Genomic DNA, 56938 nt, shown 5'->3' with positions numbered 1-56938 from the left:
CGAAAAACCGCTCACGCTTTTCCTGGAATTGCTCTAACGCCGAGGCGCCAGGCCGAGGGCGGAACGCCGATCATCTTCTTGAAAGCACGGCTGAACGCCGCTTCGGATTCGTAGCCTATTTCCGCCGCGATGCTGGCGACATTGCTGTTGCCGGCGCTGAGCAATTCCGAGGCGATCTGCATGCGCCATTTGGCGAGATAGTGCATCGGCGGCATGCCGACGACTTTGGTGAAGCGCTCCGCAAGCACCGTGCGCGACAAAGCGGACTCCTTGGCCAGCGCCTCCACCGTCCAATTGTGGGCCGGCCGGTCGTGGATCAGCGCCAGCGCCTTGCTCAGATGCGGATCGCGCAGGCCCGCCAGCCAGCCGGTCTGCTGCGGCGGCAGCGATTCCACATAGCGGCGCAGCACGTCGACGAACATCAGTTCGCTGAGCTTGGTAAGTACCGTCTCGCTGCCGGCCCGCTTCTCGGCCACTTCCGAGACCGCCAATCTGATGAACTGGCCGAGCCAGCCGCCATCGCCTTTGACGTCGCCGGCCTTGATGACGGGCGGCAGCGCCTCGAGCAATGGATTGAAGGGCAGGGCATGGCAGGCGAGATAGCCGCAGACCAGCCGGGCCGACAGCGAACCGTCCTTGACGTAGTTGATCGGGAACGGCGTCTGGCTTGCGGCAGCAATCTGCAGGACATCCGCGGTGGGCGGGTCTGCCCTGAGGTCGGGCGTGCTCGACATGATATGCGGGTCGCTGTGGGTGAAGACCACGACCTCGCCTGCCTCTACCGGGATCGCTTCCTTGCCGATGATGCGGGCAAAGCAGCGGCCCTCCGTGAGCACGTGATAGGAAATCAGGTGATCCGCGCCCGGCAGTATCCTCGGCAAGATCGAGGCGGGCGCCGGCGAGCAGACCGCCCATGGATCCTGGGCCTCGATGTCGAAAAACGTCGCGCCGGTGAGGCGCACCGTTTTCAAAAGGTCAGACAGAGCGTCCCCGGCCATTCCACTCTCGCAAGTTGCGCGGCAATCCGGCGCGACATCCCATTCGACTTCCGGACGCGCTGTCAAGTAACGCGGACGCCCCGTCATTCCGTCCCCGGCCGGAAGCTTTAAACCCCAATCGGCGCCAAGAGCTGTCTTCAGTTGGGCGCTCTGCGCAATCGAACGCAACGAAAGAAAAGGACGAAAGTCATGACGGTACATAAGGGCGGGTGTTTTTGCGGCGCCGTGGAAATCGAAGTCCACGGAAACGCGGAGGCAATGGGCTATTGCCATTGCAGTTCCTGCCGTTCGTGGTCGGCGTCTCCCGTGAACGCCTTCACGCTGTGGAAGCCTCAGAACGTCAAGGTTACCAAGGGCGCGGAGTTCCTCTCAGGCTTCAAGAAGTCCGAGATGAGCGACCGCCAGTTCTGCACGAAATGCGGCGGGCATCTGATGACGGACCATGCGCCGCTCGGACTGGTCGACATCTACGCGGCCACCATACCGACGGTGGAATTCGCGCCGGGGGTCCATGTCAACTACGCCGAGACGGTCCTGCCGATGAAGGACGGACTGCCGAAGCTGAAGGACTTTCCCGCCGAGCTCGGCGGCTCCGGCATCGCGGTCCCGGAATAGGTCCGGACGATGACCGACGATTTCAAGCAACCGCAATTCACGACAGGAGAACAGCAATGGATATCGCGACGTTTCGCGCCACGCAGGAGCCGATCAAGGATCTTTATCGCAAGGACGCGCGGGCCGCGCTTCTCACTCTGAAGGCCAAGGGAAGCGCGGATGACTCCAGGGTGACCTGCAAGGTCGAGACCGGACGCGGACTTGCGCTGGCCGGCATCCATCCGAAGGCCGGCGGCAGCGGGCAGGAACTCTGCTCCGGCGACATGTTGCTGGAGGCGCTGATCGCCTGCGCCGGCGTCTCGATGCGGGCGGCCGCGGCCGTGCTCGAGATTCCGATCAAGTCGGCGGAAATCTCCGCCGAGGGCGATGTCGACCTGCGCGGTACACTCGGCGTCACCGAAGGCGTGCCGGTCGGCTTCAAGGAAATCCGCCTGCGCTTCGACATCGAGTCGGATGTCGAGCAGAGCCGGCTGACCCAGCTCATGGAGCTCACCGATCGCTACTGCGTGATTTTCCAGACCATCCAGCGCAGCCCCAAGACCTTCGTGAAGCTCAACAGGGTGGTTTCGTAGGCCGCGAATGCCCGGAATTCAAGCTTGGCGGGGCGAATTCCGGGCTGGGCCTGAGCGCGGTTCTCGCGCCAGGCCCAATCGCCCGCGCCACCCATGATCGCTCAACGCTTGCTGGTCGATGAAGTGGTGGCGCCCGTGGGGCGGCGGCGCGTTCCGGCAAGACAGCCGAGCCTTGGGACGTCGCCGTCTGGACAGCCATCATCCGACGGGCTTCGGCAACAAAAAGGGCGGCATCTCTGCCGCCCTTTCCTTGTGTGTAATGGAGTTGGACTTCTTAGAAGTCCATGCCGCCCATGCCACCCATGCCGCCGCCGGGCATGCCGCCCGGCATACCGCCGGCAGCTTCCTTCTTCGGAGCTTCGGCGATCATGGCTTCGGTGGTGACCAGCAGGCCGGCGACCGAGGCCGCGTCCTGGAGAGCGGTGCGCACGACCTTGACCGGGTCGACGATGCCCATGGCGATCATGTCGCCATAGTCGCCGGTCTGGGCGTTGAAGCCGAAGGTCGCGCCCTTGTTCTCGAGGATCTTGCCAGCAACGATCGATGCCTCAGCACCGGCGTTCGACGCGATCTGGCGGGCCGGAGCCTGCAGCGCGCGGCGCACGATGTTGATGCCGGCGGCCTGGTCGGAGTTGGCGCCGGTGGCCTTGACGTTGGCCGAAGCGCGCAGCAGGGCCACGCCACCGCCGGCGACGATGCCTTCTTCCACGGCCGCGCGGGTCGCGTTCAGAGCGTCGTCAACACGGTCCTTCTTTTCCTTCACTTCCACTTCCGTCGCACCGCCGACGCGGATCACGGCAACGCCGCCGGCGAGCTTCGCCAGACGTTCCTGCAGCTTCTCCTTGTCGTAGTCCGAGGTGGTCTCCTCGATCTGCTGCTTGATCTGGGCGACGCGGCCCTGGATCTCGGCCTTCTTGCCGGCGCCGTCGACGATGGTGGTGTTCTCCTTCGAGATCGACACCTTCTTGGCGCGGCCGAGCATGTTGAGGCCGACATTCTCGAGCTTGATGCCGAGGTCTTCCGAGATGACTTGGCCACCGGTGAGGATGGCGATGTCTTCCAGCATGGCCTTGCGGCGGTCACCGAAGCCCGGAGCCTTGACGGCGGCGATCTTCAGGCCACCGCGCAGCTTGTTGACGACCAGCGTGGCCAGGGCCTCGCCTTCGACGTCTTCCGAGATGATGAGCAGCGGCTTCGAGGTCTGAACGACAGCTTCCAGGACCGGCAGCATGGCCTGCAGGTTGGAGAGCTTCTTCTCGTGCAGCAGGATGTAGGCGTCTTCCAGATCGGCGACCATCTTGTCGGCGTTGGTGACGAAGTAGGGCGAGAGGTAGCCGCGGTCGAACTGCATGCCTTCGACGACTTCCAACTCGGTCTCGGCGGTCTTGGCTTCCTCGACGGTGATGACGCCTTCGTTGCCGACCTTCTGCATCGCTTCTGCGATCATCTTGCCGACCGACTCGTCGCCATTGGCCGAGATCGTGCCGACCTGGGCGACTTCCTCGGAGGTCTTGATCTTCTTGGCGGCCTTGCCGAGAGCGGCGACGACTTCACCGACGGCGAGGTCGATACCGCGCTTGAGGTCCATCGGGTTCATGCCGGCGGCAACGGCCTTGTTGCCTTCCTGCACGATCGCCTGGGCGAGAACGGTAGCGGTGGTCGTGCCGTCGCCGGCGATGTCGTTGGTCTTCGAAGCGACTTCGCGGACCATCTGGGCGCCCATGTTCTCGAACTTGTCCTCAAGCTCGATCTCCTTGGCGACGGTGACGCCGTCCTTGGTGATGCGCGGGGCGCCGAACGACTTGTCGATGACGACGTTGCGGCCCTTGGGGCCCAGCGTCACCTTCACCGCGTCGGCGAGGATGTTGACACCGCGCAGCATGCGCTCACGGGCGTCGCGGGAGAATTTTACGTCTTTTGCAGCCATGGTTAGCTCCTGACAGGGGCTCGGGAAGAGCCCGAAAACTCAGTTGATGGAGAGGCCGATAATCAGCCGATGATGCCCATGATGTCGGATTCCTTCATGATCAGAAGGTCTTCGCCATTGAGCTTGACTTCAGTGCCCGACCACTTGCCGAACAGGATGCGATCGCCGGCCTTGACGTCCAGGGGCACGAGCTTGCCGTTTTCGTCGCGGGCGCCGGAGCCGACGGCGATGATCTCGCCTTCCTGCGGCTTCTCCTTCGCCGTATCCGGGATGATGATCCCGCCGGCGGTCTTGGATTCGGATTCGACCCGGCGAACGACCACGCGGTCATGAAGCGGGCGGAACTTGGACTTTGCCATTAGTGTCTTCCTCGAGTGAGAACGGTGAGAACTGTTCCTCCATCCGGCGAGGCCGCCGGATATGAGTTAGCACTCACCTAAGGCGAGTGCTAACGTGGCGCTGAAATAGGCTGGCGCCTTGCCGGAGTCAAGGCGCGCGCAAGGGGGCAATGGCGCGAAATTTTTCTTGCGGGGAACCCCGGGCGGAAATGCAACGGCTGCCGCGAGCCGCGGACGAGCAATTTCGCCTGCTAGGTCCGCCGCCTTGGCGACCTCAAGGGCGACGACACCATCCGCGGCGAGGCGATTCCGGTTCCGGATGAGCTTCGCGCGCTGCGCCGCAAGCTCGGTTTCGACTACGGCGAGTTCGATTTCGTCATGCACGAGGGCAGGGCGGTGCCGCTCGATGCCAACAAGACGCCCGGTCGCGCCCGCAACCTGTCGAGCTTCATCGCCGCCGGCAATGCCAATCTTGCCGGCTTCGAAGGGCTGATCCGTCTGCACGCCTAGGCGGCAGGCGCCTACAAAAACACCCGCAACTGCGTGTGGATGATCGAGCGATAGTCGTCGATCGTGCGCCGGCCTTCCGCCTCGTCCTGCGTCAGTGCCAGCCGCACGACGCCGCCGGCAAGCTGGAAGATCAGGAACACGACTCGCCCGAACGCCTCGCGCTGCTCCGCTTGCAGCATGGGCGCGACATGGTCGCAGAACATCTTTGCCTGGTGCCTCGTCTCGGCAATGTCGAGATGCTGCAGCGCCTTGTCGGCCTGGATGGCGTTCTGCAGGTCTTGGATCGCCGGGTCCGCCGCGACGCGGGCATAATAGTCGTCGAGCATGCGATCGGCCGCCGCCGTCACGTCGCTCAACCCGTTTATCCCGGCGATGATCGCGCCGAAACGCCCCCGGCTTTCCTCGGAAAACCGTTCGTAGAGCATCGCCAGGATCGCCGATTTGCTCGGGAAATAATGATAGACGGTCGCGATCGGCCCGCCGGCCAGCGCGCCGACTTCCTTCATCGTCACCGCGTCGATGCCCTTCTCGCCGATCAGCCGCATGGTCGTGGCGAGGATCGCGTCGATGCGTTCGCGGCTGCGCTCCTGCTTCGGCCTGCGCCTCGGTTCCGTCGCTATTCGCTTCGCGTCCCTCATGGCCCGCATCTTCCCGGAAAAGTGCGAATTCGCGGTTGACAAGAAACATGATCAAGTATCAGTTTCATCAATGCTGACAACTTGTCAGTTTTTTGACCGGGCTGCAAGGGAGGGCACCTCGTGACTGCATCGCAAACCGCCCAGGCGGAACATGGCGATTGGCTCGTCGGCAATCCGACGGGATCGCAGCTTGCCTCGGCGCTGTGGATCGGCTCGGTCGGCCTGCTCATCCTTGGTCTGCAGCCGGTGCTGCTCGGTGCGCTCTACACGGAGGGCCACGTCACCGGCGACGAGCTGGCGCTGGTCGCCACCGCCGAGATGATCGCGATCGGCATCGGGTCGGCGATCGTGGCGATGCTGCTGCCTGCCAGGAACATGCGCTGGAAGAGCGCGGCGCTGCTTGTCCTGCTCGCGGTCGCCAATTTCTGGACCGCTTATGCCGGCAGCCCCAATGCGCTGATCGGCGCGCGCACGCTTGCCGGCCTGGCGGAAGGCGGGCTGGTCGCCGTCGCCACCGAATTGATCGCCCGCTCGCGCCGGGCCGAGCGCATCGGCGGCTATTTCGTCACGCTGCAGACCTTGGCGCAATGCGCGCTGGCGCTGATCCTCGCGCTCTATGCCGTGCCCGCCGCCGGCTCGGCCGGCGGCTTCATCGCGCTCGGCATCGTCTGCCTCTTGTCGCTGGCCGTCGCCTGGATCGTGCCGGAGGACTATGCCGATCTGCCCAAGGAAGAGCAGTTTGCCAACGTCGCGACGTTGCCCGCGATCACCGCGCTCCTGTCGATCTTCTGCTATTTCATGTTCTTCGGCGCCGTCTGGGCCTTTCTGGAGCCCATCGGCGCGCAGTTCGGCATCGACGGCCGCACCGTCGGCCTGATGGTGTCGGCAAGCCTCGCCGCGCAAGTGATAGGCGCCATGACCGCGACGGTCTTCGAGGCGCGCATCGACTACCGTTTTGCCATCATGATCATCGGGATTGTCGCGGCGATCAGCTCAGTCATGCTTGCGTCCGCCCCGGGTCTTTCGGTGTTCTGGGCGGTGGCGCTGGTGATGGGCTTCATCCTGCTCTTCATCGTGCCCTATCAGATCCGCATGGCAATTACCGCCGACGAGACGCGAACGGCAGTGCTCCTGGTGCCGGCCGCGCAGCTTTTCGGTCTCGCCATCGGCCCGATCGCCGCCTCGCTTTTGATCGATGCCGGGAATTTCCGCCCGGTGCCCGAATTCGCCGCAGCGACTGCTTTGGCCAGCGTGCTGCTGCTCGGCGTATTCGTGCTGGTCGCCCGGCGGCACGGTCGGGCCTGAGCGGGGAGGGCCAAAATGGCAAACGCTTGGAACAACTGGTCGGGTTTCGTCACGGCGTCCCCGAAGCAGATTGCGACGCCGGCCGATGCCGGCGAACTGGCCGAACTCGTGCGCTCGGCGCCCGGTCCGTTGCGTGTCGCCGGCGCCGGCCACTCCTTCACGCCGCTGGTGCAATCCGACGGCACCATCGTCTCGCTTGAGAAGATCGAGGGGCTGGTCTCGCATGAACCGGCGGCCAACAGGGCGCGGGTGGGGGCCGGCACGCGGCTCGGCGCCCTGATGCAGATCCTGCAAGGCATCGGCCAGGCCCTGCCCAATATGGGCGACATCGACAAGCAGGCGATCGGCGGCGCGCTGGGCACTGCCACGCACGGCTCCGGCCCGACGCTCGGCGCCTATCACACGCAGTTGGAGGCGGTGCAGCTTGTGGACGGCAAAGGCAAGCTGCGCGAGTACAGCCGGGCCAGCGACCAGGACATGATCCACGCCATCGGCGTCGCGCTGGGCAGCTTCGGCATTCTCACCGAAGTGACGATGAACAACATCGCGGCCTACCGCCTGCGCCGCCGCAAATGGGTGCTGCCGATCGGCGACATGCTGCGCGATTTTGAGAGGATGATGGCCGCGCATCGTTCGGCCGAATTCTACTACATCCCGTTTTCCGGCTATGCGCAGTTCATTGCCAGCGACCTGAGCGACGCCCAGCCGACGCAGCGGCCGACCGAGGACGACGAGGAGGGCCTGGCGACATTGCGCAAGCTGCGCACCGTGCTGCGCCGGCTGCCGTCGCTGCGCCGCGCGCTGATCAAGGGCGCGGTCAAAAAGGTGCCGGCCGAGGATTATGTGCAGGACTGGCTCAACGTCTATGTCAGCGACCGTCGCACCAAATTCAACGAGATGGAATACCACCTGCCCTATGAGGAAGGTCCCAAGGCGTTGGCCGAGATCATCGCGCTGACGGAGAAGCACTTTCCAGAAGTCTATTTCCCGATGGAGGTGCGTTCGGTGGCGCCCGACGAGTTCTGGCTTTCGCCCTTCCACAAGAGGCTGACCTGCTCGATCGCCATCCACCACGATGCGGCGAACGACCCGCGGCCTTTCATGCGCGCCGCCGAGCCGATCTTCCGCAAATATGGCGGCAGGCCGCATTGGGGCAAGATGCACAGCCTGAAGGCGGCGGATTTCAAGAAGATCTATCCGCGCTGGGACGACGCGCTTGCCGTGCGGCGCGACATCGATCCGGAAAACCGTTTCGTCTCGCCCTATATGGCCAGCCTGTTCGGCATTGAACCCAGTCCTTTTGGCATCAAAAAATGAGCGCCTATTTCGTTGCCCTGTCCGAGGCGCTGAAGGCAGCCGAGATCTTCCGGCCCTGCCTGGTGCTCGACCGCGACCGGCTGGACGGCAACATCGCGCTGGTGAAGGAGCGGCTGGCTGCCGGCCTTGCCGTTCGGCTGGTCGACAAGTCGCTGCCTTGCATGCCGTTGCTGTCGCATATCGCGCGAGCCCTCGAAACCAACCGCTTCATGACCTTCCACCCACCGGTGACACAGGCCGTGCTCGATGCTTTTCCCGAGGGCGACCTGCTTTACGGCAAGCCGATGCCCGTCGACGCAGCCAGGGCGGCGCTGACAAGAGGCGGCGCCGGCTGGTGGTCGCGCGTCTGTTGGCTGATCGATACGCCGGAGCGGCTGGCCGAGTATGGCGATTTGGCCGCCGCGCTCGACACCGAACTGCGCTTCGCCTTCGAGGTCGATGTCGGCCTGCATCGCGGCGGTTTTGCCAGTCCCGCCGAGATCAAGGCGCTGACGGTGCCGGAGCGCCTGCACTGCGAAGGTATCATGGCTTACGAAGCGCATGCGCCGGAGATACCGGGCCTGTTCGGTGGCGCGGCCAGGGCACTGAAGCAGGCCTCGGCCAAGGCGGCGGAGTTCGCCGCCGCCCTCGGCCCGGACCGGCCCCGCATCTTGAACATCGGCGGCTCGAAGACCGCGCTGCTACATGGCGGCGGCGTCGCCAACGAGGTGTCGATCGGCTCGGCCTTCGTCCTGCCGAGCGACTTCGATACGCCTGGCCTCGACGGCCTCCAGCCGGCCGCCTTCATCGCCACGCCGGTCCTCAAGGCGCTCGATCCGATGCTGCCCGGTCCGCCATGGGTTTCCAGGGCGCTCCAGGCGCTTGGCCTCTTCCCGCGCAAAGGCTTGTATCTCTATGGCGGCAATTGGATGGCCGAACCGGTGTTCCCCGAAGGCATGAAGCCGAACGGCCTGATTGGGCTGTCGTCCAACCAGCAATTCATGGGCCTGCCGGCAAGCGCGGATGTGAAGCCCGGCGACCATGCCTTCCTGCGGCCGACGCAGAGCGAGGCCGTGCTGCAGCATTTCGGGGCGATTGCTGTGTTCGCGGGCGGCCGGATCGTCGAGTTCTGGCCGGTGCTGCCGATGGGATAGGGCTATTTAGCCCCAATCGGATAATGCTTGGTTTCGTAAGCCTCGATCAGAGTGGCTAGAACATCAAAGCGATATGCTTCAGGGCTATCTGCAACCGGTTCATTATCGAAATAGCGAGCAATCTCGGCAATCGCCCAGTCGTACTCGTTATTAATGGGTCGAATGTTTTCCATCGCACGTCTCCGCAGCTATCTTGCCATACTCGGCGAGACTGTCGAGATACTGCCTCGCGAGATCGTGTGGGCTCGTTCCAAGAATTCATTGACTCAGTCAACTAAATGATTGATCCTGTCCAAGGCAGGAGGACTTCCCATGACCATCCACGATCACCCCGGCAAGGAACGCATCGATACCGTGCGCGCCTTCAACCGCTTCTACACCCGCCAGATCGGCCTGCTCGACGAGAGCCTTCTGAAGAGCCCGTTCTCGCTGACCGAGGCGCGGGTGCTTTATGAGCTTGCCCATCGAGAGGGGCTCGTCGCCAGCGATCTGGTGCGCGACCTTGGTCTCGACCCGGGCTATGTGAGCCGCCTCTTGAAGAAATTCGAGGAGCGCGGTCTGGTCGAGCGCGAGGCCAGCGAGGCGGACGCGCGCCGGTCTTCGATCGCGCTGACGACGGCGGGCCGCGAGGCTTTTGCGCCGCTCAACCAGGATTCGCACGACCAGGTGCGCGCGCTGCTCGATCGTCTGCCGCCCGCCGACCAGAAGCGGCTGGTCAAGGCCATGCGCACAGTGCAGGACCTGCTTGGCGACAGGCCCGAACCCAAGGTGCCCTACATCCTGAGGCCGCTGCAGGTCGGCGACATCGGCTGGATCACGCGCCGCCAGGGCATGCTCTACGCTGAGGAGTATGGCTGGGACGAAACCTACGAGGCGCTGGTCGCCGAGATCCTCGGCGAGTTCGTCAAGAAATTCGATCCAAAGTGGGAGCGCGCCTGGATCGCCGAGCGCGAAGGCGAGGTGGTCGGTTCCGTCTTCGTCGTGCGCAAGTCGTCCGAGGTGGCGAAGCTGAGGCTGCTCTATGTCGAGCCTTCGGCGCGGGGCCTTGGCATCGGCCGGCGGCTGGTCGACGAGTGCATCGCCTTCGCTCGCGCCAAGGGCTACAAGACGCTGACGTTATGGACGAACGACATACTGGGCTCGGCCCGCCGTATCTACCAGGCCGCCGGCTTCAAGCTGGTCGATGAAGAAAGGCACCATTCCTTCGGCAAGGACCTTGTCGGCCAGACCTGGGATTTGGAGCTTTAGCCTCTTCCTTCTCCCACAAGAGGAGAAGGGGAAACCTGTCAACCCTTCACCGGCAGCCAGATCTCCAATCCGCCATTGCCGGTGTGCGCGTCGAATTCGGGTCCGTAGCGCTCGAATTCCGGCGCGTCGGCGATCTCGTGGCCGGAAGCCGGCAGCCATTTGTTCCAGATCGTGTTGACGGTGCGGCGGATGGTCGAGATGTGCTCGCGATGCGAGAACACCGCGTATTTCTGCGCTGGCACCCGCACCCGATAAAAATCCTTCGGCAGGTCGGAGAAATCCTTCACCTCGACGCCGACGACATAGTCGAAATTGCCGGCATCGTCGCCATTGAGGCACACACCGTAGAAGACGCCCGGCACCTCGCCGGGAATGCTGCCGATATAGGGCGCGAAACGCTGCCACTGCCTCGGGATGCCGGCGCTGGTCTCACAGCTGTAGCGTTCGCCGAGCCCGGCGACGAGGAACGGGCGGCTGGTCTCGAAGCGCGGCGGCTCGAGCGTGGTGAGAAGTGAACTGTCCATGAGGATAGGCTCCACGAGATCGAGGTTTCGGGTCGAGCCTTGCGCGCGCACCAGTTCGGGCGTGGTGCCGAACGCATCGCGAAAAGCCCGCGTGAACGCCTCATGCGAACCGTAGCCGGCATCGAGCGCGACCGAGAGAATGTCGGGCGCGCCGCCGGCCAGCTTGCGCGCCGCTTCGCTCAGGCGGCGCGCCCGCATGTAGCCCATCACCGACCGCCCCGTGGCGGCGGCGAAAGCGCGCGTCACATGGAAGCGCGACACGCCGCTGCTTGCCGCGACATCGTCGAGACTGACGGCGTCCGGCAGGTGGCTCTCGACAAACCACAGCGCTTTCTCGGTCGGGTTCATGGTTCCTCGCATTTGGCGGGCCGACCCTAGCGGCAGCGCCGGTGTCGAGTTTGATCGAAATTGCGCAGGGCGCGAAGGGGCAAAGCGATACTGACAGGCGAAGCAGTGCCGCCGTCGCCGTCGCGCTGCGGACGCGCGAACGGATTCAATCGGGGCGCTCACACCGTCCAGAAATAGCGCACGATGTGGAAGAAGATCGGGGCGGCGAAGACGAGGCTGTCGGTGCGGTCGAGCATGCCGCCATGGCCTTCGATCAGATGGCCCCAGTCCTTGACGCCCTGGTCGCGCTTGATCGCCGAGGCGACGAGGCCGCCAAGGAATCCCATCGCGCAGGCGATGAAGGCGACGGCCGAGGCCTGCAGCGGCGAGAAAGGCGTGATGAAGGCGAGCAGTGCGCCAAGCAGGCTCGACGCGACCAGCCCGCCGATCAGCCCCTCCCAGGTCTTCGACGGCGACACGTTGGGCGAGAAGCGGTGTTTTCCGAACAGCTTGCCGAAGATGTACTGCAACACGTCGCTGCCTTGCACCACGATGATCAGGAAGGCGATGAGCAGAAGGTTGCGGCCCTCGAAGCCGGGCACGTTGAGCGTCAGCAAAGCAGGCACATGGCTGACGCAATAGACGGAGATCATGATCGCCCATTGCTGCGCCGAGACGCGCTCCAGAAAACGTTCGGTATCGCCGTGCAGCGCCGTGATCGCCGGCATCAAAAGGAAGCAGTAGACCGGGATGAAGATGACGAATAGCCCGTACCAGGCAGTCCACACCAGCCAGTACTGGAAGGGGATGACGATGCCGAACATGCCGAGCAGCACCCAGTGGTCGCTGCGCCGGCTGTGCGTCAGCGTCACGAATTCGCGCAGCGCCGCGAACGAGATCAGCGCGAACAGGATGGTCATGCCGTAACGGCCGAAGAAGAAGGCGACCGTCATCAGAGCCACCATCACCCACCAGGCGTTGATGCGCTGCGTCAGGTTGACCAGCGTCGAACTGAGCGGCTTCGGCGCGCGCGCCGACAGGATGGCGGCGGTGACGCTGGCGGTGCTCAGCACAACGAAGAGGCCGATGATGAGAATGCTGATTTCGTGGCGCATTAATCGTCTCGGTCGGGGCGCGGATTGAGCGCCAGAAGCTCGGCGCGGGCGCGCTGCAGGAAGGCGCGCCGCTCTTCGCCCGGCGCCACCGCGACCGGGGCGCCGAAGACGACGCGGCAAAGCAGCGGCACCGGCAGGAACTGGCCCTTGGGCAGCACGCGCGACATGTTCTCGATCCAGCAGGGGATCAGCTCGATGTCGGGCCGTGCCATCGACAGATTGTAGAGGCCGGAACGAAAGGGCAGCAGCTCGTCGCTGGTGTTGCGGGTGCCTTCCGGAAAGATGATCAGCGAATGACCCTGGTCGAGCACGGAAAGCATGATCGAGATCGGGTGCTCCGCTTCGCTCGTCCAGGTCCGGCTGATCAGCACGGAGGACAGCATGTCCTCGGCGATGAAGCGGCGAAGCCGCGACTTGCCCCAATATTCGGCCGCGGCGATCGCATGCGTCTTGGCGCGCTCCGCCTCGCTGAGACAGGCCGACAGAAGGATGAAATCGCCATGGCTGGTGTGGTTGGCGAAATAGATGCGCTGTCGGTCCGACGGCTCGCTGCCGCTCCAGATCGGCCGCACGCCGGTGACCGCCCAGGCCATCGCCGAAAGGCCGACCGAGGTCACTGTCTGCAACAGCGTGTAAGTGCGCAGCGAAAGCTTGCTCATCTGGGCATCCAGAACCCGGCGGTGAGGAACGCGACGACGAACACCGCGAAGGCGATCCGCTGTCGTGCAAGCAGGCGGCGTGTTCCGGCGATGCGCTCGTCGAGCAGGCGCGGCGTGGCCGGGGCGGGCTTCAACCGCATGCGCGCCAGCATGTCATCGACAGCGGCGCCGCCGGACATCTCGTCGCCATGCGTCGCCATCAGCCGGAACAGCAGCGCATCGAAGCCGAGAAGCGCCGAGAGCGCGAGCACGACGACGGCGCTCGTCGCCGCGACGAGCAATGCCAGCACCGCAAGCGGCGCATGGAGCGCGCCGCGCGCCGAGGCGACCAGCGGCGCGATGCTGTCGCCGGCGATCACGATGACGGCCGGCCATGCCGCCTGTTTGACCAGCATCGCAGCGAAGGCGGCAGTCTTACGCTGATAGGCGTCGTTGCTCATGCCGGCTCGTCCAGTCCGAGCTGAAGATGCACTGGCCGACCCGAAGCGGCGAGCTGCTTGCGCGCCTGCGCCGGCGTGTGCGAACGACCGCTGGCGACCAGCCAGCGGGCGACGACCGTGGCGCTGCGCTGGAAGCCGAGCGCGCAGCAGATCAGCACCTTGCCTTGCCGGCGGGCCGGCTCGATTGCCGCCACCGCATCGTCGAGCGTGTCCACGGGTGGCGACAGGAGATCGAGCATGGGAAAGCTGATCCAGCGGCCCGGCGCGTCGCGCGGCCGCTCCAGCTCGGCGGCAAGATCGATCACCGTGCCGAAGGCGTGTGCTTCGGCAGCGTCGGGAAAGCGCCCGAGGAAGACACCGTCGGTGACGGCAACCACCGGCGGCAGCTTGCGCGTCCAGGCCCAGACATTGACCCTGGCGCCCAGCCGGTATGGCCAGAGCAGGACGCGGCTTGCCAGCGACAAGCGGCCGTCCGCCGTCTTCTGGAACACTTTTGGCCCGGCGCCGGAATAGCCGAAAGCGACGATGGCGAGCGCCAGCGAAGGCCAGAGAAGCACCAGCGCGACAGCCGACAAGAAGGCCCCGATGGATGCACCGGCGAGCGCCAGGGCGGCGCCCAGCGCGTAGTAGAGCGAAAGGCGCCGCGCCTTGCCGTCAGCGGTCAGGCGAAAACCGGCGAAGGGCAGCTCGCCCCTTGCCGGAAAGACCCAGAGCGCAAAGAAACCGAGCAGCACGCCGGTCGGAATGTCGATGAAATGGTGCTGCCAGGTCGTCAGGACCGAGGCGCCGATCAGGAAACACCAAAAGTGCCAGAGCGTGAGCAATGGGCGGCTGAGACGCTGGCGCCAGTGATCCCAGATGATAACCAGAAGCGCGATATGCAGGGACGGCGCCTGGTTGAACGGCTTGTCGAAGCCGCCGAGCACGGCAAACAGGAAGCCGGGCAGGCCGGTGGTTGCCGGCCGCACGAAGGTGGCGGTCAGCGGAAACAGGATGAAGCAGGAGACAGCGACGACCTGCGCGGTAAGGTAGCGGCCGGCCAGCCGGTTCACGCCCTGCCGGCTGTCGTTGAGCAGCAGCGACAGGGCGTAGAACAGGTTGATCGACCAATAGGGCACGATCGTCCAGGCGAGGAACGGGACGTGGTGCTCCCAGGAGAAGACGATGCTTCCGACTTGATTGCGAGTCGAGGCGAGCCAGTTGGCGAAGCCGTAGGTCGAATAGAAGAACGGCGCGAGGAAGGCGAGCCAGAGGGCTGCCCGGATGACGACACGTCCATAGGGTTCGGCGGCTGCGCTGGCGGAAAGTGACGGGGGCTCGGCACTGGTCGGCATGCGTGGACGGTTCCTAAACCCGCCTTGCCAGCGAGACGGTGAAGATGCCCCACTGGTCGATGCGCTGGTCGAGCTTCTCGAAACCGGCCGCTTGGACCAGCTGGTCCATCTCGGCTTGCGTGCGCCGTCGCATCACCCAGGCCTGGCCGCCGCGATGCGAGGTCAGGCTGCGCGCGATCATCTCGAGCTGCGGGTGCCAGGGCTGGTTGGTGTAGATCAGCAGGCTGCCGGGCTGCATGGCGCGGGCCAGGCCGCCGAGCGAGCGGGCGATCATCGCATTGTCGGAGAAGAGCTCGTAGAGGCCGGAGACGATGGCAAGATCGGGCGCCGGGTTCAGCGCGGCGAGCCCATCGCCGTCGAAGGCGTCGGCGCGGCGGAACGAGACGCTGGCCGGCAACTGCCGATCGGCAATCAGCTTGCGGCCGAGCTCGACATTGAGATCGGAATAGTCCTGCAGGCGCACGCTGGCCGGCTGCTCGGCGCTCTTGTTGATCGCGTCGAGCACGTAGCGGCCGTGGCCGGCGGCGATGTCGAGTATGTGGCCCGGCCGTCCCGCAGCCTTCAGGGTTGCCAGCGCCTGGCCGATCAGTTCCTCGAGGTTGAGCTTGCGCTGGCGGATGCCGCGCCAGCCGATGGCGTCGAGAAAAGTCCTGTCGACCATGCGGCCGACAGGTCCGAGCCCTCGCGCCTCGTTTTCGTAGACATAGTCCAGCGTCGAGCCGGAATCGAAGCCGGTGCCTACACCGATCTTCATGCCGCGCGAGAACCAGCTGCCGGCGCGGATGAAGGCACGGCTCATCGCCCAGTAGAGGCCCCTGGACGACAGGAGATCGATCGGCGAGCCGAGCCTGTCCGCCTCGTCGCGCGTATAGCCGGCAATGTCCGCCTGCTTCAGGTCGACGGGTTCGGCCGGCGAAGCAAACTGCCCTTCGATAAAGGGCCGGATCAGGTCGAGCGCCTTGGCGCGGTCGCGTTCGCCCAGCGTGTCGTGGAAGAAGCCCGGCAGCACACGCCGTTCCTTCACGCGGCTGCCGAGATTAACGAAGAACTCGTGCTGGGGGCCGTGCCGCACCACCCAGTCACTGCCCGACAGAAGGAGCTGCGTCGGCACGGTGATGGCGCGCGCGTCGGAAACGATGCGCGCCGCATGCTGGTAGAGCTCGACGAGGATGTTCGACGCGATCGGCCTGGTGATGAGCGGATCGTTCTCGAAGGAGGCGATGCGCACCGGGTCATGGGTGAGCAGGCTCGCCTTGACGTAGGAATTGACGAAGAAGCGCCCCTTGAGCTTCTGCCAAAGCGCGATGCCTTCCTTGGCGAAGGGCACGTAGAGCTTGACCGAGAAGGCGGGGGAGGCGAGCACCATGGCGCGCAGTTTCGGCGCGTAGTCATGTACCCAGGCGGCAGCGAGCACGGCGCCGAAGGATTGGGCGATGAGCGCGATATCCTCTGCGCCGAAACCATCTTTGGCCGCGATCTCGCGCATGAAACAGTCGATGTCGCGCACAAGCGCCGCGAAGGACGGCGCATAGCCGCGCTCGCCGGCGGAGCGGCCGTTGCCGCGCGCATCCCAGGCGTAGAAAGCGTAGTCGGGCATGCTGAGTTCGTCGACAAGATGCGCCATGCGGCCGCCATGCTCATGGCCGCGATGGAAGAGCACGACCGCGCCCTTCGCCTCGGCCGATGCCGCCGGCCAGAAACGGTAGAAAATCTCCGTGCCGTCATGGCTGTGGAAGCTGCGTTCCTGCGCCTGCCGTGAAAGGCTTTCCGCCGGTGCGGTGGCGATCTGTTCGTGAAGCATGCTGTTCCCCTCGGACGGCATGGCGAGCCTCGATGCTTAGCCGGTGTTGCCAGTAAGGCCGGCGCGTATCCGGTTTATGGCGGTCAGCAGCGAAAGCGTAGCCATGGCCGGAAACACAAACGGCGCGATCGCCGCGGGCCACAGCCCGACGGCGCACAAAGCCGCGACCACGCCGAGCCCCAGCGCCCTGTCGCTCTTGCCGAACGGGCCGGCATAGTTGCGACCGATGCCGGCAGGGATGCCGAGCACGCCAGCGAATTCTGCGAGCATGGCTGCCATGGCGAAGGCAACGACACCCCAGGCGCCAAACTGAGGGAAGACGGCGAAGGGCAGGATCAGCGCCAGGTCGGAGACGACGTCGCAGATTTCGTTGAGATACATGCCAAGCGTGGAAGCCTGGCCATGTTCCCGCGCCAGCATGCCATCCATGGCGTTGAGCGCCATGCGCACGAACAGCACCAGGGGGATGAGCAGGAGAAGCAGACGCGAACCTGGCGCCGCCACGATCGCCAAGCCGGCCGCGATCGAGAGGCCGGCTGCCAGCAGGGTGATGCCGTTGGCTGTCACCCCCATGGCCGCCAGTCGGCCGACAAGCGGTCGCAGCCTGTCCTGGAAGGCCGGCTTCAGCGCATAGAGCGTCGGCATTGCGTGATCCCCCGATCCACGGTGCAGCTTTACCACGAGCGCGCCATAAGGTGCTAGCGTGCGGCAGAAACACAGTGAATTTTCAGATGGTTGACGCCGCGCCGTGAATGCATCGCCTCAAGCCGTCGCGGCGGGATCGCCGTGATCGCCGCTGCCGCGAGCTCACCGCATCTTCTTGCGCAGCCAGTACTGCAGCTTGACCAGATGCCGCTCCGGCGTGCGCTCGAAGCGGCGGACGTCGATCAGCGTCACGCCGCCACCGTCCGAGAGCGTGTGCAGGCCGGTGTCGAAGCCATCGATCCATCCCTCGGGCGACAGTCGCTTGACGATTTCGGCCGAAAATTCCTCCGGCGTCAGGCGCTCGATCCGCAACAGGTTGATGGCCGTGCCGTAGCCGGTCGTGCAATCCTGGGCCGGCAAATACAGCTGGCCATCATGTTCGAAGGGCGAGCCGCCGGGCCGCGACGATGCGCGTCCCGTGCGCACCGGATTTTGCGGATGCTTGGTCCACGGGCCGGTCAGGCTCTCGGCGAAAGAGGCGTGCAGCTCGCGCATGTCCCGTTCGTTGGGACCGTTGAGCGCATAGAGCATCCACCAGCGCTCATGGTGGCGAAAAACAGCCGCGTCGACCGCCGGTTCGTCCAGCAGCACGGCGACCGGCTGCCACGCCTTTGGGAAATCGGTCGCCTTGTAAAGCGTGAGCCGCCCGCTCTTGAAGGCCTCCGGCAGCATGAAGATATCCTCGCCCTGCCGGATCAGGAACGGATAGGAGAGGTGGAACGGCTCCTTCAAGGCCACGCCGCGCTCCTTGAGCCTCCAGTCCCGGTCGTAGCTGTAGTAGTGGATCTCACCGCGCCTCACCCGGTGGTCATAGGCCTCGACCAACACCGTGAAACGGTCGCCATGGAAGAGGCCGAACGGGTCGGCGATGAAGCGGTACGACCCTTGAGGCGGCAGCCAGACGACCCGGCTTTTGTCCAGGCCTTGCGGGGCAAGTGCGCTGCCGATCCGATCCGGGACGATGCCCACCTGCCAGATGTCGAACATAGTTTCGCTCCCTGCTGCGCCGGCGCACCTATGCAGCAAACCGTGGAGCCCCGCAAACCGCGTTTGCGGCACTGTGGGCGGGAAGCCCTGTTCCGCAAGGCGCGGCCCAGGTTCACATGTTTTTAAATTGCCCCCGGCAGTAAATTCGCGATACGGCTGGCCGGCGGCTCTGTTCGCTTATCCATTTTGTCGGGCTGGAGCGGGCGCCTACTTCGCCGGGTCGCCTCCAGAGAAGAGTATCGATCAGCAGGCAAGCGATTCCCGCCATTTAACTGTCATGACTTTAAACAGCAAAAAAATCGACAGCGTTATTTTTACCGAAAGCTCTCCCGATATCGGCGGACAAGAACGGCAGTTGCTGGTCCAGATGCGATCGCTTCGAGCGGCTGGGATTGACGCGGTGCTCGCCTGCCGCCCGAATTCTCGAGTTGGGGCTTTGGCGGCGACAATGAACATTCGGACTGTAACACTTCCATTTAGAAACGGTGCGGATCCGCGTACGATAATTGGCCTGTATCGCCTGATCGCTGCAATGCGGCCCGCCGCGTGCTTCTGCCACAGCGGTCATGATACAGACAATCTTGCAATTGCTGCACGAATTTTCGGTCGAAATCGTCCGCGCCTGATCAGGTCTAGAACATACCTGGCCGGAAAAATATCCGAATATAGCTATAACTATTTCGTGGATGTTACATTCACTCCAAGCAAGTATCTGCAGTCAAAAATCCTGTCCAATAGCCGCGTCGATCCTAAGCGGATCGAAGTGATTTATCCGGGTGTGGATTTCAAAAAACTTGATTCGGAATGTCACCTTGAACTTCCTTCTGATCTTGCTCACTGGATCGAAAGGAAGCGCGGCACGCTGATCGTGCAGGTAGGCATGCTCCGCAAGGAGAAAGGCCACCTTATGATGCTTGAGGCAATAGCGAAATTGCGTTCGCGATGGCCCGCAATTCATTTTGCGATTATTGGATCGGGACCAGAGCAGGAGTCGATCAAGCAGCGGGCAATCGAGCTTGGCCTTTATGATCAAATCTGGATGGGTGAACTGCCATCCGTTGCGGCTATCCTGAAAAAGGCGGATCTCGTCGTCATGCCTTCGTCCGTCGAAGCGTTGGGTATGGCTCAAATTGAGGCGGCGGGACTCGGCATTCCAGTCGTGGCAAGCAATATTGGCGGTATTCCGGAGACAATCTCCCATCTGGAAACCGGTTTGCTGGCCGAGCCAAATGCGAATGATTTTGCGCAATGGCTGGACTACGCGCTGTGCCATCCGGACGACATGCGCACGATGGCTCATCGCGCTCAAGCGGATGTTCGGTCCCGGTTTAGCATCGAAAACAACGCCAGCGCGCTCAAATCCTTGATCGCACGGCAGGTTCGTTGACGGCTTGCAGCGCTTGACGCGCAGTCGTCCATCCTCGCATCGCTTCATTCAAATCCGCAACCCCGGCTGACTCAGACGGCCGTCGTTCCATTCCGCCGTCGGTCACGCGCCAATTGCATTGTTGAGGCCGGAGACTTTCGGCTTCTGGCGCAAAGCTCCTCTTGAATAATAAGCACGCTTATTATATCTATCGCTCATGGTTTCAGATGGCATCGACAGATTGGGATTTTTGATCCACGACGTGCAGCGTCTCATGCGCAAGCGCTTCGAGGCGCGCGCCAGCGGGTTGGGGCTTTCCTCGGCGCAATGGCGGCTGATGGTGCGTGTCGCCAAGGAAGAAGGCATCACCCAGGCGCGGCTGGCCGAACTGCTCGAAATCGAGCCGATCAGCGTCTCGCGTCTTGTCGACCGCATGGAAGAGGGCGGCTGGATTGAGCGCCGCCAGGACGCCACCGACCGGCGCGTGCGCATGATCTTCCCGACCGAGAAGGCGAGCGCCGCCTATGCCGATGTTAAAAGCCTCGCCGGCGAGGTCTATGAGGAGTCCTTGACCGGTGTTTCGCCGGAAGACCGGCGCATCCTGATCCGGGTGTTGGACACCATCGTGCAGAACCTGACGGATGGCGAGGCATCGTCCCTCGAAAAGATCAAGAGCAGGGAAGGGGCGGCAGCATGAGCGCGGCAGCCAAGAGAGAAGACGACAACGTAACCAAGCTTGCGTCGGCGCAACCGATCGCTGAAGCCCCGGCGCAGCCGGCGGCCGCTCCGGTCACGGCGGCACCTGAGCCTCAGCCGGCGCCGGCCGCGCCGAAGAAGAAGCGCCGCCTCGGCCGCTTCCTGTTGATGGTCGCTCTGCCGTTGGCGCTGCTTGCCGGCGGGTCATATGTCTGGGTGACGGGTGGCCGCTACCAGGAGACCGAGAACGCCAACCTGCAGCAGGCCAGGATTTCAGTCGCTTCCGACACGGCCGGCCGCATCGTCCAGGTCGGCATCGCCGACAACCAGCAGGTCAAGAAGGGCGATCTGCTCTTCGTGATAGACCCCGAGCCGTACAGGATCGCGCTGGCACAAGCCGACGCGGCGGTCGCCGCCGCGCGCCTCAACGTCGAGCAACTGCGCGCCGCCTATAGCCAGGCGATGGCGCAGGAAAAGTCCGCCTCCAGTGAGGTCGACTATGCGCAGTCGCAATATGACCGCGCCGCCGATCTCGCCCAAAAGGGCATCAACGCCAAATCCTCGCTCGACCAGGCCCGCAACGATCTCGACAAGGCCAAGCAGCAGCTGGCCGTCGCGCAGCAGGGCATCGTCAGCGCCAAGGCGGCGCTCGGCGGCAATCCCGATATCGAGACCGACAAGCATCCGACAGTGATGGCCGCTTTGGCCGCGCGCGACAAGGCGGCCTATGACCTGGCGCAGACGACGGTGAAGGCGCCGGCCGACGGCGTCATCTACCAGGCCGCCTCCTTCAAGGTCGGCCAGTATGTGTCGGTCGGCACGCCGCTCTTCGCGCTGGTCGAGACCGGCGACACCTGGATCAACGCCAATTTCAAGGAGACCCAGCTCACCCACATGAAGCCTGGCCAGAAGGCCGAGATCGTCGTCGACACCTATCCGGGCCGCACCTTCGAGGCGACCGTCAAGGCGATCGGCGCCGGCACGGGCGCGGAGTTCTCGCTGCTGCCCGCGCAGAACGCCACCGGCAACTGGGTCAAGGTCACGCAGCGCATTCCGGTGCGCCTGGAACTGACCGATCCCGATGCCAGGATGGCGCTGCGCACCGGCATGAGCGCCACCGTCACCGTCGACACCGGCGTGGCGCGCGGCCTGCCGTCGATCTTCGGCCACGCCACGGCAGGGGAAAGCGCGCAGTAACATTCGCCTCCAATCGGGGGCGAAGCAGGCATTGACCTGATGGGAGGAGTGGGAAGGATAAGTGTTTAAGATCAGCCGCCTGGCGGCGCGATCGAAACCGAAACCTTCGACACGGACCCGTCGGTCCTCAGGTTTCCGGGCGGCAGGCATCCGCTCCAACAAAGACTTTCGGTCGATGTAACCCCCACATCGATAGTCGCGTCCCACCGCGATGAGAGTCTCTCAACGGAAGGCTTTGCCGCCCGGAAGCCCAGTGTACACGTTTCTGTTACCTGCTGGAAGTTCAGCATTATGACCACGCCCGAACCCTTCAAGGAAGTGCCGCATCGCGGGCTGATCACGGTCGCGCTGATGCTGGCGACGATCATGCAGGCGCTCGACACCACGATCGCCAATGTCGCGCTGCCGACCATGACGGGCGACCTCGGCGCCTCGCCCGACAACATCAATTGGGTGCTGACCTCTTATATCGTGGCGGCGGCGATCATGACGCCGGTCACCGGCTGGCTCGCCGACCGGCTTGGCCGCAAGGAGCTGTTCCTCGCCTCAGTCGTCGGCTTCACCGTCTTCTCCATGCTCTGCGGCCTTGCCTGGAGCCTCGAGACGATCGTGCTGTTCCGCCTGCTGCAGGGCGTGTTCGGCGCGGCCATCGTGCCGCTGTCGCAGACCTTCCTGCTCGACATCAACCCGAAGGAGCGCCATGGCCAGGCGATGGCCATCTGGGGCGCCGGCATCATGCTTGGGCCGATCCTGGGCCCGACGCTGGGCGGCTGGCTGACAGAGAACTTCAACTGGCGCTGGGTGTTCTTCATCAACCTGCCGGTCGGCATTTTGGCCTTCCTCGGCATGGCCGCCTATCTGCCAGTCATCCCAAAGCGACTGCGCGGCTTCGACTTCTTCGGCTTCGCCATGATCTCGCTCGGCGTCGGCGCGCTGCAGCTCCTGCTCGATCGCGGCGGCGAGGTCGACTGGTTCAACTCGGCCGAGATCTGGATCGAGCTCGCTCTTTCGCTCACCGGCTTCTGGGTGTTCACCATCCACACGGTGACGGCCGAGCACCCCTTCATCGATCCAAAGATATTCCTCGACCGGAATTTCGTGACCGGGCTGGGCTTCATCTTCGTCATGGGCGTGCTGATCCTGGCCTCGATGTCGCTGTTGCCGCCGATGCTTGCCAATATTTTCGGCTATCCGACCGTGACCATCGGCATCGTGCTGGGTCCGCGCGGCATCGGCACGATGATCTCGATGCTGGTGGTCGGCCGCATCATGCACAGGTTCGACGCGAGGATCCTCGTTGCCATCGGTTTCCTGCTGACCGCGCAGTCGCTCTACACCATGGCAAGCTTCACGCCGCAGATGGACAATTGGCTGATCCTCACCTCGGGTGTCATCCAGGGTCTCGGCATGGGCATGGTATTCGTGCCGCTGTCGACGGTCGCCTTCGCCACGCTCGACGCGCGCTACCGCACCGATGCCACCGCGCTGTTCAGCCTGGTGCGCAATCTGGGTTCGTCTATCGGCGTCTCGGTGGTGGCGGCGCTGATGGTGCGCAACACGCAGATCAACCACACCGAGCTTTCGGCCTTCATCAACCCGTACAATCCCAACCTATGGGCTGCCTCGCCGGCGGCCGCCAGCGGCAACGCCGCGGCGCTGTCGCAGGTCGACCGCGCGGTGAATGCGCAGGCGATGATGATCTCCTACATCAACGACTTCAAAATCCTGATGGTGATGACGCTGGTCGCGATCCCGTTCGTCGTCCTGCTGCGCAAGCCGAAGGCCGCGCCGGCGGGCGGTGCGCCGGCCGCGCATATGGATTGACGTTTTATTCCAGAACGGCTTCCCAAGTCGGCGCGAAGCAACGCTACCGTTCCCTTCTCTGCTATCTGCCAAGCACCAGCGCCCAATAGCGCAAGGCAGGATCGCGGCCGTCTCGCACATAGGCGAGCCCGAAGCGGCTGAAATCCGGATCGAGCATGTTGCGGCGGTGTCCGTCCGAATGCATCCAAATGTCGAAGAGCTTCTCAAGGTCGAAACGGCCCTCGGCGATGTTTTCAGCCGCCGCGCCCCGTACGCCATTGTCCTTCATGCGCGAGGCGAAATCCTTGCCCCAGCCGGTCGTGTGGCTCATGCGCTCGCGCGACGCCATGTAGCCGGCCTGCTGCAGCGCCGCCTGCTCGAGCTGCGCATCGGGAGTCAGCACCGGCAGTCCAGCCGATGTGCGGATCGTGCTCAAGGTGCTCGTGGCGGAAGACGAAACGCCGGCGCCTTCGCCGGTTGGCACCGTGACGGTGCTGCAGGCGGCGATGCCGGCAAGCGCCGCAAGGCCAGCGGCCTTGATCAGCATGCGACGGTTCATATCGGGGAGGGCGGTGGTCGGGATGCTCATCCGGCCTCTGATACCGCCGATCGTGGCTTTTGCCGGGCAACCGATGAAAATCGCATGAAACGGCGACTTTTCCCGGAAGATCGGTTATCATCCCGGCGTTCTTGAAAGTGGCAGCCACGGGCGGCCACCCAGGCGGTGACCGACCCATTACAGCGCCGCGCGTCCATCGGACGCGCAAAGGACGCTGTAAAACTTGGTTTGGCGCATGATCCTTTCCGAAAACCGATTTTCGGTTTTCGGGGGTCATGCGCAGAAAAACGGAGGACGGTTATGGCCGGTTTTCATGTCATGACGGACGCGTACGGCGCGCATGTTCAGCCCACGGTGCGCCACATCTCGACCGCGGACCTTTGGGACGCGCTGAAGCTCGGCGCCGAGGATTTCTGGGCCAAGCCTTCGCACTACGTCTTCCTGTGCCTGATCTACCCGATCGTCGGCCTGATCCTGACCCAATGGAGCTCGGGCTCGAACGCCATCCAGCTCGTCTATCCGCTGATGTCCGGTTTCGCCCTTATCGGCCCGTTCGCGGCCATCGGCCTCTACGAGATCAGCCGCCGGCGCGAGCTTGGCATGAGCAGCCGCTGGCATCATGCGCTGGACGTGCGCCATTCGCCGGCGCTGCCGTCGATCGCGGTCATCGGCATCCTGCTCTTCGCGCTGTTCCTGTTGTGGCTGTTCACTGCGCAATCGCTCTACACCAGCCTGTTCGGCGCCGAGCCGCCCGCTTCGGTCGGCGCCTTCGTGCGCGACGTGCTGACGACCGGCAAAGGCTGGACGCTGATCCTCGTCGGCAACGCCGTCGGCTTCGTCTTCGCCGTTGTCGTTTTAGGCACCACCGTCGTTGCCTTCCCGCTGCTGCTCGACCGCGACGTCGGTGCCGTCGCGGCGATCGAAACCTCGGCCCGCGCGGTGATGACCAGTCCGCTGACGATGGCGCTCTGGGGCCTCACGGTCGCGGTTCTGCTGGTGATCGGCTCGATCCCGCTGTTTGCCGGGCTTGCCGTCGTCATGCCGATTCTGGGCCACGCGACCTGGCATCTTTATCGCAAGGTGGTCGAGCCGGAGCAGATCCGGCCGGTGCGCCGGCCCATGTAGGAATCTCAAGGGTCGCCCCAGGGGTGCGTTGAGATTCAGGTCAGGCCGAGTCGAGAAGGATGGCTGTCGAGAACCGGAGCGGAGCGTACTGAAGTACGTGAGCACCGGAAGCGCAGACAGCCGTCATTCGCAGGCCGGTCTCACCTGAATATCAAGGCACCCTATCTCTGCGCCTCGGTCGCCATCTTGAGCGCCAGCGCGGTCAGAACCGTGCCCATCATCCAGCGCTGGACGACCAGCCAGAACGGCCGCCCGGCGAGGAAGTTCGCGATCGAACCGGCAGTCACCGCGATGATGGCATTGACGGTGAGGCTGATCGAAATCTGCGTCACGCCGAGCACCAGAAGCTGTGATAAAACATGGCCCTTCGCCGGATTGATGAACTGCGGCAGGAGCGACAGATAGAGCACGGCCACCTTAGGGTTGAGCAGGTTGGTCATCAGCCCCATGACGAAGAGCTTGCGCGGCTTGTCCCTGGGCAATTCGCGGACCTGGAAGGGCGAGCGTCCGCCGGGCTTCAGCGCCTGCCAGGCGAGCCACAGAAGATAAAGCGCGCCTGCGAAGCGCAGCGCATCGTAGGCAAAGGGCACGGCGAAAATCAGCGCGGTGATGCCGAAGGCCGCCGAGACAACATAGAACAGGAAGCCCAGCGCCACGCCGCCGAGCGAGATCAGCCCGGCCTTCGGCCCTTGCGACAGCGAGCGCGAGATCAGGTAGATCATGTTGGGGCCTGGCGTGAGCACCATGCCGAGGCAGATCAGCGCGAAAGTCAGGTGGTTGGCGGCGTCGGGCATCGGGGTCTCCGCGAAGGCGGCCAAGATTTGCGTCGCCTTACGAAAGCACGCAAGGGCTTGACGGAACCGCCCTTTACGCCAGCGCGCCTTACCCCACCACCCGCAGGTTCGACAATTCGTTGGCGATCTCCTTGAAATTGTCGGAGAGCGTCGCGCCCGTGGCATTCCAGAACAGCTTGGCCGGCTTGCTTGGATCCGTCGGATCCTTGCGAAAGCGGGAGTCGGAAGAGCATGCTTTCAGCGCTGCCATGGCCTTCTGGTCGCTTGAGCTGGTCGAGGACATGTCGAGCGCCACCGTCATCACCATGATGTTGCCGGCCTTGGCGTTGTTGCACAGCTTCGCCATTTGCTCGTTCATCGCGGCGGTATAGTTGCTCGACGAATAGTTGAATTGGCCGATCGCGCTCGACGTGCCGCCGAACAGACGGGTGACCGAGGTACCGTTATAGCCGACGCCGGTATAGCCATAGGCCGCGTAGGTCGACCTGTTGCCTGCCGGGTCGGAACTGACCGTGGAGTAAGTGTTCTCGCCGTCCGTGAGCACGATGACCACCTTGTCGTTGCCGCGCTCGGTTTCCGGACGGCCCTCGGTGAAGGGCGGCGCGCTCGACACCGTGCGCCAGCCCCAGGCCATGCCTTCGGGCACATTGGTGTTGCCGTTGGGCTGCATCAGGTCGATCGCCGCCTTGATGGCTGCGAGCCCATCCGTCTGGGTGACATCGGTAAGCGGTGTGATCGGCGTGGTGGTGCAGCTGTAATTGGGACCCGCGCCCGAACTGAGGGTCGGAGCATCGATTGGCCGCGGCTGAAAATATTTGGCCATGTTCGACTGCCTGGTCTTGCCGGTCGTGCTCGACGGATCGTCGTTCCACCAGCTGTTCGCCGCGCCATAGGTCGTCGGGTTCGGCTCCAGCGGGTTCTGGGTCACCTTCCAATGATTGCCGGGTTCGTCCGGCGCGAACATCGGCACGAACATGGTCGCGGGATCGCCGACGCCGATACCGGTGTTGTTCGGGCCGCCCGAGGCTGGCGTGTCGTCGACATTGTAAGGGTAGGGGCGGACCTCGACACAGCCCTGCCAACTGGCGAATGGACCGTAGGTGTCGTTGTAATCATATTCCGTATGACTGTGCGAACAGGTGTGGTTCGAGCGGTATGTATCGCAGACGGTGCGCGCGCTGCCGACGATGCGCTCGTGGCTGGTCACCACCTTCAGGTCTTGATAGAGCTCGAAGCGGCTGAGAACCTGGTTTTCTTCGTCGCCCCAGCCGGTGCCTTTCTTGTACCAGATGCCGTTGATCTTCTGGGCATATTTGTCGGGCGCATTCAGCGTCGACCAGTCGAAATTCTCGTTGGCGACCGGAGACAGCCCGTAGACGTCCATCCACGGGGCGTTGTCGTTGTCCGACCCGACATTGACCGAGGCCGCGAATGGCACGAGGCTGAACTGCACCGGCTTGTCGATCTGCTTGATCTGCGCTGCCTGCTGCGCCAGCGTGTCGACAAGCTGCTTGGCGGCCTGCTTGAGCAGGTCGATGCGTTTCTGTCCCGAGCCGGTGCCTGGCGTTGTCATGGAGCCCGAATTGTCGAGCACCATCGCCACTTCCAGCGTGTTCTTCAGCCGCACCTGGGAACACATCTCGACCTGGATTGGCTTATGGGCGTCGCCGTCCGACGCGCCGCTGAGCAGCGCCGCCGCCGGATGGAAATAGGGGTGATAGGTGAGCGTCGCGCAAAGCTTCATCAGGCCGCCGCCGGTCTGGCTGCTCGGCAGCGTGACATCGAGCGCGATGTTGGCGGGATCGATGGTGTTGAGATTGGAATTCAGGAAGGCAGCCGCATAGGCCTTGATCTCGTCGTCCGATGCGCCCTGCGAGAGGCGCACCGCGGAGGCGAAATTGGCCGAGTCGAGCGCGTTGAGCACCATCTGCTTCTGGCGGTTGAGCTCGGTGATGTCGACGCCCACCGCCAAGGCTCCCATCAGCGGCACCATGGCGATTGCCGTCACGAGGGCATAGTTGCCGCGGCGGTCACGGCAGAATTGATGCCAGAATTTGCGCATTTGCTCGAGCGGCCCCCGGTTGTTGTGCTCAACTGACGATGCGCAGGTTCGACAATTCGTTGCCGATCGCCTTGAAGTCATCCGAAAGCGTGGCGCCGGTCGAGTTCCAGAACAGCTTCGCGGGCTTGCTCGGGTCGGTTGGATCCCTGCGGAAACGCGAGTCCGACGAGCAGGTCTTCAGCGCCGCCATCTGCGCCGCCTCCGCGGTGTTGCTGGAATCGAGGTCGAGCGCGATGGTCATGACGATGATGTTAGCGGCCTTGGCGTTGTCGCAGAGCGTGGCGAAATGCTCGCTCATCGCCTTGGTGTAATTGGCGTTAGAATAATCAGTCTTGCTGACATTGCTGCTGGTACCAAGGAAAATGCGGCCGTAGCTGTAGGCGGTATTGTACGGGTTCACATAACCCAGCGCCGAATAAGTAGATTTGGCACCCGCCAAATCATTGGCTCCCAATGAAGTGGGTGTGTAGTAGGTGTTGGCGCCGTCCGTCAGGACGATCAGGACCTTGTCATTGCCTTTTTCACTTTCGGGACGGCCCTCTGTAAACGGCGCTGTGCTGGAGAGCGTTCTCCATCCCCATGCCATGCCTTCCGGCACGTTAGTGGCGCCGCTGGCGGCCATCGCATCGATCGCGCTCTTCACCGTCGTGGCGCCGGCTGAGGTCGATACGTCGGTGAGCGGCGTGATCGCGGTCGTGCTGCAACTGGTGTTGGGGCCTTCGTTCATGCCGTAGGCAGGCGTCACTTTGGTGCCGATGCCGGCATTGAAATATTTAGGCATGTAGCGCTGCCGCGCCGCGTCCGTACCGCTTGATACATCCAAATGCCAATTGCTGTAGGCGGAACGCGAGTAGCTGTCGGTGTTATCGGTCTCGTCAGGTGCGAACATAGGTACGAACATGGTCGCCGGTGTCGAGGTCGAGGCGGCCGTATCCTGAATGTTATAGGGATATGGCCGCGATTCGACGCAGCCGCCCCAACTCGCAATTGGCGCGTACACAATATTGGACGTGCAGTTGTTATTCCTGTCCTTGGTGCACGACGAAATCCGCTTCATCCACTTGTAGATCGAAAAGCGCGTCAGCACCTGGTTCAACTGCGTCGCATCCCACGACGAGCCTTTCGCATAATAGTTGTTGCCAGACTTCACCGCATATTGGTTAGGGGAGTTGGCCGAGGTAAGCGTCGACCAATCGAGGTTCTCCTGGTCGAGTGGCGAAACGCCTGTCGTGTCCATCCAGGCGGCATCTTTGTTTGCCGGGCCGACATTGACCGAGGCGGCAAAGGGCACGAGGCTGAATTGAACCGGCTTGGAAACCTGCTTCATCAACAGCGCCTGCCCGGACAGTTGGTCGACAAGCTGCTTGGCCGCGCTCTTTAACAGGTCGAACCGTACCTGGTTCGAGCCGTGCCCAAGCTCGGTCATCGAGCCCGAATTATCGAGCACCAGCGACACTTCCAGCGTGTTCTTGAGGCGGATTTCGGACCTTGCCGAAAAGTTGACGGTGGTCTGAGCCGGAGCGCCGCCGCCCAGCAGCATGACCGCCGCCGGCAGGAAATAAGGTTGGTACTTAAGCGCGGCCTCGAGTACCAGCGTGCCGCCGCCGGCGTTGTTGTTCGGCAAGGTCACCGTAAGCGTCGTATTCGCGGGAAGGACGTGCCCTAGGTTGGCCTCGAAGAATGTCTTGGCAAAAGCCTTGGCATCGGCGTCGCTAGCGCCGGCGACGATCTGCTGTGCCGTTGCGAGCCCGGCGGCGTCGAGCGCGTTCAACGTTTCCTGCTTCTGCCTGACCAACTCGGTGTAGTCGACGGCAATCGCCACGGCGCCCATCAGCGGTATCATCGTGATGACCGTCATCAAGGCGTAGTTACCCCGCCTGTCGCGAAAAAAATCGCGGATCATTGCATTTACCCCCGCCAAGGATCCATGCCGATATACGACCATGGTCGCAGTTGCCGTCGTACCATGGTCATAAATCGTTAAATTTCAGCTTGCGCGAAACTATCAAGAACGCACCGCCTTTTTGACGGCGCGTTAACCCTGTGCGTCCGGGCGAGCGTGATCGAGGCCGGCGTGTGGTGATCGGGAAAGCTCGTGACAGGATCAAGCGCTTCGGTTATGCGGGACCGTCCGTGGCCGGCTGTCTGTCGCGGCCTGCCAGGAATCAAAATCAGGGACACGGCATGGCGGATTCGCCTGACATCATCACCTCGCTCGACGATCTTGCGGGGCGCTACGCGGCCATACTGTGCGACGTATGGGGCGTCGTGCACAATGGCGAATGGCATTTTCCGGCGGCCGCCGCCGCGCTTGCCCGTGCACGCGCGGCCAACGTGCCTGTCGTGCTGATCACCAATTCGCCACGCCGCAGCGCCGACGTCATTGCCCAGATGAAGGTCATCGGCGTTCCCGCCGACGCCTTCGACCGGGTCGTTACCTCCGGCGACGTGACGCGCGACCTGATCGCCGACGGCCCGAGGCGGATCTTCCATATCGGGCCGGAGCGCGATTTTACGCTCTATGACGGGCTCGATGTCGATCTTGTCGAGGAATTCGAGGCCTCGGGTGTCGTCTGCACCGGTCTCTATGACGACGAAGTCGAGAAGCCCGCCGACTATGCCGAATTGCTGCAGCGCCTGCGCGCCCGCAACCTGCCTTTCATTTGCGCCAATCCGGATATCCTGGTGGAGCGCGGCGAGCGCACCATCTGGTGCGCCGGCGCGCTGGCGCGGGATTACGCGCAACTGGGCGGCCGTACGCTGATTGCCGGCAAGCCTTTCGCGCCGATCTACCACGTCGCCATGAAGGAGGTCGCCGGATTGCTCGGCCGTCCCGTCGAGCGAAACGAGGTTCTCGCCATCGGCGACGGCATGATGACCGATGTCAAGGGCGCGGCCGACAACGGCTTTGACGTGCTCTACGTCTCGGGCGGTATCCATGCGCGTGAGCATGGCGACGATCCCGCAAGGCTGGCGGCCTTTCTCGAAAAGCACGGCTACCGGCCGGTCGCCGTCATTCCGCGCCTGCAATAGGTTGATAGTCTGGCCATGACGGGCGCCTCGACATGACGCAAACCTTCAAACGTCTTTCCACGGCCACGCCGCTGCCTGTGCATTTGCGCGGCGGCGTCGTGGCGATCGGCAATTTCGACGGCGTCCATCGCGGCCATCAGGCCGTCCTGGAGCGCGCGCTGGCTGAGGCCGGCAGCAATGGCGTGCCCGCCCTGGTGCTCACATTCGAGCCGCATCCGCGCAAGGTGTTCCGGCCGGAGGTGCCGCTCTTCGTGCTGACGCCGCCGCCGATGAAGGCGCGGTTGCTCGCCGAACTTGGCTTTGCCGCTTTGGTCGAGCAGCCGTTCACGCGTGATTTCGCCTCGCTCTCCGCCGAGGCTTTCGTAACCGATGTGCTGGAGAAGAATCTCGGCATCCACCATGCCGTTACCGGCTTCGACTTTCATTTCGGCAAGGACCGCCAGGGCGGCCCGGCTTTCCTGATGGAGGCGGGAGAACGGCATGGCTTCGGCGTGACGCTCGTCGATGCCTTCCGCGATGAAGGCGCCGAAGTGGTCTCGTCGAGCCGCATCCGCGAACTGCTCGCCGAAGGCAAGGTGGAGGAGGCCGCCGGCCTGCTCGGCTACCGTTTCACCGTCGAGGCCGAGGTGATCGGCGGCCAGCAGCTTGGCCGCACGCTCGGTTTCCCGACCGCCAATATGCGGCTTTCGCCCGAAGCCGCCCTGCGGGAAGGCATCTACGCCGTCCGCTTCCGCCGTGCCGACGGCACGCTTCATGACGGCGTCGCCAGCTTCGGCCGCCGCCCGACCGTCGACGACAATGGCGCGCCGCTGCTCGAGACTTACATCTTCGATTTTTCCGGCAATCTCTATGGCGAGACCTGCGAGGTGTCGTTCTTCGGCTTCCTGCGCCCTGAGCTCAAATTCGACGGCCTCGATGCGCTGGTGGCGCAGATGAAGAAGGACGAGGCCGAGGCAAGGGCGCTGCTGGCGGGCGTGCGCCCGCTCTCGCAGCTGGACGCCGAAATCGCGTTCTGATCTCCCGGTCTTGAGGCAGATCCGGTAAGCGCCGAATCAGGAATTGTGGCTTCTTCTCGATTCTGCTCTATTGCGAATGCCGGGAGATGCTCATGACGAATATTCTCGTCGCGATTGCCTGCTATGGCGGCAATATGAAAGTCCAGTGCGCCGTCAGCCTGGTTGCTTTGTGTTCGAATTTCGCCGCGCGCGGCGTCCTCTTCGAAATCAGATATCGTGACAGCGCCGACGTCGCGGCCAATCGAAATCACCTGGCTTCGATTGCGCTGTCGCAGCCTGAACGCACGCATCTGCTGTTCATTGACAGCGATATGGAATTCAGGCCGCAGACGGTATTTCGGATGCTGCAACTGGATCGGCCGATCATCGGCTGCGTCTATCCCAAACGGCGACCGGCTTCATCTTCGCTCGAGGACTTCGTCGTCAATGTTGGCGAGCAAACGCGGCTTCACGTGCTGAACGGTATTTGCCAGGTCGCTGGCGTGGGCATGGGGCTGACGCTTGTCCATCGTACAGTTCTTGAGCAGATGGTAGGCACGGGAGAGCTTCGCCAATGGAGGCCGGACAGGTCAGGTCCGCCGCACTACGGCTTCTTCGATCCGATCGCGACGAAGACCAACTATACTTCCGAGGATCTCTCCTTCTGCAACAGATGGACCGAGCTCTGCAACGGCGAGATTTGCGCCCTTGTCGACGAGGAAATCGGACACGTTGGAGAATTCACATACAAAGCGCGCCTATTGGATCATGTCGGCGGGATGCGAGGCGGTTCGAACCAAAAGCCGTTGCCGTAAACGAAGACGAGCGCGTTGGCGGGCGTGCGCCCGCTCTCGCAACTGGATAGCGAAATCGCGTTCTGATTGCCCGTTGCTTCTATCGCTTGAGGGCGAGCCCGATGGCGATGAAGCTCCAGCCCTGGAAGACCAGGTCGATCGCCAGGAACATGCCAAGCACCCAGAGGCTGTTGACCGGCCAGCCCATGGCGATCATCAGGCCGAGCAGAGTGGTGATGACGCCGGCCGCGAGCAGCCATCCCCAGCCCTGCTCCGGCCGGTGGCTGAAGGCCACCCAGGACCGCAAAAGTCCCGAGGCGATCAACGCGATGGCCAGCAGCAGCGTCAGCACCGCCGAGGCGAGCAGCGGGTTGTCGAAGGCGAAAAAGCCGGCGACGGCGTAGAGCAGGCCGCTCAGCAGCCAGTAGAAGAAACGTCCCCAGGTCCTGACGCCGAAGGCATGGACGATCTCGATGGCGCCGGCCATCAGCATCAGCCAGCCGACCACATAGACCGAGGCGACGGTGGCGATGAAAAGATTGCCGAAGGCGACGCCGCCGAAGATCAGCAGCAGCACGCCGAGCGCCACGAACCACCCCCATTTGTCCCGCGTCTGGCCGATTGCGTCTCTGAGAGCGTCGCTTGGCAAAGTCATGGTTTCATCTCCCTCGAAAATTCACCACCGGTTGTGCGGTGAAAGGAAGCTAGACCGAATGGCATTGTCCGTCCAGCAACACGAGCGGAGCCTGCGGGCGGCCGGGCTGTGCCCGAGCCCGGAGCAATTCCAGGAAAAGTGTGAGCAGTTAGGTTCGGCGCGTTCGCCGTAGCCTTCCGCCAGGAATTGCGTGAAAACAAGGAGATAGAGCGGTTCGCCGTTTCCGTGAAACGGTGAACCACTCTAAGGCGCTCATTCTCGCGCCGGCGCGACTTCATCCGGGAACGGCGCAAGCGTGGCCTTCAGCGTCTCCCGGCCAGCCTGCTCCCAGCTTCGCGCCGTGAATTCGCCGGCCTTCGCCTCATAGGAAGTCCGGACCTCGGGCGAGGTGATCCATTCCCGCATGGCCTTTTCCCATCCTTCGGCATCGAGTGGGTCGAGGCAGAGTCCGAACGGACCCACCACTTCGGGGATGGCTCCGCCTGTCGAGGCGATCAGCGCCTTTCCGTAGGCCAGCGCCTCGACGGGCGGCAGTCCATATCCCTCATAGAGCGACGGGTACACGCAGAACGCACTGTTTTGATAGAGCAGGGACAACGTTCCGTCATCGACATTGTCGAGATGGACAAGGCTCTGGCCGTAGTCGGGATGGCTGTGAAGCTTCGCCAGGACCCCATCGACCATCCAGCCGCTGCGGCCGACGAAAACCAGCTTCATGCCGCTATGCGCGACCGTTCCGTCCTGAACGAGGCGCCGCCAGACGTCCATGAGCAACGAATGGTTCTTGCGCGGTTCGATGGTGGAAACGAACAGGATGTATCGACCTGTCTCAAGTCCGTCCGGCAGGGGGCCGTCCGCCTTCGATTTGCGCGCGCTGTCGCAGCCGAGTGGGACCAGTTTCAGTTCCGGCAGCTGGAGGCCGAGCCCGGCGGCATGCTCCTCCATATCGGCGGTGACGCGCTTCGACGTCAGGATGAAGCGGTCCGCCAGCCTGATCGCCAGAGTCACGTAATCCGTGAATCTCGTGACGTCATGCGTTTTGTACCATTCGGGAAACTGGATCGGGATGATGTCGTTCAAGAGCACGATCAGCTTTGCGCCGGCCGAGCGGCACTCGCGCGAAATGAGCTCGATATCGGTGTGCGACCAGTCGTTGTTCATCAACAGCAGATGGTCGCCGGGTATGAGGTCGTGTTTGTTGCCGGCCGCCGTCCGCAGCGGCACGATCCGCACCTTTGAACCGTCGCGAGCGATCAGCCGCCGCTCGTGCGCCTTCATCAGGCGGTTTTCGACCCGCTCAAGGAAAGGAAGAAAAGGGCTACCGGGATAGCGCCGGGCGAACGCGCCGATTTCCGTTCTCAGGATCCGGCGCGCTCTCATGATAGTCATCAGCGATTGCCGCGCCCAGCTCGGCCAGCGATCGTAAAACCGCATCTTGATGCGGGCCGGGTCCGGATGGAAACTCATGTCGCATGAGATCTCGCCGGCGATGATTTCTGCCGCAATCCGCGGCGAAACCTGCCTGAGGACCCGGTCGACCGGGTCGAACACCGTGAACGCCACCTCGGAGGCCGTGAACGCGGCCGCCTCGGCGCTGTAATGCCGCTGCACGCGGACCAGGCCGACCGGAGGGCCGAGCCAGCGCGCCATGCTGGTGAGATCGACGACGAGCCGCATCAGCAGGGCCGCATCAGCTAGGCCGCATCTTGGCAGGGCGCGCGATCATCCTGCGCCAGGCCAGTCGAGGCCCGAGCGCGAGCGTCCTGAACGAGGGGGCGCCGACAGCCGCGAGGAGCAGCAGCTTGCAGGTTGTGGCCAAGGGTATGCCCGCCGTTCGCAACAGCAATTCGATGTCGCGTCTTTCCAGGCTCGAGATACCGGCCCCCGTGGCGGCGCGCCATGCCAGAAAGGCTCCGATGGCCTCTGTGGGTTGGCTGCTTGTGTCGAACGGCTCGGCGCGGGAGCCGCGCAACAGCGCCGACTGCCTGGCCAGCGCCGCGGCCGCCTTTTGCTGATCCTCCTTGACGCGCGACACCTGCCCGGGGTGCGAGCGCAATTTGACCAGCCGCGCATCCATATTGGCCAGCTTTCCCGCCTCGGAAAGCCGCAGCCATAGATCGTAGTCCTCCGCATAGGTGAATGCGCGACGGTAGCCTCCCACGCGCCGGACGGCCTCGGTCCGGAACATCACCGTGGGATGAAGCATGGGATTGTATATGGCAAGGGCACGCCGCAACGGCTCGTTGCCGATAGGAACCTCCATTGGCCTCAACGGTTTTCCGTCCCCGTCGATCTGCAATCCCGCCGAGCCGAGCAACTGCAGATCGGCATCCGTGTCGAAACGCGCCGCCTGCAGGCGCAACCTGTCGGGCAGGGAGACGTCGTCGCCATCCATGCGCGCCACAAGAGGGGCCTGCGCCAGCGCAATTCCCATATTGAGCGCGTCGACGATGCCTTTGCCGCGATTGGCGATAACCTTGACGCGGCCATCGCCCTCGCCGAGCGACGTCGCGATCGCGGCGCTGTCGTCCGAGGAGCCATCGTCGATGACGATGACTTCGATATCAGCCAGATCCTGGTCCAGAATGCTTTGCAAGGCTTCGCCGATGTAGCGCGCGCCGTCTCTCACCGGAATGATCACACTTACTGTCGGCAACAGAACGTCCTTGCGATAATCGGGCGTGACCGAATGACCGTTGAATCGGCCGGTTTGGGTACGGGATGTTTGCGGTATGGATTCAAGGTTCCATCGCAAAGTTCGATCACTGTGTCGACTGCCAATCTCATTGTCGCGCCGATCTGGGCGAGTCCTGAAGGGCGGGCTCCAGCAGGCGTAAAACCGCCTCGCGCTTTTTCGCCTTCAACGAGAGGTCGCCGTCGAGGCCGACTTCATGAAGCCAGCTTCCCCGCCATTCGCAATAGGCCTGCCTGAGTTCAAATCCGGGCAACACCGCGAATGCCGTTATCGGCCGTTGCGGCAGCGCGTTCGGGTCCACATCCCGATAGAGCACCTCCCAGTTAGCCCCGCCGGTATCGAGGCCGGCGAACCAGTCGAGCCCGAAATCGAGAGGCTTGTGGCTGACGGCGTCGAAGCGGAAGAAACAATAGCCCGCCCACAAATACCAGCGCGCGCCCGCTCGGCGGAGGTCGCCGTAGAACGCCACATCTTGAAGAGGCGCGAAGGGGTCGCATGGCTGCGTCGGGAAGAGGTCCTGGTCCAGAAATCCGAACGCGGCCGGCGCGGCCGGCTTCAGGATATTGCGCCACATCCAGTTGAGCGCCGCACCGTGGGACCGGCTCGGGTTTTTCACGGTCCATGGATTGGCCGGCAGCCTGACATAGGGAACGCCTCGGGCCGCGCATAACTGCCTGTTCTCGTCCGCGGCAGCTTCGCTGATGCTGTTGTCGGCCACGATGTGGAGGTCGTGACGGACAAGTCTCCTGGCCAGCCGCACCTGCAGATCGAGGCATTGGGCATCGCCGAAGGCGATCGTGAGCAGCACATCGCGACCCCGAGCGGCATCGCGGATGCCCGCGACGTCGCCAGCCTTGGCCGACAGGCTCAGGAACCTTCGGTCGATTTTCCGATAACGGGCCGTCTTGACGGCATGTGTCAGCGGCTGCAGCCTCAGCCATTGCCGCAAGTTGTATTCACGCAGGGCCTTTGGCACGGGTATGGCGACTCTCAGGCGAAACCGACTTGGCGGCCACAATTGATCCATGAAATCTTCATAATCGCGATCCGGTCGGTTTTTTTTGGAAAGCTCGAACGCAACAGCATCCAAGTCTCTTGATAACCCGCTATATACAGCATATTCGTCTTTTCAACACGACTGACACTAAGCGCCCTGCTTTGTTTGTTTGAAGGAAGAAGTCTACGGCGCGCCCGCAGCTCTCCGCTCGACCGGACCTGGGTAAACGGCGCTCTCCGGAAGATAGAATGAGAATTTGCTGCGCAATCTCTGCCCTGTTCATGAATGGGGGTCTGCAAAGGGATTGTCTCAATATCAGCGACCGCTTGGTCAAGCGCGGCCATAGCGTGACGATCCTGACGACACGCCAGGTCGGCCATGTCGACAGCTCGGCGACGATAAAGGTCCAGCCCGCCCGGGTTATCTCCAATCCGGGCACCGAATATGCGCTGGGAAAGACCCTGATGACGGCCAGGCGGGATTTCGACTGCGTGGTCGGTTTCAACAAGATGGCGGGTCTCGACATCTATTATGCCGGCGACCCGCCCTATTTTGCCTCGAAGCTCGGATGGTGGCGGCCGTTTTCGCCGCGCTTCATGCGCCAGCAAAAACTCGAATCCATGATCTTTGCCCCCGGCAGCGCCGTGCAGATCATTGCCCTCAGCGAGCACCAGGCGGCGCTTTACCGCGACTTCTGGCGAACCGAGGAATCGCGCATCCATGTTGTCGGACCGACTCTCGATCCGAAACGCCGCCGGCCGGAGTTGCTGGCCGGCGACCGCAACGAAATCCGCGATCGTTTCGGGCTTCCCCGCCAGGCCGTCATCGCCTTGAGCATCGCCAACAGAATGAAAGTGAAGGGTCTCGACCGGGCGGTGAAGGCCCTGCAGCCGTTCGCGGACATTCATTGGCTGGTGGCCGGGCTTCGCAAAAACAGCGAAGAGGAAACCCGGCTTCGCAGCCTGATTGCCAAGTGCGGAATGTCGCAACGGGTCATCCTTCTGGGCATCCAGGAGGATATTCCGGCGATTGTGGTTGCGAGCGATTTCATGCTGCACCCGGCGCGCCTGGAAAATACCGGCACTGTGATCCTCGAGGCGCTCGCAAATGGCCTGCCGGTCATTGCGTCGGCCGCTTGCGGATATGCAAAATATGTCGAAGCCAGCGGGGCGGGACTGGTTGTGGCCAATCACGACGATCCGGAAATCTGGCAACAGGCGGTCCGGAAAGCCGGCAATCCGGCGATCCGGGCGCGGTGGCGCGAGGCGGCCCTTGCCTACAGCTCGTCAACGCCGCTGACCGGCGGACTGGAAGCCGCCTGCGACCTGATCGAGATGTCGCGGCGCAATCGGCGTGTCGGCTAAAGCACGTCTCCCGAAAGGTTTCGGGATAAAGACGTGCGTAAGATCAAAGACCTACAGCGCATGGAGCGAATCCGATGGATCGCGACGCGCTTTAGGTCTCCGGCCGGTCCCCATGTTACGGGCTTTAAGTCAAATTTTACCGAACGCACGGCATGGCTTGAGCGTCGGCGGATGGTGTTGCCGGCGCGTTTCGCGTAAGGGGTGACGATGCGTATTGTCGGGACGATTCCGCTGGCCGTCGCCATAGGTCTGTTGACCGCGCCTGTCGCCCAGGCGGGCGGGGGCAGTTGGATATCCGGCGACTGGTACCTGACGCTCGGCGCCACCGGCCTCGTTGCGCCGAACTTCGAGGGCGGCAAGAAATACATGTTCAGCGCCCAGCCGATCATCTCGCTGGGCAAGGTCGGTCCCGAGGCGCGCTTCACCTCGCGCAACGACAACATCTCGCTGGCGCTGATCGACGACGGTTCCGTTCGCGCCGGCTTGACCGGCAAGTTCATTTTCTCGCGCGACAGCAAGGACGAGCTCAAGGGGCTCGATCCCGTGCGCTGGGGCGGCGAGGCGGGCGGCTTCTTCGAATTCTATCCGCTGGATTGGGTGAGGGCGCGGGCCGAATTGCGGCACGGCATTCGTGCCCATAACGGCTTCGTCGCCGACATCGCCGCGGACGCCTTCTATGACATCACGCCGACGGTCCGCATTTCCGGCGGACCGCGCGTCTCCTTCGCGTCATCCAACTATTTCGACGCCTATTACGGCGTCGACGCCAAGGAAGCGGCGGCTTCGGGCCTGAGTGAATACCATCCGGGCGGCGGCCTGAAGTCGACGGGCCTCGGCGGCGCGATCACCTGGAAAGTGACTGAGCCGATGACGGCCAGCGTCTTCACCGAATATTCGCGCCTGATGGGGCCGGCTGCCGATTCCAGCCTGGTCAAGGAACGCGGCGACCGCAACCAATGGACCTTCGGTGTCTCGACCACTTACCGCTTCAATTTCACCATGTAGGCCGCGAAACCGGCTTCATGCCTTGAATTCCGCGCTTTATTCCTGCCGCGCCATCCGCTAAAAGCCACGCCATGATGAGCTTTTCGCGCCTTTTCGCGATCGCGATACGAATTACGGGCCCGGTGTTCCGGGCGGCCTGAGCGCCGCTGGAGCCGCCGGGAGTTTTGCGCGCGCCCCTCGCGCTTTTCAAGAAGATGCTAGTTCAACGCCCGGGCTTTCCGCCGCCGGGCAACGCAGATGGCAGATCAATGACCGACACCCCAATGACCGACACTGCAGAAACGATCGACTATTCCAAGACGCTTTATTTGCCGCAGACGGATTTCCCGATGCGCGCCGGCCTGCCCGAGAAGGAGCCCGGCCTGGTCAAGCGCTGGCAGGACATGGACCTTTATAGAAAGCTTCGCGAGGAGGCCGCTGGCCGCGAGAAATTCGTGCTGCATGACGGCCCGCCCTACGCCAACGGCAACATCCATATCGGCCATGCGCTGAACAAGATCCTCAAGGACGTCATCAACCGTTCCTTCCAGATGCGCGGTTACGACGCCAACTATGTGCCGGGCTGGGACTGCCACGGCCTGCCGATCGAATGGAAGATCGAGGAGCAGTATCGCGCCAAAGGCAAGAACAAGGACGAGGTGCCGGTCAACGAGTTCCGCAGGGAATGCCGCGACTTCGCCGCGCATTGGATCAAGGTGCAGGGAGGCGAGTTCCAGCGCCTCGGCGTTATCGGCGATTTCGACAATCCCTATACGACCATGGCCTACCACGCCGAGTCGCGCATCGCTGGCGAGCTGTTGAAATTCGCCATGTCCGGCCAGCTCTATCGCGGCTCGAAGCCGGTGATGTGGAGCGTGGTCGAGCGCACCGCGCTCGCCGAGGCAGAGGTCGAATACCAGGACTATGAGAGTGACACGATCTGGGTGAAGTTCCCGGTCGCGAGCCTCGCCCAGCCGGTCGCCGATGCCGCGCCGGCGCTGGATGGGGCCGCGCTCGATCTCGTCGAGGCGCATGTCGTCATCTGGACGACCACGCCCTGGACCATCCCCGGCAACCGCGCCGTCAGCTATTCGCCGCGCGTCGCCTACGGTCTCTACGAGGTCACGGCGGCCGAGAACGCCTTCGGCCCTCAGCCCGGCGAGAAGTTGATCTTCGCCGACGCGCTGGCCGAGGATGCGGCGGCCAAGGCCAAGGTCACCTTAACCCGCCTTCACAGCGTCTCGAGCGAACAGCTTGCCAACCTTACGCTTTCGCATCCGTTTCGAGGGCTTGGTGGCGGTTACGAATTCCCCGTGCCGATGATTGCCGGCGAGCATGTCACCGACGACGCCGGCACCGGCTTCGTCCACACGGCGCCCAGCCACGGCCGAGAGGACTTCGATGCCTGGACGGATGCGGTGGCCGAGCTCATCAAGCGGGGCGTCGATACCGCGATCCCGTTCCCGGTCGACGATGCCGGCTTCTTCACCAAGGATGCGCCGGGCTTCGGCCCGGACCGTGAGGGTGGCGCCGCGCGCGTCATCGACGACAACGGCAAGAAGGGCAACGCCAACCAGGCGGTCATCGACGAGCTGATCAAGCGCAACGCGCTCTTCGCGCGCGGACGGCTGAAGCACAGCTATCCGCACTCCTGGCGCTCGAAGAAGCCGGTCATCTTCCGCAACACGCCGCAATGGTTCGTCTATATGGACAAGGACCTCGGCGACGGCACGACGCTGCGCAGCCGCGCGCTGAAGGCGATCGACGACACCCGTTTCGTGCCGGCGGCCGGCCAGAACCGCATCCGCGCCATGATCGAGGAGCGCCCGGACTGGGTGCTTTCGCGCCAGCGCGCCTGGGGCGTGCCGATCGCCGTCTTCGCAGACGAGGACGGCAATGTGCTGAAGGACGAGGCCGTCAACCAGCGCATCATGGACGCTTTCGAAAAGGAAGGCGCGGACGCCTGGTTCGCCGAGGGTGCCAAGGAACGTTTCCTCGGCAATCACGATGCCTCGAAATGGCACCAGGTGATGGACATCCTGGACGTCTGGTTCGATTCCGGCTCGACCCATGTCTTCACGCTGGAAGACCGTCCGGACCTCAAATGGCCGGCCGACGTCTATCTCGAGGGCTCCGACCAGCATCGCGGTTGGTTCCATTCCTCGCTGCTTGAAAGCTGCGGCACAAGGGGCAGGGCGCCTTACGAAGCGGTCATCACCCATGGCTTCACCATGGATGAGGAAGGCCGCAAGATGTCGAAATCGCTCGGCAACACTGTCGTGCCGCAGGACGTGATAAAACAGTCCGGCGCCGATATCCTGCGGCTCTGGGTGGTGACGACCGACTATTGGGAGGACCAGCGGCTAGGCAAGAACGTGCTGCAGACCAATATCGACGCCTATCGCAAGCTGAGGAACACCATCCGCTGGATGCTGGGCACGCTCGCTCATGACGACGGCAGGGACGTGCCGGTGGAGACGATGCCGGAGCTGGAGCGGCTGATGCTGCACCGGCTGTCCGAGCTGGACGAGGTGGTGCGCCAGGGCTACGACGCGTTCGAGTTCAAGCGCATCACCCGCGCCCTGCTGGACTTCATGGTGGTCGAGCTCTCGGCTTTCTACTTCGACATCCGCAAGGACGCACTTTACTGCGACGGGCCGTCGAGCCTGCGCCGCAGGGCGGCCGTGCAGGTGGTGCGCCACCTCTTCGAATGCCTGGTGAAGTGGCTGGCGCCGATGCTGCCGTTCACCACCGAGGAAGCCTGGCTCGATCGCCATCCGGACGCCGTCTCGGTGCATCTCGACCAGTTCCCAGCGATCCCGCAGAACTGGCGCAATGAGGCGCTGGCCGAGAAATGGCGCAAGGTGAGGCAGGTGCGCCGTGTCATTACCGGCGCGCTGGAGATCGCGCGTGCCGAGAAGCTGATCGGCTCCTCGCTCGAGGCCGTTCCGGTGGTCACCATCGACGACGCCGCGCTGGAGGCGGCCATCGCGGATGTCGACATGGCTGAGATGGCGATCACCAGCGACCTCGTCATCAAGCATGGCAATGCGCCGGAAGGCGCCTTCACGCTCGACGACGTCAAGGGCGTGGCGGTGGTGGTGGAGAAAGCTGAGGATCGCGGTCTCACCAAATGCGCGCGCTCCTGGCGTTACACCGCCGATGTCGGGCAGGATCCGGAATTCCCGGATGTCTCGGCCCGCGACGCGGCCGTGCTGCAAGAGCTGAAGGCGCTTGGGCGTCTATAAGCCGGTGCAAAACTACCACGCCGGGCGGCCCATATCCGCCCGTGCGTTGCCCTTAACAAGTGGTTGAGGTAAACACGCGACACTCCGGCAGACAAATTGTCGCCGGATTTCCATCGCAAGTGCGGGGAAGAAGGGGACCGTGCCCTTGGCCGGTGGCGACCGAAAGGCAGTTAGAGTGGGACTTTTTGGCATGACCGACAGAACGTTCGCGCGCGCCGCGCTGGTGGCGCCGCTTGTGGTATCGGCCATCGCCCTGTCGGGCTGCGTGAGTTCGCCCACCTACGGAACCGACAAGACGGCAGCCGCGCAACTGTTCGACGACGTTTCGGGCGCTGCCTCGATCACGCCGAAGCGTCGCACTCCGATCGACTACAAGCCACGTCCTGACCTGGTGAAGCCTGCTCCGGGGCAAAAGGTAAACCTGCCGCCGCCGCAGGAAAGCATCGAGACGGCGAGCACCGAGTGGCCCGAATCGCCGGAGGCGCGCCGCGCCCGCATCCGCGCCGACGCCACCGCGCATCAGAACGATCCGAATTACCAGCCTGAAGCTGTCGAGGATGTGCAAACCGATCCGGAAGCGGTGAAGAAGGCGATGGCGGAGTCTGGGTCCAGCCACCCGCCGCGCTGGACCCCGGAAGATTCCAGTCCCAAGCGTGTCGCCGAGATCCAGCGCAGGCTTGCCGAACAGAAGCAGGGCAACCCGAACGTGCGCAAATATCTGAGCGAGCCGCCGCTGGCCTATCGCCAGGCCGCCGACACCGCGCCGCAGAACGAACTCGGCGAGGATGAGTACAAGAAGGAGCGCCGGCTGAAGGCGCAGGCCGAAGGCAAGAAGGGCGGCTGGTTCGACTGGCTGGGGCTGTAAATGGTGAATAGTGAATGGTAGCCATCCATTCACCATCGACTACTTACTACCCACCGCCATTCCGTCTATCCCGAAAAAAATCCTTGAGGATGAGGGCGGCGGCGCTCTCGCCGATCCCCGCATAGATGTCCGGCGCGTGGTGGCAGATGGGCGAGGCGAAGAAGCGCGTGCCGTTGACCACCGCGCCGCCTTTCTCGTCGGCGGCGCCGAAATAGAGCCGCCTCAGCCTGGCGAAGGAGATCGCGCCGGCGCACATGGCGCAGGGCTCCAGCGTCACATAGAGGTCGTGGCCGGTTAGCCGCTCGCTGGCGATCTTCCGGCAGGCCTCGCGGATCGCCAGCATCTCGGCATGCGCAGTCGGATCGGCAAGCTCGCGGGTACGGTTGCCGGCTTTCGCGATCACCGTGTTGCCGCTGACGATCACCGCGCCGACCGGCACTTCGCCGCGGCCGGCGGCCGCCTCGGCCTCTTCAAGCGCCAAGGCCATGAAATCCGGTCGTTTCAAGCAGTTTCCATTCCGATTATTCCTCGCCACCAGAGGGTGATCCTGTTATCTAGCGCGAGACCCTGAAAACCGGAATCGGTTTTTGCCGCGCCGCTGGATGCGCAAAATCAAGATGACACTGCCTGCGTTGGGCGTCCGAAAGGGCGCGCGGCGCTGTAGCAGGCAAAGACGAGCAAAGTAATGGACGACGACAAGAAATCTCCACGCGGGCCACGCAAAGGCGGCTCGAAACCGGCAGGCCCGCGAGACGGCAAGCCGGCCTACGGCGCCAAGCAGCCGTTCGCGAAGGGTGAGCGGCCGATGGCTGCCGAAGGCGAGCGCCGCGATGTCGACGGCCAACGCCGCGACTTCAAGCGCAGCTACAGGCCGCGTGAAACGGGGCCGCGTGAAACGGGGCGGCGCGAAGCGGGCGAGGGCGCGGAGCGTGGCGACCGGCCGTTCCGCAAAGGCCCGCCGCGCGACGGCAAGCCTTTCGACAAACGCGAGGGCCGCAAGCCCTATACGCCACGCGGTGACCGGCCGGTGGCCGCTCAAGGCGAGCGCCCGGCCCGCGATTTCAAACGCAGCTACAAGCCGCGTGAAACGGGGCCGCGCCACACGGATGAAGGCGCGGAGCGCGGCGACCGGCCGTTCCGCAAAGGTCCGCCGCGCGACGGCAAACCCTTCGAGAAGCGCGAAGGCCGCAAGCCTTACACACCGCGCGGTGACCGGCCGATGGCCGCCGAGGGCGAGCATGGCGAGCGCCGTTTCGAGCGCCCCAAGCGCGAGTTCAGCGATCGCTCCGGACGCGACTTTGCCGATCGGTCGAAGCGTGACTTCAGCGATCGCCCGCGCGGCGCGGGAAAGCCCGAGGGCGGCTTCAAGCCGCGTCCGCGTCCTTCGGAAGCCGCGCCGGAGGCCGGCGAGCGCATCGCCAAGCGGCTGGCTCGTGCCGGCATCGCCTCACGCCGCGACGCCGAGGAACTGATCGCGGCCGGTCGCGTCAAGGTCAACGGCAAGGTGCTGGACTCGCCGGCTTTCAACGTCAGTGCCAACGACGTCATCCATCTCGACGGCACCGAGATTCCGCCGATCGAGCGTACGCGCCTGTTCCTGTTCCATAAGCCGGCGGGCGTCGTCACCACCAACCGCGATCCGGAAGGCCGCAAGACTGTTTTCGACGTGCTGCCGGCCGACCTGCCGCGGCTGATGACCATCGGCCGGCTCGACATCAACACCGAGGGCCTGCTGCTGCTCACCAATGACGGCGGGTTGTCGCGCGTCCTCGAGCTGCCGGCCACCGGCTGGCTGCGGCGCTATCGCGCGCGCGTCCACGGCAAGGTCGAGGAGAGCGCACTGGCCGGCCTGCGCGACGGCATCGCCGTCGACGGCGTCTTCTACGGTTCGATCGAGGCCTCGCTCGACCGCGAGCAGGGTACCAACGCATGGCTGACGCTGGGCCTGCGCGAAGGCAAGAACCGCGAGGTGAAGAACATTCTTGGCGCGCTTGGTCTCGATGTCACGCGGCTGATCCGCATTTCTTACGGACCGTTCCAGCTCGAGGACCTGCCCGAGGGCCATGTGCTGGAGATCAAGGGCCGGGTGCTGCGCGAGCAACTCGGCGAGCGGCTGATCGAGGAAGCCGGCGCCAATTTCGATGCCGAGATCCAAAAGCCTTTCTCCAACAAGCCGGTGCGCGGCGGCGGTCCGCGTCGGGAAGAAGCCGACCGGCCGAAATTCACGCGTGACGGCGATCGCCGGCCGATCGGCGAGGGGGGACTGATCAAGGCGCGCAAGCGCCGCGAAGGGAGCCGCGACGAGGCGCTGAGCAAGCTCTCGACCAAACCGGACAGGGCATTTGGCGAGCGCGGCGCGAAGTCCGATCGCGGCGGCTTCGGCGACAAGCCACGTGGCGGGTTTGGGGACAAGCCGCGCGGCAAGAAATCCGAGCGCGAGCAGCGGCCGATCGAGCCGCCGGGCCAGCGCAAGGCCAATGTCTGGATGGCGCCGGGCGCCCGGCCGATCGGCAAGGGCAGGGCGGAAGCCGACGCCGCCAGGGCCGCCGAGGCGAAGGCGCGCAAGGCATCCTACAGGCCGGGCGGCAAGGGCAAGCCGGGCGCGAAGCCGTTCGGCAAGCCCCGCGGCGAGCGCCCCGAAGGCGATGGCGGCAACAGGCCGCGTGGTCCGAAGAGGGGCGGCGATGCGGATCGTCGGCGGTGAGTTCCGCGGGCGTCCGCTGGCGACGCCGAAAAGCAATGCCATTCGCCCCACCACCGACCGTACCCGCGAGGCGGTGTTCAACGTCCTGGCGCATCGCCATGCCGACAAGCTGGAAGGCGGCCGCGTGCTCGATCTCTTCGCCGGCACGGGCGCGCTCGGGCTGGAGGCTTTGTCGCGCGGCGCCTCCTACTGCGTCTTCATCGAGGAATCGACCGAGGGACGCGGCCTGATCCGCGAGAATGTCGAGGCCTATGGGCTCACCGGCCGCACGAAAATCTTTCGCCGCGACGCCACGCATCTAGGCGAGGCCGGCACGATCTCGCCCTTCGGCCTGATCTTCGCCGATCCGCCTTACGGCAAAGGGCTTGGCGAACGGGCGCTGCGCTCCGCCAAGGACGGCGGCTGGCTTCTGCCCGGCGCGCTCTGCGTCGTCGAGGAGGCGGCATCGGCGCCGTTCGGGCCGGGCGCTGGCTTTTCGTTGATCGATGAGCGCAATTACGGCGAAACGGTCATCCGGTTCATCGAGGTCGGCTAGCTTGTTCTAGCCACGCCTCGAAAATGCCGAACAATTCACTTTGCCTCGCCAGCGAACCTTGCCTATCGTCGCGCAACCGGAACCGGAGAACTTGATGACACCTACGCGGATTGCGCTGCGCGCGGCGCTCCTTGTCGGCACGCTGGCGATGGCGGCGTCGGCTCCGGCCCGCGCGGCCGACGACGGCGACGTCAAGGATTTCCTGCTCGACAACGGCATGGAAGTGGTCGTCATCCCGGATCATCGCGCGCCGATCGTCACCCATATGGTCTGGTACAAGATCGGCAGCGCCGACGAGCCCGCTGGCAAATCCGGCATCGCGCATTTCTTCGAGCATCTGATGTTCAAGGCCACGACCCATCACGCGGCCGGTGAGTTCGACCGTGCCGTGTCCGAGATCGGCGGCTCCAACAACGCCTTCACCTCCTACGACTATACCGCCTTCCATGAGACGGTGCCGCCATCGGCGCTCGAACAGATGATGGGCTTCGAGGCTGATCGCATGCGCAACCTGATCTTGACCGACGACGTCATCAAGACCGAGCGCGACGTCATCCTGGAGGAGCGCCGCTCGCGCATCGACAGCAACCCGCAGGCGGTTCTGGACGAGGAGGTCGATGCGACGCTCTGGCAAAACCAGCCCTACCGCATTCCCGTGATCGGCTGGATGCAGGAAATGGAGCAACTGAACCGTCCGGACGCGAAAGCCTTCTACGATAATTACTACCGGCCGAACAATGCGGTGCTGGTGGTGGCGGGCGACGTCGAGCCGGATGCCGTCAAGGCGATGGCCGAGCGCACCTACGGCAAGGTCGCGCGCGGTCCGGATCTGCGACCGCGCATCCGCCCGGTCGAGCCGGAGCAGAACACCAAACGCACCGTGACGCTGACCGATGCGCGTGTCTCGGTGCCGAGCTTTTCGACGCAATGGGTTGTGCCATCCTATCATACGGCCAAGCCCGGTGAGGCGGAGGCGCTCGACCTGCTGGCCGAGATCCTCGGCGGCGGCAACCGCAGCCGGCTGTACCAGGAACTCGTCGTAAAGCAGGGGATCGCCTCCGACGCGGCGGCCTATTTCCAGGGCACGATGCTTGATGCCACCAACTTCACCGTCTATGGCGCGCCGCGCGGCGACGCCAAGCTTGCCGATGTCGAGGCGGCGGTCGATGCCGAGATCACCCGCATCGTCAAGGACGGCGTGAGCGACGATGAGCTGGAACGGGCCAAGACCCGCTATGTGCGCTCCATGATCTTTGCCCGCGACAAGCAGGACGACATGGCCAACATGTATGGCTCCACGCTTGCCACCGGCGGCAACGTCAAGGACGTCCAGGAATGGCCGGACCGCATCCGCAAGGTCACCGCCGATGAGGTCAGGGCGGTGGCAGTCCGCTACCTGGTGCTCGATCATTCGACCACCGGCTATCTCTTGCCGCAGCAACAGGCGGGGAATTGATGATGAGCATGGAACATGCCAGCAACTTCCCTTTGAGGGGTGTTCCGGCTTGGCAAGGACGGCGCTCCGTCCCCCACACCTCAACCGTCTCGTCGCTACGCGCCGATGCTCCTTCTCCCGCAACGGAAGAAGGTGGGCGGATCTATCGCGCCTTTGTCACGCTCTGCTTTGCCCTGTTTTTTCTGCTGCTGCCGGCGCTCGCGGCCCGCGCAGAGATGAACATCCAGGAGGTGAAGTCGCAGAAGGGCATCACCGCCTGGCTGGTGGAAGATCATTCGATCCCGCTGATTTCCGTCCGCTTCGTCTTCGATGGCGGCAGCGCGCAGGATCCGGCCGGCAAGGAGGGCCTGGTCAATCTTATGACCGGCCTGTTCGACGAAGGCGCAGGCGACCTCGACAGCGACGCCTTCCAGCAGAAGCTCGACGATGCCGGCGCCGAGATGAGCTTCCAGGCCACGCGCGACGGCACCTATGGCTCGATGCGCATGCTGTCGGAGGAGCAGAGCGGGGCTTTCGACCTGCTCAGACTGGCCGTCAACCGGCCGCGTTTCGACCAGGCGCCGATCGACCGTATCCGCGCCCAGGTGCTCTCCGGCATTCTCGCTAATGAGCGCGATCCGAACACGGTGGCGCAGCAGCGCTGGCTGCGCGCCATTTACGGCGGGCATCCTTATTCGCGTTCCGACCAGGGGACGAAGGACAGCCTGACGACCATTACCGCGGATGACATCAGGGCGTTCCACAAGGCCAATTTCGCCCGCGGCGGCCTGCATGTGGCGGTGGTCGGCGACATCGACGCCGCGACGCTGAGCAAGAAGCTGGACGACGTCTTCGGCGATCTGCCCGAAAAGCAGACGCTGGCTCCGGTGGCGGATGTCACGCCAAAGCTCGGGCAGCAGCTCGAGGTGAACTACGACTTGCCGCAGACCTCGCTGCAGCTCGCCTGGCCGGGCGTGAAACGCAGCGATCCCGATTTCTTTGCCACGGTCCTGATGAACGAGATCCTGGGCGGTTCGACCTTCACCTCGCGGCTCTTCGCCGAAGTGCGCGAGAAGCGCGGTCTCGCCTACGGCGTCAGTTCCGATCTCGTCGACAATGAGCACTCCCACGCGCTGCTGGTGACGACGGCGACGCGCTCCGACCGCGCCGCCGAAACGCTTTCGATCGTGCGCCAGGTGGTGAAGGACATGGCTGAGAACGGCCCGACCGAAGAAGAGCTTGCGGCGATCAAGAAATACATGATCGGCGCTTACGCCATCAACAATCTGGATTCTTCCACCTCCATCGCCGCGACGCTGGTGGAGCTGCAGGTCGACAATCTCGGCATCGACTATATGAAGCGCCGAGCCGCGCTCATCGACGCGGTGACGCTGGCCGACGTCAAGGCGGCGGCGAAGAAGCTTCTGTCGGCCGACCCCGCCGTGATGGTCATCGGCCCGCCACTGGTGCAGGTGGCGGGGAGCGGCAAGGGATGAGCCCGACCTTCGGGGTGGCTTTCGGCGGCGGCGGCGCGCGCGGTCTCGCGCATATCCATGTCATCGAGGCTCTCGACGAGCTTGGCATCAAGCCGGTGGCGATCGCCGGCTCGTCGATCGGCTCCATCATGGGAGCCGGCATGGCGTCGGGCATGACGGGCGCCGAGATCCACGGCTATGCCCGATCGATCCTCGGCAGCCGGGCCGAAGTGGCGGCGCGCATGTGGCGCTCGCGGCCGGGCACGATCGCGGAAGCCATGCAGGGCGGCATCCGCGTCGGCCAGTTCAACATCGAGCGCATCCTGAAGGCCTTTCTGCCCGAGGCGATCCCGCAGACGTTCGACGCGCTGAAGATTCCGCTCAAGGTGACGGCGACCGATTATTTCGGTCACAAGCTGGCGGTGCTCGCCGAGGGTGAATTGCATTCGGCGCTCGCCGCTTCGGCAGCCATCCCCGCAGTGTTCCGTCCGGTGGTGCGCAATGGCTGCCTGCTGATCGACGGCGGCATCTACAACCCCGTCCCCTTCGATCTTCTCGAAAAGGATGCCAACATCATCATCGCGATCGACGTGGTCGGAGCGCCGAGCGACGCCGAGCGCAAGCACCCGACCACGGTCGACCTGATGTATGGCGCCTCGCAACTGATGATGCAGTCGATCATCGCCAACAAGCTGCAGCAGTCTCAGCCCCATATCCTGATACGCCCGAAAGTCTCGAAATACCGCGTGCTCGATTTCCTCAAGATCGAGGCGCTGATGGCCGAGACGGTCGAGATCAAGGACGAACTGAAGCGCGCCGTCGAGAAGGCGGTGGAAGCGCATGGCGGCAGGCGGGGCAAGAAGAAGGTGGTCTGAGGGGCTCTCCCGATCGCACCCCTTCAGGCGCATGCCACGGCGACAGAGGTCCGACAACCGAAGTCCGATAAGTCGGCGCATAGGTCTTCGGTTGAGATGGACCTAAGAATAACGCGAAGTATTCTTTATACTGAGCAGCAGCATTTCGTGCATAGATTTGAGGCATATCGCAAACGCTTCACCGAGTTGCCCGTTGACGCGCTCCGGTAGAGTTAATAATCTGCTAATGTAAGAGTAGCGCGAAAAGCCTCCTGACTGGCAACAACGAGTTACGGCGCTACCGGGGTAGGAATCGCGTTGCGGCATTTTCGCCGCCGTCGCCGTCATCTTTGCGCAGTAAGCCGTCGAGAGCCGCCACTCGCCGGCCAGAACAGTTGGTGCGGCTTGCTCGACGATATGCAGATCCTGCCTTTACGGAGTAGGCGCTGATCTCAGCGCCCCTTGGCATGGGTGTTTGGGCTGCCTTGCGCGGCCATCCTGCCAACGGCGGCAACTGACGCGCCCAGGATGTGAAAGGCGTGTCGTGGCTGTGGGGTTCGGTAACGCGTCGCTCAGGTTGATGGGCACAACCTTTGGTTCGGCGCAGGCGAAGGTGAGGTTTGTCGGCCTGACCCTCGTCGCGTGCGTTGCCATTTTTTTCCTCTTCGGCTTCGGCCGGCATGCATCGACGGGCTCGATGCTCCTAGCGGCCGCGATTGCCGGTTTCGGTGGCCTGGTCATGTTCCGCGCCCGTGGCGACATGGTGCGGGACTTGGCGAAAAACGTCGCTGACGCCGCGCGCCAGCGCATCGTCGCCCGTAGCAAGCCATCAGGGAAAACGGCGGGACGGCGCTCGGTCGGCTCGGCTCGCTCCGAGCTCGCCGCCGCACTTGCCAGCTGCCGCTCCGCCTTCCTAGCGGTCGGGCTGTTCAGCGGCATGCTCAACGTGCTGATGCTGGCGGGCTCGCTCTACATGCTCGAGGTCTATGACCGCGTGCTGCCGAGCCGCAGCGTGCCGACGCTCGTCGGCATTTCGATATTGCTCATCATTCTCTATTGCGGGCAGGGCTTTCTCGATTTCGTGCGCGCCCGTGTTCTGGTGCGGATCGGCGGGGCGCTCGACGAGGCGCTCGGCCATCGCGTCTATACCTCGATGCTGAGACTGCCGCTGAAGGCCAGGCGCGAGGGCGACAGCCTGCAGCCGATGCGCGATCTCGACAGCGTGCGTGGCTTCCTGTCCGGCATAGGCCCGACGGCGCTTTTCGACCTGCCATGGATGCCGATCTACCTGGTCATCATCTTCATGTTCCACTGGGTGCTTGGCGTGACGGCGCTGCTCGGGGCGGCCGTGCTGGTCGTGCTGACCCTCCTTGCCGAGCGGCTGACGCGACAACCGGTGTCGGCCGCCACCTTGAGCGGGAACCGGCGCGGCGGGCTGATCGCTGCCGGCACGCGCAATGCTGAAGTGGTTGCCGCTATGGGCATGGCCGGCGGGCTGGCGTCGCGCTGGCAAGATGCCAATCTCGAATTCATTGCCGACCAGCGCAAGGTCAGTGATGTTGCCGGCAGCTTCGGCGCGGTGTCGAAAGTGCTGCGCATGCTGCTGCAGTCGTCGATGCTCGGCATCGGCGCCTGGCTTGTGATCGAACAGGAAGCCACGGCCGGCGTCATCATTGCCGCTTCCATCCTCAGCGGCCGCGCGCTGGCGCCGGTCGATCTCGCGATCGCCAACTGGAAAGGTTTCGCAAGCGCGCGCCAGGGCTGGCAACGGTTGACCAAAGTGCTGGCGGCCATGCCTGCCGAGACCGAACCAATGCTGCTGCCGCCGCCGAACGCCAGCGTGACAGTGCAGAATGCGACGATCGCGGCTCCGGGAGTGCAGCGGCTGCTGGTCCAGGACGCCAGCTTCGCCATGGAGGCGGGCCATGGGCTCGGCATCATCGGCCCGAGCGGCTCGGGAAAATCCACCCTGGTCAGGGCTCTCGTCGGGGCCTGGCAGCCGGTAAGCGGCCGCGTCAAGCTTGACGGCGCCGACCTGGACCAGTGGTCCTCGCAAGAGCGCGGCCGCCATATCGGCTACCTGCCGCAGGACGTGGAACTGTTTGCCGGCACCGTCGCCGAAAACATATCCCGCTTCGAACCGGACGCCGACGCCGATGCGATCATCACAGCGGCCAAGGCCGCCGGCGCGCATGAGCTGATCGTCAGCTTCCGCCAGGGTTATGAGACCGAGATCGGCGAGCATGGCGAGGCGCTTTCGGCCGGGCAGCGCCAGCGCATTGCGTTAGCCCGCGCGCTCTATCGCGATCCGTTCCTCGTGGTGCTCGACGAGCCGAATTCCAATCTCGACATGGACGGCGAGCAGGCGTTGATCCGCGCGATGCTCGGCGTTCGCGAGCGCGGCGGCGTTGTCGTCATCGTCGCCCATCGCCCGAACGTGCTGGCCGCCGTCGATTTCATCCTGGCGATGAACCAGGGGCGCGTGCACGAATTCGGACCGAAGGACGAGGTTTTCGCCAAGATGTTCCCGATGCTGCGGCCGGTTCCGTCAAGCAACCCGCCGCCGCGGACGACCGCGGAAACAGCTCCCGTGGCTGCCGTCACCCGAACGGGGGGAGGGAACTGACATGGCCGCGCCGGGAAGCTCCCACGCGTCGATCCGCTTCTATACACGGCTGGGGCTCGGGGCCGTGCTTCTGCTTGCCGGTGGCGTCGGCGGTTGGGCATCGGTCACCGAGATCGCTGGCGCGGTCATCGCGCCCGGCACGCTCGTCGTCGATTCCCACGTCAAGAACGTGCAGCACGCCACCGGCGGCGTCATTGCCGAGATCGACGCCCGCGATGGCGACAAGGTGAAGGCCGGCGACCTTCTGCTGCGTCTCGACCGTACCGTGCCGGCCGCCAATCTTGCGGTGGTGAGCAAGGCCCTGGACCAGCTCACGGCGCGCAAAGCCCGGCTCGATGCGGAGCGCCTGGGCAGCGACTCCATCGTCTTTCCGCGCGAGCTCTTGGACCGCGTCGCTGATCCTGACGTCGCCGAGGCCGTGTCCGGCGAAAAGCAGCACTTCGAGACCCGGCGCACCTCCCGCGCCGGCCAGAAGAGCCAGCTTGGGGAGCGCATTGCCCAACTCGAGAAGGAGATCTCCGGCGACGTCGCGCAGGCCGATGCCAAGAGCAAGGAGATCCAACTGGTGCAAAAGGAGCTCGCTTCCGTGCGCACGCTCTGGGCCAAGAAGCTCATTTCGATCGATCGCCTGACCTCGACCGAGCGCGAGGCCACGCGCCTCGATGGTGAGCGCGGCCAGCTCATTGCCGCGCAGGCGCAGGCGCAAGGCAAGATCGCGGAGATCAGGCTGCAGATCATTCAGATAGACCTCGACCACAGCACCGAGGTGAACAGCGACTTGCGCGACATCGACGGCAAGATGGGCGAGCTCCTGGAGCGCAAGGTCGCCGCCGAGGATCAGTTGAAGCGGGTCGACATTCGCGCGCCGCAGGACGGCGTCGTGCAGCAGTCGCTCGCCTACACGATCGGCGGCGTGATCACCCCCGGCCAGACGATCATGCAGGTCGTGCCGGACAATGACAGCCTGGCCGTGGAAGCCAGGATCGCGCCGAGCGACATCGACAAGCTGTGGGTCGGCCAGTCCGCCTCGCTGCGCTTTTCGGCGTTCAACACCCGCACGACGCCGCAGATCGATGGCGTGGTCGAGCGGACCTCGCCCGACATCGCCACCGATCAACGCACCGGCCTAAGCTATTACACCGTGCGCATCAGGACGACCGCCGCGCAGGTCGCGCGCCTCGGCGAGGTCAAGCTGGTGCCCGGCATGCCGGTGGAATCCTTCATCAAGACCGAGGACCGCTCGGTGATTTCCTACCTGGTGAAGCCATTGCAAGACCAGATCACCCGAGCCTTCAGACAGTAAGCCCCGCCTGGAGCGGGAAAAATGCAAACAGCAGATACGGAACGCAACCGCAGTCAAATTCAAGGGGAAAAGTCATGGCCGATATTACGGACAATCTGACAGGTGATCCGCTTGCGACATCAGATCCCACGACGACCGGAAGCACCGACCCCGTCGCGCCTATTGCAATCTCGCTTGACCAGGCGGATGCGGATTACGCGCCCGGCGAGACGGTGGGGATCACAACCAGCAATGTTTCGGATGGCGCTACGTTCACCTTCGAGGTCGCCCATCTTAGCGCAGGCGCCGACGGCGTCCTCGGCACCGCGGACGATGTGCTCGCCTACGATCTTACCGGCACCGGCACGCCCTGGACCGTAACCGACGGTGGCGCCGGCGATCTGGATGGCGTTGTCAACGGCTCGATCCAGACGTCGTGGTACGTCAACGGCGACGCGGCGAACCAGGCATTTATGCTCACCGCATCAGATACGACGTCCGACGCCTCGGCAACGGTGACCTTCACCGATGCGCCAAAGCCGCCGCCGCCGCCGACGCCGCCGCCGACCACCTTTGCCTATGCCGACACCCACATCGACATAACCGCCGACAACACGATTGTGAACGCCGCTGGAGCTGTGTTTTCAAGCCGTGACACGACGATTTTCTCCAATCTGGTAAGCGGTTCTTCCGGCACCGGCAATTGGTCGGTGTTTTCGCAGATTCAGAGCGCCGGCAATGCCGGCGCGGAACAGGGCTACAACAGCGCCGATGGCGTGTTGGATGAAAAGACTTCTAGCCAGCACAATATGGTCATTGCTCTGAACTCGCTGGTCAAAGTCGACGCCGATGGCACTGTAGACCCGAACGGAGCGTATTACGCATTCCGTCTCGATATGCATCAGACCGGGGCGAATCCATTCCTCTCGCTTGATCAGCTCAAGATCTACCAGTCGGCCGATGGCAATCTTGGTGCGGGCAGCTTCGCGGCCGGCCCTAGCACCGTGGGAACGGACCCCAACTTCCATTTCACTTCTGGGAACACCACTTTAGCTTATAATATGAATGCTGGGGGGGCCAACTCAGTCCTGATGGACGCCGAGTATGACAGCGGCAGCGGCGGCGGCGGCGACGTGATTGTTCTGGTGCCGACTGCCAATTTCAATCCTGCGAACGGGAACTTCCTGTATTTCTATACCGCCATGGGATTCCAGGGTGGGGGCTGGTCTGACTCCGGCACCTTTGAGGAATGGAGTGCGCTGACCCAGCCGGCGACCTTCTCCATTTCGGGCACGAAATACACCGACGTCAAGGGCGACGACACGACGACCCATAACGCCGATGACACGCCGCTGGCGAACATCACCATCAACCTCTATGCCAGCGGTGCTCCCAACACGGTGATTGCGTCCACCGTGACAGCGGTCGATGGTTCCTACTCCTTCAATAATCTAGGGGTGTTGCCGAATAATCAGAATTACATCGTCAAGGAAGTGCTACCAAGCGGCGACACGCAGACCCTGGGCAATAACGGCTATATCATCAGTTCGACCATCGGCACCAACAGCACCGGCAACGACTTCGCCAACTTCGTGAACTTCAGCATCTCGGGCACCAAGTACACCGACGTCAAAGGCGACGACACGACGACCCATAACGCCGATGACACGCCGCTGGCGAACATCACCATCAACCTCTATGCCAGCAACGATCTCGTCAACCCGATCGCGCAGACGACGACGGCGGCCGACGGCAGCTATCACTTCGACAATCTCGGTCCGCTCAGCGGCGGCCAGACCTATGTCGTGCAGGAAGTGCTGCCGAGCGGCGATGTCGAGACCCTGGGCAAGGACGGCTATATCGTCGCGGCCACCAGCGGCAACACCACCACCGGCGAGGACTTCGCCAACTTCGTGAAGTTCTCGATCTCGGGCACCAAGTACACCGACGTCAAAGGCGACGACACGACGACCCATAACGCCGACGACATGCCGCTGGCGAACATCACCATCAACCTCTATGCCAGCAACGACCTCGTCAACCCGATCGCGCAGACGACGACGGCGGCCGACGGCAGCTATCACTTCGACAATCTCGGTCCGCTCAGCGGCGGCCAGACCTATGTCGTGCAGGAAGTGCTGCCGAGCGGCGATGTCGAGACCCTGGGCAAGGACGGCTATATCGTCGCGGCCACCAGCGGCAACACCACCACCGGCGAGGACTTCGCCAACTTCGTGAAGTTCTCGATCTCGGGCACCAAGTACACCGACGTCAAAGGCGACGACACGACGACCCATAACGC

General features: G+C 63.8%; 49 protein-coding genes. 27 read left to right on the top strand and 22 right to left on the bottom strand.

The genetic code is table 11. The features are described 5' to 3' along the window. Positions 1-11: 11 nt before the first annotated feature. Complete coding sequence (locus tag DPM35_RS27480) at positions 12-998, bottom strand: AraC family transcriptional regulator (RefSeq protein ID WP_181592167.1); 987 nt, start codon at positions 996-998, stop codon at positions 12-14. A 189-nt stretch (positions 999-1187) separates the two neighbouring features. Between DPM35_RS27480 and DPM35_RS27475 the strand changes: the two genes are divergently transcribed. After that, entirely contained in the window at positions 1188-1613 is a 426-nt protein-coding gene (locus DPM35_RS27475) for a GFA family protein (protein ID WP_112130601.1), read from the top strand. Between the two features lie 56 nt (positions 1614-1669). Beyond that, positions 1670-2185, top strand: coding sequence for an OsmC family protein (locus tag DPM35_RS27470; RefSeq protein ID WP_112130316.1), 516 nt, complete (start codon positions 1670-1672; stop codon positions 2183-2185). Between the two features lie 274 nt (positions 2186-2459). Here the strand turns inward: DPM35_RS27470 and groL are convergent, their stop codons facing one another. Both groL and groES read right to left on the bottom strand, forming a co-directional pair. Then, positions 2460-4112: a chaperonin GroEL gene (gene groL / locus DPM35_RS27465; RefSeq protein WP_112130315.1), complete on the bottom strand. Its 1653-nt coding sequence runs from the start codon at positions 4110-4112 to the stop codon at positions 2460-2462. 62 nt (positions 4113-4174) lie between these two features. Beyond that, the gene (gene groES, locus DPM35_RS27460; RefSeq protein ID WP_073987612.1) at positions 4175-4471 is read right to left on the bottom strand and encodes a co-chaperone GroES; all 297 of its coding nucleotides are present in this window, start codon (positions 4469-4471) and stop codon (positions 4175-4177) included. Positions 4472-4828: 357 nt separating this feature from the next. On the opposite strand from groES, the gene DPM35_RS33170 reads away from it, so the two are divergent. Next, the gene (locus tag DPM35_RS33170; RefSeq protein WP_281004645.1) at positions 4829-4960 is read left to right on the top strand and encodes a hypothetical protein; all 132 of its coding nucleotides are present in this window, start codon (positions 4829-4831) and stop codon (positions 4958-4960) included. An 11-nt stretch (positions 4961-4971) separates the two neighbouring features. Here DPM35_RS33170 and DPM35_RS27445 read toward each other — a convergent pair whose 3' ends face one another. After that, positions 4972-5598, bottom strand: a complete 627-nt coding sequence (locus DPM35_RS27445) for a TetR/AcrR family transcriptional regulator (protein ID WP_181592166.1) — start codon at positions 5596-5598, stop codon at positions 4972-4974. 120 nt (positions 5599-5718) lie between these two features. On the opposite strand from DPM35_RS27445, the gene DPM35_RS27440 reads away from it, so the two are divergent. Genes DPM35_RS27440 through DPM35_RS27430 form a run of 3 tightly spaced genes read left to right on the top strand, consistent with a single transcriptional unit; the run spans position 5719 to position 9353 of the window. Beyond that, entirely contained in the window at positions 5719-6903 is a 1185-nt protein-coding gene (locus tag DPM35_RS27440; protein ID WP_112130313.1) for an MFS transporter, read from the top strand. A gap of 15 nt (positions 6904-6918) precedes the next feature. Further along, the gene (locus DPM35_RS27435; protein WP_112130312.1) at positions 6919-8220 is read left to right on the top strand and encodes a D-arabinono-1,4-lactone oxidase; all 1302 of its coding nucleotides are present in this window, start codon (positions 6919-6921) and stop codon (positions 8218-8220) included. Further along, positions 8217-9353, top strand: a complete 1137-nt coding sequence (locus DPM35_RS27430; RefSeq protein ID WP_112130311.1) for an alanine racemase — start codon at positions 8217-8219, stop codon at positions 9351-9353. Before DPM35_RS27435 ends, DPM35_RS27430 begins: the two co-directional genes overlap by 4 nt. Before the next feature lie 2 nt (positions 9354-9355). Here the strand turns inward: DPM35_RS27430 and DPM35_RS27425 are convergent, their stop codons facing one another. Beyond that, the gene (locus tag DPM35_RS27425) at positions 9356-9526 is read right to left on the bottom strand and encodes a transcriptional regulator (protein ID WP_112130310.1); all 171 of its coding nucleotides are present in this window, start codon (positions 9524-9526) and stop codon (positions 9356-9358) included. 139 nt (positions 9527-9665) lie between these two features. On the opposite strand from DPM35_RS27425, the gene DPM35_RS27420 reads away from it, so the two are divergent. Then, positions 9666-10601, top strand: coding sequence for a bifunctional helix-turn-helix transcriptional regulator/GNAT family N-acetyltransferase (locus DPM35_RS27420; protein ID WP_112130309.1), 936 nt, complete (start codon positions 9666-9668; stop codon positions 10599-10601). 38 nt (positions 10602-10639) lie between these two features. Here the strand turns inward: DPM35_RS27420 and DPM35_RS27415 are convergent, their stop codons facing one another. The 8 genes from DPM35_RS27415 to DPM35_RS27380 all read right to left on the bottom strand — a co-directional run bounded on the left by DPM35_RS27415 (position 10640) and on the right by DPM35_RS27380 (position 18493). Further along, the gene (locus DPM35_RS27415; protein WP_112130308.1) at positions 10640-11473 is read right to left on the bottom strand and encodes an AraC family transcriptional regulator; all 834 of its coding nucleotides are present in this window, start codon (positions 11471-11473) and stop codon (positions 10640-10642) included. A 158-nt stretch (positions 11474-11631) separates the two neighbouring features. Further along, positions 11632-12567: a phosphatidate cytidylyltransferase gene (locus DPM35_RS27410; RefSeq protein WP_112130307.1), complete on the bottom strand. Its 936-nt coding sequence runs from the start codon at positions 12565-12567 to the stop codon at positions 11632-11634. Then, positions 12567-13226, bottom strand: coding sequence for a lysophospholipid acyltransferase family protein (locus DPM35_RS27405; protein WP_112130306.1), 660 nt, complete (start codon positions 13224-13226; stop codon positions 12567-12569). Before DPM35_RS27405 ends, DPM35_RS27410 begins: the two co-directional genes overlap by 1 nt. After that, positions 13223-13666, bottom strand: coding sequence for a hypothetical protein (locus tag DPM35_RS27400; protein WP_112130305.1), 444 nt, complete (start codon positions 13664-13666; stop codon positions 13223-13225). Before DPM35_RS27400 ends, DPM35_RS27405 begins: the two co-directional genes overlap by 4 nt. Beyond that, on the bottom strand, positions 13663-15000 hold the full coding sequence (locus DPM35_RS27395; protein ID WP_112130304.1) for a phosphatase PAP2/dual specificity phosphatase family protein: 1338 nt from the start codon (positions 14998-15000) through the stop codon (positions 13663-13665). The genes DPM35_RS27400 and DPM35_RS27395 overlap by 4 nt, the downstream gene beginning before the upstream one ends. Before the next feature lie 13 nt (positions 15001-15013). Then, positions 15014-16801 carry a bifunctional alpha/beta hydrolase/class I SAM-dependent methyltransferase gene (locus DPM35_RS27390; protein WP_245431670.1) on the bottom strand — a complete coding sequence of 596 codons (1788 nt, stop codon included), beginning with the start codon at positions 16799-16801 and terminating at the stop codon, positions 15014-15016. A gap of 36 nt (positions 16802-16837) precedes the next feature. After that, entirely contained in the window at positions 16838-17446 is a 609-nt protein-coding gene (locus DPM35_RS27385) for a CDP-alcohol phosphatidyltransferase family protein (protein ID WP_112130302.1), read from the bottom strand. A gap of 162 nt (positions 17447-17608) precedes the next feature. Then, positions 17609-18493, bottom strand: a complete 885-nt coding sequence (locus DPM35_RS27380; RefSeq protein ID WP_112130301.1) for a glucosamine inositolphosphorylceramide transferase family protein — start codon at positions 18491-18493, stop codon at positions 17609-17611. A gap of 127 nt (positions 18494-18620) precedes the next feature. On the opposite strand from DPM35_RS27380, the gene DPM35_RS32245 reads away from it, so the two are divergent. The 4 genes from DPM35_RS32245 (at position 18621) to DPM35_RS27355 (ending at position 23576) form a co-directional block, all read left to right on the top strand. Beyond that, positions 18621-19880 (top strand): glycosyltransferase family 4 protein, encoded by a 1260-nt coding sequence (locus DPM35_RS32245; RefSeq protein WP_181592165.1) that lies wholly within the window; start codon positions 18621-18623, stop codon positions 19878-19880. Between the two features lie 196 nt (positions 19881-20076). After that, positions 20077-20556, top strand: coding sequence for a MarR family winged helix-turn-helix transcriptional regulator (locus DPM35_RS27365; protein ID WP_112130300.1), 480 nt, complete (start codon positions 20077-20079; stop codon positions 20554-20556). Beyond that, on the top strand, positions 20553-21752 hold the full coding sequence (locus tag DPM35_RS27360; RefSeq protein ID WP_112130299.1) for an HlyD family secretion protein: 1200 nt from the start codon (positions 20553-20555) through the stop codon (positions 21750-21752). The genes DPM35_RS27365 and DPM35_RS27360 overlap by 4 nt, the downstream gene beginning before the upstream one ends. A 291-nt stretch (positions 21753-22043) precedes the next feature. Next, positions 22044-23576: a DHA2 family efflux MFS transporter permease subunit gene (locus DPM35_RS27355; protein ID WP_112130298.1), complete on the top strand. Its 1533-nt coding sequence runs from the start codon at positions 22044-22046 to the stop codon at positions 23574-23576. A 61-nt stretch (positions 23577-23637) separates the two neighbouring features. Here the strand turns inward: DPM35_RS27355 and DPM35_RS27350 are convergent, their stop codons facing one another. Further along, on the bottom strand, positions 23638-24144 hold the full coding sequence (locus DPM35_RS27350; RefSeq protein ID WP_112130297.1) for a CAP domain-containing protein: 507 nt from the start codon (positions 24142-24144) through the stop codon (positions 23638-23640). 270 nt (positions 24145-24414) lie between these two features. Between DPM35_RS27350 and DPM35_RS27345 the strand changes: the two genes are divergently transcribed. Then, positions 24415-25239: a DUF2189 domain-containing protein gene (locus tag DPM35_RS27345; RefSeq protein ID WP_112130296.1), complete on the top strand. Its 825-nt coding sequence runs from the start codon at positions 24415-24417 to the stop codon at positions 25237-25239. Positions 25240-25400: 161 nt separating this feature from the next. Here the strand turns inward: DPM35_RS27345 and DPM35_RS27340 are convergent, their stop codons facing one another. The 3 genes from DPM35_RS27340 to DPM35_RS27330 all read right to left on the bottom strand — a co-directional run bounded on the left by DPM35_RS27340 (position 25401) and on the right by DPM35_RS27330 (position 29998). Continuing rightward, positions 25401-26033, bottom strand: coding sequence for a LysE family translocator (locus tag DPM35_RS27340; protein ID WP_112130594.1), 633 nt, complete (start codon positions 26031-26033; stop codon positions 25401-25403). Between the two features lie 88 nt (positions 26034-26121). Next, positions 26122-28095: a pilus assembly protein gene (locus tag DPM35_RS27335; protein WP_112130295.1), complete on the bottom strand. Its 1974-nt coding sequence runs from the start codon at positions 28093-28095 to the stop codon at positions 26122-26124. 28 nt (positions 28096-28123) lie between these two features. Further along, positions 28124-29998: a pilus assembly protein gene (locus DPM35_RS27330; RefSeq protein WP_112130294.1), complete on the bottom strand. Its 1875-nt coding sequence runs from the start codon at positions 29996-29998 to the stop codon at positions 28124-28126. Positions 29999-30279: 281 nt separating this feature from the next. On the opposite strand from DPM35_RS27330, the gene DPM35_RS27325 reads away from it, so the two are divergent. From DPM35_RS27325 to DPM35_RS27315, 3 genes are all read left to right on the top strand, one after another. Further along, positions 30280-31128 (top strand): TIGR01459 family HAD-type hydrolase, encoded by an 849-nt coding sequence (locus DPM35_RS27325; RefSeq protein ID WP_112130293.1) that lies wholly within the window; start codon positions 30280-30282, stop codon positions 31126-31128. A gap of 32 nt (positions 31129-31160) precedes the next feature. Then, positions 31161-32144: a bifunctional riboflavin kinase/FAD synthetase gene (locus DPM35_RS27320; protein WP_112130292.1), complete on the top strand. Its 984-nt coding sequence runs from the start codon at positions 31161-31163 to the stop codon at positions 32142-32144. A 92-nt stretch (positions 32145-32236) separates the two neighbouring features. Continuing rightward, the gene (locus DPM35_RS27315) at positions 32237-32938 is read left to right on the top strand and encodes a hypothetical protein (protein ID WP_146767997.1); all 702 of its coding nucleotides are present in this window, start codon (positions 32237-32239) and stop codon (positions 32936-32938) included. A 79-nt stretch (positions 32939-33017) separates the two neighbouring features. On the opposite strand, the gene DPM35_RS27310 is transcribed toward DPM35_RS27315, so the two are convergent. The 4 genes from DPM35_RS27310 to DPM35_RS27295 all read right to left on the bottom strand — a co-directional run bounded on the left by DPM35_RS27310 (position 33018) and on the right by DPM35_RS27295 (position 37357). Next, positions 33018-33572 (bottom strand): HdeD family acid-resistance protein, encoded by a 555-nt coding sequence (locus DPM35_RS27310; RefSeq protein ID WP_112130290.1) that lies wholly within the window; start codon positions 33570-33572, stop codon positions 33018-33020. Positions 33573-33824: 252 nt separating this feature from the next. Continuing rightward, positions 33825-35249: a glycosyltransferase family 4 protein gene (locus DPM35_RS27305; RefSeq protein WP_112130289.1), complete on the bottom strand. Its 1425-nt coding sequence runs from the start codon at positions 35247-35249 to the stop codon at positions 33825-33827. Positions 35250-35262: 13 nt separating this feature from the next. Continuing rightward, the gene (locus DPM35_RS27300) at positions 35263-36213 is read right to left on the bottom strand and encodes a glycosyltransferase (RefSeq protein ID WP_181592164.1); all 951 of its coding nucleotides are present in this window, start codon (positions 36211-36213) and stop codon (positions 35263-35265) included. Positions 36214-36355: 142 nt separating this feature from the next. Further along, positions 36356-37357 (bottom strand): hypothetical protein, encoded by a 1002-nt coding sequence (locus DPM35_RS27295; RefSeq protein ID WP_198419735.1) that lies wholly within the window; start codon positions 37355-37357, stop codon positions 36356-36358. 155 nt (positions 37358-37512) lie between these two features. Here DPM35_RS27295 and DPM35_RS27290 point away from each other — a divergent pair, with 155 nt between their 5' ends. The 4 genes from DPM35_RS27290 to DPM35_RS27275 all read left to right on the top strand — a co-directional run bounded on the left by DPM35_RS27290 (position 37513) and on the right by DPM35_RS27275 (position 43725). Further along, complete coding sequence (locus DPM35_RS27290; protein WP_112130287.1) at positions 37513-38628, top strand: glycosyltransferase family 4 protein; 1116 nt, start codon at positions 37513-37515, stop codon at positions 38626-38628. A 207-nt stretch (positions 38629-38835) separates the two neighbouring features. After that, positions 38836-39633: a MipA/OmpV family protein gene (locus DPM35_RS27285; protein ID WP_112130286.1), complete on the top strand. Its 798-nt coding sequence runs from the start codon at positions 38836-38838 to the stop codon at positions 39631-39633. Positions 39634-39896: 263 nt separating this feature from the next. Then, positions 39897-42860: an isoleucine--tRNA ligase gene (gene ileS / locus DPM35_RS27280; protein WP_112130592.1), complete on the top strand. Its 2964-nt coding sequence runs from the start codon at positions 39897-39899 to the stop codon at positions 42858-42860. A gap of 190 nt (positions 42861-43050) precedes the next feature. Next, a complete protein-coding gene (locus DPM35_RS27275) occupies positions 43051-43725 on the top strand; it encodes a hypothetical protein (RefSeq protein ID WP_112130285.1) in 675 nt (224 codons plus the stop codon). 46 nt (positions 43726-43771) lie between these two features. Here DPM35_RS27275 and DPM35_RS27270 read toward each other — a convergent pair whose 3' ends face one another. After that, on the bottom strand, positions 43772-44230 hold the full coding sequence (locus DPM35_RS27270; protein ID WP_112130284.1) for a nucleoside deaminase: 459 nt from the start codon (positions 44228-44230) through the stop codon (positions 43772-43774). A 180-nt stretch (positions 44231-44410) separates the two neighbouring features. On the opposite strand from DPM35_RS27270, the gene DPM35_RS27265 reads away from it, so the two are divergent. The 8 genes from DPM35_RS27265 to DPM35_RS27230 all read left to right on the top strand — a co-directional run. Then, positions 44411-46429 (top strand): pseudouridine synthase, encoded by a 2019-nt coding sequence (locus tag DPM35_RS27265; RefSeq protein WP_112130283.1) that lies wholly within the window; start codon positions 44411-44413, stop codon positions 46427-46429. Then, positions 46410-46964, top strand: coding sequence for a 16S rRNA (guanine(966)-N(2))-methyltransferase RsmD (gene rsmD / locus DPM35_RS27260; protein WP_112130282.1), 555 nt, complete (start codon positions 46410-46412; stop codon positions 46962-46964). Before DPM35_RS27265 ends, rsmD begins: the two co-directional genes overlap by 20 nt. A 94-nt stretch (positions 46965-47058) precedes the next feature. After that, positions 47059-48420, top strand: a complete 1362-nt coding sequence (locus DPM35_RS27255; RefSeq protein ID WP_112130590.1) for a M16 family metallopeptidase — start codon at positions 47059-47061, stop codon at positions 48418-48420. A gap of 215 nt (positions 48421-48635) precedes the next feature. Continuing rightward, on the top strand, positions 48636-49895 hold the full coding sequence (locus tag DPM35_RS27250; RefSeq protein WP_425373422.1) for a M16 family metallopeptidase: 1260 nt from the start codon (positions 48636-48638) through the stop codon (positions 49893-49895). Beyond that, positions 49892-50749, top strand: a complete 858-nt coding sequence (locus DPM35_RS27245) for a patatin-like phospholipase family protein (RefSeq protein WP_112130281.1) — start codon at positions 49892-49894, stop codon at positions 50747-50749. Before DPM35_RS27250 ends, DPM35_RS27245 begins: the two co-directional genes overlap by 4 nt. A 676-nt stretch (positions 50750-51425) precedes the next feature. Beyond that, positions 51426-53354: a type I secretion system permease/ATPase gene (locus tag DPM35_RS27240; protein ID WP_245431668.1), complete on the top strand. Its 1929-nt coding sequence runs from the start codon at positions 51426-51428 to the stop codon at positions 53352-53354. A gap of 1 nt (position 53355) precedes the next feature. Continuing rightward, positions 53356-54657, top strand: coding sequence for an HlyD family type I secretion periplasmic adaptor subunit (locus DPM35_RS27235; RefSeq protein ID WP_112130280.1), 1302 nt, complete (start codon positions 53356-53358; stop codon positions 54655-54657). 74 nt (positions 54658-54731) lie between these two features. Beyond that, positions 54732-56938, top strand: a 2207-nt coding sequence (locus DPM35_RS27230) for a Cna B-type domain-containing protein (RefSeq protein ID WP_146767996.1), incomplete at its 3' end; no start/stop codon positions are given.

The sequence above is a fragment of the Mesorhizobium atlanticum genome, assembly GCF_003289965.1.
Classification (GTDB): domain Bacteria; phylum Pseudomonadota; class Alphaproteobacteria; order Rhizobiales; family Rhizobiaceae; genus Mesorhizobium; species Mesorhizobium atlanticum.
The sequence above is the reverse complement of the archived record's forward strand: the minus strand, read 5'-3'. Positions and strand labels throughout refer to the sequence as shown.

Excerpts from the sequence above, each read along its gene's own strand:
- DPM35_RS27480 (WP_181592167.1), bottom strand. The coding sequence starts at position 998 with ATGGCCGGGGACGCTCTGTCTGACCTTTTGAAAACGGTGCGCCTCACC.
- DPM35_RS27475 (WP_112130601.1), top strand. The coding sequence starts at position 1,188 with ATGACGGTACATAAGGGCGGGTGTTTTTGCGGCGCCGTGGAAATCGAA.
- DPM35_RS27470 (WP_112130316.1), top strand. The coding sequence starts at position 1,670 with ATGGATATCGCGACGTTTCGCGCCACGCAGGAGCCGATCAAGGATCTT.
- groL (WP_112130315.1), bottom strand. The coding sequence starts at position 4,112 with ATGGCTGCAAAAGACGTAAAATTCTCCCGCGACGCCCGTGAGCGCATG.
- groES (WP_073987612.1), bottom strand. The coding sequence starts at position 4,471 with ATGGCAAAGTCCAAGTTCCGCCCGCTTCATGACCGCGTGGTCGTTCGC.
- DPM35_RS33170 (WP_281004645.1), top strand. The coding sequence starts at position 4,829 with ATGCACGAGGGCAGGGCGGTGCCGCTCGATGCCAACAAGACGCCCGGT.
- DPM35_RS27445 (WP_181592166.1), bottom strand. The coding sequence starts at position 5,598 with ATGAGGGACGCGAAGCGAATAGCGACGGAACCGAGGCGCAGGCCGAAG.
- DPM35_RS27435 (WP_112130312.1), top strand. The coding sequence starts at position 6,919 with ATGGCAAACGCTTGGAACAACTGGTCGGGTTTCGTCACGGCGTCCCCG.
- DPM35_RS27430 (WP_112130311.1), top strand. The coding sequence starts at position 8,217 with ATGAGCGCCTATTTCGTTGCCCTGTCCGAGGCGCTGAAGGCAGCCGAG.
- DPM35_RS27425 (WP_112130310.1), bottom strand. The coding sequence starts at position 9,526 with ATGGAAAACATTCGACCCATTAATAACGAGTACGACTGGGCGATTGCC.
- DPM35_RS27420 (WP_112130309.1), top strand. The coding sequence starts at position 9,666 with ATGACCATCCACGATCACCCCGGCAAGGAACGCATCGATACCGTGCGC.
- DPM35_RS27415 (WP_112130308.1), bottom strand. The coding sequence starts at position 11,473 with ATGAACCCGACCGAGAAAGCGCTGTGGTTTGTCGAGAGCCACCTGCCG.
- DPM35_RS27410 (WP_112130307.1), bottom strand. The coding sequence starts at position 12,567 with ATGCGCCACGAAATCAGCATTCTCATCATCGGCCTCTTCGTTGTGCTG.
- DPM35_RS27405 (WP_112130306.1), bottom strand. The coding sequence starts at position 13,226 with ATGAGCAAGCTTTCGCTGCGCACTTACACGCTGTTGCAGACAGTGACC.
- DPM35_RS27400 (WP_112130305.1), bottom strand. The coding sequence starts at position 13,666 with ATGAGCAACGACGCCTATCAGCGTAAGACTGCCGCCTTCGCTGCGATG.
- DPM35_RS27395 (WP_112130304.1), bottom strand. The coding sequence starts at position 15,000 with ATGCCGACCAGTGCCGAGCCCCCGTCACTTTCCGCCAGCGCAGCCGCC.
- DPM35_RS27390 (WP_245431670.1), bottom strand. The coding sequence starts at position 16,801 with ATGCTTCACGAACAGATCGCCACCGCACCGGCGGAAAGCCTTTCACGG.
- DPM35_RS27385 (WP_112130302.1), bottom strand. The coding sequence starts at position 17,446 with ATGCCGACGCTCTATGCGCTGAAGCCGGCCTTCCAGGACAGGCTGCGA.
- DPM35_RS27380 (WP_112130301.1), bottom strand. The coding sequence starts at position 18,493 with ATGTTCGACATCTGGCAGGTGGGCATCGTCCCGGATCGGATCGGCAGC.
- DPM35_RS27365 (WP_112130300.1), top strand. The coding sequence starts at position 20,077 with ATGGTTTCAGATGGCATCGACAGATTGGGATTTTTGATCCACGACGTG.
- DPM35_RS27360 (WP_112130299.1), top strand. The coding sequence starts at position 20,553 with ATGAGCGCGGCAGCCAAGAGAGAAGACGACAACGTAACCAAGCTTGCG.
- DPM35_RS27355 (WP_112130298.1), top strand. The coding sequence starts at position 22,044 with ATGACCACGCCCGAACCCTTCAAGGAAGTGCCGCATCGCGGGCTGATC.
- DPM35_RS27350 (WP_112130297.1), bottom strand. The coding sequence starts at position 24,144 with ATGAGCATCCCGACCACCGCCCTCCCCGATATGAACCGTCGCATGCTG.
- DPM35_RS27345 (WP_112130296.1), top strand. The coding sequence starts at position 24,415 with ATGGCCGGTTTTCATGTCATGACGGACGCGTACGGCGCGCATGTTCAG.
- DPM35_RS27340 (WP_112130594.1), bottom strand. The coding sequence starts at position 26,033 with ATGCCCGACGCCGCCAACCACCTGACTTTCGCGCTGATCTGCCTCGGC.
- DPM35_RS27335 (WP_112130295.1), bottom strand. The coding sequence starts at position 28,095 with ATGCGCAAATTCTGGCATCAATTCTGCCGTGACCGCCGCGGCAACTAT.
- DPM35_RS27330 (WP_112130294.1), bottom strand. The coding sequence starts at position 29,998 with ATGATCCGCGATTTTTTTCGCGACAGGCGGGGTAACTACGCCTTGATG.
- DPM35_RS27325 (WP_112130293.1), top strand. The coding sequence starts at position 30,280 with ATGGCGGATTCGCCTGACATCATCACCTCGCTCGACGATCTTGCGGGG.
- DPM35_RS27320 (WP_112130292.1), top strand. The coding sequence starts at position 31,161 with ATGACGCAAACCTTCAAACGTCTTTCCACGGCCACGCCGCTGCCTGTG.
- DPM35_RS27315 (WP_146767997.1), top strand. The coding sequence starts at position 32,237 with ATGACGAATATTCTCGTCGCGATTGCCTGCTATGGCGGCAATATGAAA.
- DPM35_RS27310 (WP_112130290.1), bottom strand. The coding sequence starts at position 33,572 with ATGACTTTGCCAAGCGACGCTCTCAGAGACGCAATCGGCCAGACGCGG.
- DPM35_RS27305 (WP_112130289.1), bottom strand. The coding sequence starts at position 35,249 with ATGCGGCTCGTCGTCGATCTCACCAGCATGGCGCGCTGGCTCGGCCCT.
- DPM35_RS27290 (WP_112130287.1), top strand. The coding sequence starts at position 37,513 with ATGAGAATTTGCTGCGCAATCTCTGCCCTGTTCATGAATGGGGGTCTG.
- DPM35_RS27285 (WP_112130286.1), top strand. The coding sequence starts at position 38,836 with ATGCGTATTGTCGGGACGATTCCGCTGGCCGTCGCCATAGGTCTGTTG.
- ileS (WP_112130592.1), top strand. The coding sequence starts at position 39,897 with ATGACCGACACTGCAGAAACGATCGACTATTCCAAGACGCTTTATTTG.
- DPM35_RS27275 (WP_112130285.1), top strand. The coding sequence starts at position 43,051 with ATGACCGACAGAACGTTCGCGCGCGCCGCGCTGGTGGCGCCGCTTGTG.
- DPM35_RS27265 (WP_112130283.1), top strand. The coding sequence starts at position 44,411 with ATGGACGACGACAAGAAATCTCCACGCGGGCCACGCAAAGGCGGCTCG.
- rsmD (WP_112130282.1), top strand. The coding sequence starts at position 46,410 with ATGCGGATCGTCGGCGGTGAGTTCCGCGGGCGTCCGCTGGCGACGCCG.
- DPM35_RS27255 (WP_112130590.1), top strand. The coding sequence starts at position 47,059 with ATGACACCTACGCGGATTGCGCTGCGCGCGGCGCTCCTTGTCGGCACG.
- DPM35_RS27250 (WP_425373422.1), top strand. The coding sequence starts at position 48,636 with ATGAACATCCAGGAGGTGAAGTCGCAGAAGGGCATCACCGCCTGGCTG.
- DPM35_RS27245 (WP_112130281.1), top strand. The coding sequence starts at position 49,892 with ATGAGCCCGACCTTCGGGGTGGCTTTCGGCGGCGGCGGCGCGCGCGGT.
- DPM35_RS27240 (WP_245431668.1), top strand. The coding sequence starts at position 51,426 with ATGCTCCTAGCGGCCGCGATTGCCGGTTTCGGTGGCCTGGTCATGTTC.
- DPM35_RS27235 (WP_112130280.1), top strand. The coding sequence starts at position 53,356 with ATGGCCGCGCCGGGAAGCTCCCACGCGTCGATCCGCTTCTATACACGG.